The following is a 57,671-nucleotide window of genomic DNA, read 5'->3' as shown; positions in this document are numbered from 1 at the left end:
TAAATTTCGTTCTGGTTTCAGTTCTTCAACTAACTTTTCAAATGGTAAATCCTGATTATCATAAGCACCTATGGTACTGTCGCGTACAGAAGCTAATAGCTCTCGGAAACTCATATTCTCTGATAATTGGGTACGGAAAGCAAGAGTATTAACAAAGAATCCAATTAGGTTCTCTAATTCGGGTTCGCTACGATTAGCAATTGGAGATCCGACAACAATATCAGTTTGACTGGTGTAACGGTATAATAATGCTTTAAAGGCAGCCAGTAGGGTCATGAAAAGTGTTACATGTTCCTGTTGGCTTAAAGTTTCAAGGGCTTGAGTTAGCGATTGCGATAACCTAAAGGATTCTGTTGCCCCTCTAGCAGTTTGAATCGGTGGTCGTGGATGATCGTTTGGCAACTCCAATACAGGTGGAATATCTTGAAATTGTTGTTTCCAATAAGAAAGTTGCTTTTCTAATTCGCCTTGTTCAAATTTTCGTTGTTGCCAGATCGCAAAATCAGCATATTGAATCGATAAATCAGAAAGTTCTGATTGTGTATTAGAAGAGAAACTCTGATAGAGTGTTGCAATTTCTTGCATAAAGATTCCCATTGACCATCCATCAGAAACAATGTGATGCATTGCCACAAACAATATATGTTCTGTTTCTGTCAGTTGAATCAAAGTCAGTCTAAGTAAATTATCTTTTGTTAAATCAAACGGTCTTAGTGATTCTTTAGTTACTAAATCTTGTATTTCTTTTTCCTGTTTTTTAGCATCAATATGAGTTAGATCAATAATGGGGATAGTTAAGTAACGATTGGGAAGAACGACTTGAATGGGGGTTCCGTCTTCTGTTTCTTGAAATGACGTTCTTAATATTTCGTGCCGTTTAATAATTGCATTGAAACTATTATTTAAGGCAGCTACATCTAGTTTTCCTTTTATTTTATAAGCCACAAAGAGATTATATAAAGCGTTTTGTGGTGCCAATTTATGGATGAACCAAATTCGCTTTTGAGAAAAGGAAAGATGACAAGTCTCTTCTTGCTTTCTTTTTGGGATGTTTCTCTGGTTCGTTTTGATTCCTTTCTTATTGAGAAGATCTTGAATTAGTTTTTCTCGATTAGAAGTGGATTGATTTTGCTTTTGATGATCCATTTTCTTATTGTATTGATTAACTAAAAAGACTTTTAAGTTTCTTGGAAATAATTATTAACTGTTTGAATCGTTTTTGCAATTTCTTCAACAATTTCTCGTTCTCCCCAAGATTCCGTAATCACAGTAATTAAACTGTCTATAGTAGGATTATCAAATAATTGGTTGATTGATAAATCTAATTGAAAATCTTGACGTAATCTGGAAATCACTTGAATAGCCAACAAAGAATGACCTCCTAATTCAAAGAAATTATCATAAACACCAATTTTATTAATCCCTAAAACTTCCTGCCAAATATTTACGATTACTTCTTCTGCTTCTGTTCGAGGTGCAATAAATTCCGCGACTTGGGGGCGCATTGAATCAGGTTCTGGTAATAAACCACGGTCAATCTTACCATTCGCTTTTAAAGGAATTTTTTCCATAAAAACAAAATTAGATGGCATCATAAATCCAGGTAACTTATTTTGTAAAAACTGACGCAAATCGTTAACATCAATATTTTTATCTCCAACAAGATAAGCAATTAATTTATTTTCGTTTTTGTCTGAAATATCCTGATAGACATCAACCACTGCTTGCTGTAAGTTAGGGTAGCTTGTTAGAGTTGCTTCTATTTCACCTAACTCAATTCGGTAACCCCGTATTTTGACTTGATTGTCTATTCGACCAAGGTATTCAATATAACCATTTTTGGTATGGCGGGCTTGGTCACCAGTTTTGTAAAGGCGTGCTCCTCTTTCTTGACTAAAGGGATCGGGAATAAATTTTTCCGCTGTAATGTCAGGATAATTTAAGTAACCTCTTGTGAGATTATTACCACCAATATAGATTTCTCCAGAAACTTCAGGCGGTACAGGTTTCAGATAATTATTAAGAATATATACACGTGAATTAGCTATAGGAAAACCTAAAGGTACTGTTTCAGAGATATTATTCATGTTTTTTGGAAGTATATTAGTTAAAACCCCAACCGTGGTTTCGGTTGGTCCATAATGATTAATAATTTGACAATTATTAGGAACTTTAGTTTGAAGTGTTTTAAATAAATTAGTGCTTAAGGTTTCTCCTCCTAAAATCAAATATTTATTTGGTAAAAATGATGAAAATGAACTAGCTCTTAAAAGAGCAATTAAGTGAGATGGAACAATTTTAAGACAATCAATATTGTTGTTTTCAAAATAATTGTTTAAAAAGTCAGGATCATATGTTTTTTGACCAGAAATAATATGAAGACATCCCCCCATACATAATGCTGAAAAAATAACTGTATTGCTTAAATCGGCTGCAAACGTTGAAACTGTGACAAAATTAAGAGAATTTTGTAAGTTTAACTTTTTACTAATGCCGTATAAGTAATTCAGTAGTTGTCGATGTTCAACAGCAACTCCTTTGGGTTTACCAGTTGAACCTGATGTATAAAGTAAATAAGCTAAATTTTTAGAAGTTACCTGACTATTTGGATTTTGGTATGGTGAATCGACTTGTGAAAATTCTTGATCCAGACAAACGACTTTAACGTTAAGCCCTGCTAAGTTTGGAAGTGAGGATTGTTCGGTAACAACAACAAAAATTCCAGTATCTTGGATGCGAACGTTGAGATTTTCAGTAGGTAGAGAAGGATCGAGTGGTACGTATGTTCCCCCTGCTTTCATTATCCCCAGTAAACCAATGATCATCTCTAGAGACGAGTTCATATAGAGACCAACGGGGACTTCTGGTGAAATCCCCAATTGCTGGAGATGGTAAGCAAGTTTATTGGCTTGGGTATTCAGTTGAGAAAAGGTGATCTGTTCATTGTTAAAAACAATCGCTGTTTTATCAGGAAAACGCTTGACTTGTTGTTCAAACAAATGATGAATACATTGATTTAGTGGGAGATTGGTTTGAGTTTGATTGAAATTGACTAAAAGCTGATGATGCTGATCTGCAGTGATTATTTCTTGTTCACCAATCGCTAGTTGTGGATTTTGAAGGACGCTTTTCAAAAGAGTATGAAACTGCTTTATTAGAGTGTTTGCATCATCTGATTTGAATAATTTTGAATTATAATGAAGCTTTATCTTTAAAGTTTCACTACTCTTCAGGTTTAGGCAGGTAAGTTTCAGCTTAAAAGGCTCAAGACAAATATATTGCTCGCTAATCTTAAAGTTAAGATTGGTCGCTTTAATATCTTCAAATAACTCTGAGTAATCAAAACAATAAAAAAAGAAAGGAGTAGTTTCCTGGTGATGATCAGAACTGCTCGAATGGGAAAGTGTTATATCTTTCCAAACGAAATATTCTTGCCACTGATAAGCCTCATGGAGAGCAATATTAGTCTCCTCTAAAAGAGTATTAAAAGGGAGATTCTCTTGTAAACAATTTTTAATTGGTAAAAATTTAGAAAATAATCCAAAAACAGATTGAATTTCATCGTATTTTCTACCATCAAACTTAACACCGATTACTGATTCAGATTCTGAAGACCGACTCATTCGCCAAAGTAAAACTTGCCAACAGGATAAAAGTAATGCTTTTAGAGAAATATTTTTATTTTCAGTAATCCAGTTAATTTTATTTAAGTCAGATTGATTTAATTCTAAATCAACGGATTGAGGTATAAACTCAGTTAAACTGATATCTTTTCCTTCATATATTCGTTCATTAAATAAGGAAGAAAAATCTTGATTACACCAATATTCTCTGCCACTTTTAGTTTCTTCATCCTCCAATAAAGAATTTTGCCATTCTGCTAGATCTGCGTACTGTAAGGGTTGTTGTTCTATAAGCTTATTATAATTTTGATAAAAGTTAGCAATTTCATTAATTAATGCTTGTAAAGTTGCGCGATCGCTGCAAAGAGTAGGTAAAAGAATTAATAATATATATTCTTGAAAAGAAGTCTGGAATAAATGAAACTCTAAAAGAGAGTTATGCTCTAAATCAATTAATTCTGATTTTTTAAATTCTAGATAATCATTGAGTTTAGTCGTTTGCTCCTGTGCATTTAAATGAGTTAAGTCACTAAACTGAATATAGGGGTCATCATAGTCTGCAATAACTTGAAGTGGAAACTCAATTTCTGGAGGATGGTAGAAATTAGTGCGAAAAATTTCATTTTCGTTAACAATTTTTTTAATTACAGCTTCAAAAGTTTCAAAATCTATTTTCCCCTTGATTTCGACTTGAGACCAAATCCAATCAATATAATGTCCATGATTTTTTTTGAATGAAAATAAGCGCTCTTGTTGGGGAGATAATGGATAACCTTCAATCATTGTATAACTCTCTTATTCCTTAAATAATTACTTATTACTGGTTTAGCAAGTGAAACTTTTTCGTTTAATTGATTTCATTTTTTTGAAAGTCGAAGCATTTATTTTTTCTTCTTTTGAGCTTTTCCAGTCTTGTTCACTGTTTTGGATAGTCCCTAATAATTTATTGATACTTAGATTAGGATCGAATGAAATTTCTTTTACGATTAAATCAACTAGATTTAAGAGATGTTGTATTGTTTCGGCTTGAATTTGAAAATGGTCATACATGAAATTAATTAAGATAGTATCACTGGGAACAACTCTTAAAGTTATTGGATAACTATTCTTGATTGAAAAATTAACATTTTGTACAGCTATTTCAGTATCTAAATCTGCAGCATTGGTTTCAACTGGATAATTTTCAAACACTAAAATGCTTTCAAATAAAGGTAAATGGTTGGAGATTTTACTCTGCATTTTGATTTCTGTGAGCGGTGTATATTCATATTGGCGCGCTTCAATTTGTTGCTTTTGAATATTGCTTGTTAGATCAATAAAAGATTCCTCAGACTGTAGTTGAATTCGTACCGGAATTGTATTAATAAATAAGCCAATTCCTGTTTCTATTCCTTGTAGCTCTTGTGAACGACCGGATACAGTTGTGCCAAAAACAACATCTTTTTCGCCACTATAATAAGCAAGGAGTAATGCCCAAATTCCTTGAAACAAAGAGTGAAGCGTGATTTTGTGACTTTTAATGATTGACTGAAGTGTTTCTGTAGTTGTAGGTGAAAGCTGTATTGATTGTTCAGCAGTATTATGACTTTGGTGAAAGGAGACTTGATTGGTTTTCAGTTTATTTAGAGACGTTGGTCTGATCAAGCCTTGAAGTAAATCTCGCCAGAAATATTTGGCTTGCATTAAATCTTTCTGCTGTAACCAAGCAATGTAATTTCGATAGGAAAAAGGTGCCTCTTGAATTAAGTCTGTTTTGTTGCAAAATGCTTGATACCCGTCAATTATTTCCTTAAAGAGAGCAGAGCAAGACCAACCATCTAGCAGAATATGGTGGGAACTCCAAATAAATTGATAACTGTCTTCATTGGTTTGAATTAAGGTTAGACGCATTATAGGCGCTTCACCTAAATTAAATCCTTGCTTTTTGTCCATTTGCAAGAAATGTTCTAGCTTGGAATTCTGCTCAGATTTTGAAAGTTTTCGCCAATCTTTTTCTTCAATTGGGATCTGGACAGAGGAGTAGATGATTTGCAACGGTTCTTCTAAACCATCCCAAATAAAAGCAGTGCGTAAAATGGAATGTCTATTTATCACTGTTTGCCAAGCCTGTTTAAAGGCTGACAGATTCAGATTTCCGCTCAAGGTGCAACTTAATTGAGAAACATAAATGCCTAAATTTTGCTGGTAGAGAGCATGAAAAAGAACTCCTTTTTGTCCATGAGAAAGATTATAAATATCTTCAATTTCCTTCTCCCCAGCTGACAATTGGTCTAGGACATTTTGGCTGAGTTTAGCTAATGGAAAGTCGGAAGGAGTATAGATAAGTGAATCTAGAGATTGGCAATGCTGAATCAGCGATCGCAGCGTTTCGATAAACCCTTGTGCTAAATTTTCAATCGTCGTTTGTTTATGTATGGCTCGACTAAAAGTCCAATTCAGTTGCAGTTGCTTTCCTACAATTAATCCATTCACATCAATTAAATGGGAACGCTGACCTTGCAAACTTCGATCCCATCCTTTCCATTCATATGCCGGTTGCAATAAAGATGATTCGGTTAGGGTTTGATCGAACTGACCAAGATAATTGAAGCTAACTTCAGGCTGAGGAAATACTTGCAATTGTTCAATCACTTCTTTAGCGCCAAGATAGCGAAGCAAGCCATACCCAATGCCATGATTAGGAATTTGACGGAGTTGTTCTTTGACAGTTGTGATGGCTTCTCCTAAATTGGATACACCTGCTACGTCTAAATAGGCAGGAAAAATACTGGTAAACCATCCCACAGTACGTGACAAGTCGTAGCATTGGTCAGAATCCAATTTGCGCCCCTGCTGCAACTCCTGATCAATGCTTTCCATTATTTCTTCTCGTCCATGCCCTTCCAAATTGACGAGTAAACTGGGCATATCCATGACTTGTGCAAACGTTTGCACAAATGCAGTTAGTAAAATTTCGTTAATTTGAGTTCGATACTTGCTAGGAACTTCCCGTAAAAGACTTTCGGTGTCTTGCTGACTTAAGGCAACTGAGATTGTTTGTGCTGATTCTTCCGTATTGTCCCAGCTTGCATAATCAATAGGCAATGAACTGGTCTTAACACCGGATAGAGTTTTCACCCAGTAGTCCAGCTCTTTTTGCATTTTTTCTGAGTGGGCGTATGTTTGCAAGGATTGAGACCATTGTTGGAATGACGTTGTTTTTTCAGGGAGTTGGAGAGTCTCATGATTTTGAAGTTGCTGGTACAACGTCTGGAAATCGTCAAGTAAGATACGCCAAGAAACCCCATCGACTGCAAGATGGTGAATAACAATCAATAAACGGTTTGATTGATTCGCGCCTAAATTAAATTGGGCAATCCGAAGCAAAGGTCCTTGAGTAAGGTTCAGACTCTCTTGCAAACAAGTCGCTGCTTGCTCGATCGCTGCTTTTTGTTCTGCTTTTGGTAGCACGGATAAATCGAGGTGCGTTAACGGTATCACACCATCAAAGTCAGCATTATACTGTTCCCAAGCTCCCGCTTTTCGGAAAAAGCGCAGGCGCAAGGCATCATGGTGTTGCATCAACTGTTGTACTACTTGATCTAATCGCACAGGCTCTAGAGATTCCTTTGTTTCCAATAAAACCGCTTGATTCCAATGATGAGAATTCGGTAAGTTTTGCTCAAAAAACCAGTGTTGAATTGGAGTGAGAGGAACAGAACCAGTGACTATTCCTTGTTTCGCCTGAGGACTTTTTGTCACTTCAACTACGGTTGCCAACTGAGCAACGGTTTGATGTTGGAACAGTTGCTTCGGTGTCAGTTGCAATCCTTCCTTACGGGCTTTAGCAACAATCTGAATACTGAGAATTGAATCTCCGCCTAATTCAAAGAAGTTATCGTGAATACCAATGTGGTCAACATTAATATTGAGAAACTGAGACCAAATTGTTGCTAATTGTTTTTCGATGTGGGTTTGAGGAGCCGTATAGTGACTTTCAACAGAGTTTCTTGTAACTTGAGGTTCTGGAAGAGCATTCCGATCAAGCTTGCCATTAGATGTGAGGGGTAATTGTTCTAAGGCAATAAATAAAGCAGGTACCATGTAATCAGGCAGCTTTTCTTTCAAGAAAGTTCGTAGCTTTCTTGGGAAAAATGTTTTGGCGTTGTGAGGGACAACATAAGCAATTAATTGTTTTTGACTAGAATTATTTTCTTTAACAATGACTGCCGTTTCCTGAACTTCAGGATGTTGATTGAGTTGAGTTTGTATTTCCCCAATTTCAATGCGAAAACCACGAATTTTTACCTGATTATCACTACGACTAATAAATTTCAGATGGCCGTTGGGTAAATAACGGGCTAAGTCACCGGTTTTATACAAACGTGACCCTGCTATTTCTGAAAAGGGATTAGGAATAAAGCGTTCCGCAGTTAATTCAGGTCGATTACGATAGCCGCGCGCTAATCCTGCACCACCAATATATAATTCACCCGTAATCCCGGTAGGAACTGGTTTTAAGTTCGTATCTAATAAGTAGAGTGTGACATTAGAAATGGGACGACCAATGGGTTCCAGTCCTTGATCGTCATTACTTTGCCCTTGACAGTGATAAGCAGTGGTATCAATTGTTGTTTCAGTGGGACCATAAAGATTATAAAAACTGACATTCAAAGAATTTAAGATTTTTGCTTTCAATTCAGTTGTTAAAGGTTCGCCACCAGAAAACACCAATTTAAGCGAGTGACAATTTGGAAGTTCGGAGTTTTCGCTGAGCACTCGTAACTGGGAAGGCACAAATTGAATAATATTAACCTCTTCCTGCTGAATAAGATGAATGAGGTAAGTACTATCTTGGTGTTTTTTAGGCTGTGCTAAAACGAGTCGTGCTCCAGTCATGAGAGGGGCATAAAATTCCCAAACAGAGGCATCAAAATTAAAAGGAGTTTTCTGCAAAATGCAGTCTTTCTCTTGAAAACCAAATTGGTCTCGCATCCAGTGCATATGGTTGCAGAGTGCTTTGTGCGTAACCATGACACCTTTTGGTCGCCCTGTGGAGCCTGAGGTATAAATGATATAAGCTAAATGGGTGTCTTGATGAGTGTTAATGGGATTATGAACTGAATTTTGAGCAATGGTTTGCCAGTCCTTGTCCCAATCAATCATTTTTGTTGTTGTATTCTGAGAGACGGTTTGCAATAACGTCTGTTGCGTTAACAAAATAGAGACATTGGCATCGTCCAAAATCAAATCTAGATGTTGTTGGGGATAACTTGGATCGAGTGGTAAATAAGCTGCACCGGTTTTTAAAATGCCCAACATTGCAACAATAAGCTCGACAGAACGTTCTAGACAAATACCGATGAGCCCTTCCGGTCCCACTCCCAACTGCTGTAAGTAATGCGCGAGTTGGTTAGCTCTAGCATTCAGTTCTCGGTAGGTCAGGTGTTGCCCTTCCAACACTAGCGCGATCGCGCTGGGCGTTTGTTCCACTTGTTCTTCAAATAACTGATGAATACATTGATTTTGTGGATAATTAACCTCAGTATGATTCCACGCCACTAGCAACTGATGTCGCTCCGCTGACGTTAACAAGGGTAAATCGGCAATGAGTTGAGTGGGATGAGCAACCACACCGTCCAGTAAAGTTTGGAAATGACATAGCATGCGATTGATCGTTGTTTCCTGAAACAGATCTGTACTGTAATCGAGGGTTGCTTTCAGTCTTCCTTCCCTTTCTTCCACCGATAAGGTGAGATCGAACTTAGCTGTTTCATTATCGAGTTCTAGAGAGTGCAACCTTAATCCTGGTAAGGCAAATTCTTCAGTTGAGGCATTCTGAAAAACAAACATTGCTTGGAACAAGGGGGCATGACTTAAACTTCGTTCCGGTTGTAGGGCTTCCACTAGTTTTTCAAACGGTAGGTCTTGATTGGCATAAGCCTCAAGGGTGACTTGTTTGACTTGATCCAGCAATTGCAGAAAATTGGGATTTCCAGAAAGATTGGTTCGTAAGACGAAAGTATTGACAAAAAAGCCAATTAAATTTTCAATTTCGCTACGATTGCGATTGGCAATGGGAGAGCCCACTAACAGATCGGTTTGTCCGGAGTAGCGGTGAAGTAAAACTTTAAACGCTGTCAGCAGCGTCATGTATAGGGTGGTTCCCTGTTGTTGCGACAGTCTTTTTAGTTTCTCACTGAGTAAGTGAGGTAACGTTAAAGATTGTTTAGCCCCTCGAAAAGTCTGAACTGGGGGTCGCGTATAGTCGGTGGGTAATTCCAAAACCGGCAGTTCGCCGCCCAGTTGTTGTTGCCAGTAGTTAAGTTGCTCCGCCAGCACTTCTCCCGGTTGTAACTGTTGTCGTTGCCAAACGGCAAAATCAGCATATTGAATTGGTAACTGTGGCAGCGGTGAGGCTTTTCCCTGAGAAAATGCTGGGTAAAGGACAGACATTTCCTGAATTAAGTTCCCCATGGACCAAGCATCAGAAATGATATGGTGCATAATCAAAACCAACAGATAGTCTTGTTGATCCAGTTGGAATAAAGTCACGCGGAGTAAGGGAATTTGTGTTAAATCAAATTTTTGTTGCCCTTGTTCTTTGGCTCTCCGTATTGCTTCTTCCTCTCGCTCCGCCTTGGGTTGTCCCTGCAAATCAATAATGGGAATTTTTAAAGTCGCGTTGGTCGCAATGAGCTGTACAGGTTCTCCCTCAGTAATACCTTGACTGGGATCGCCATGAGGATGGCTCGCAAAACTCGTCCGTAGGGCTTCGTGGCGTTTCAAAATTTCATTAAAACTTTTTTCCAGGGCTGTCACGTCAAGCTGACCGCTTAAGCGAACCGCAGCTGGAATATTATAAACAGCACTTCCGGCTTCTAATTGTTCAAGAAACCACAATCGTTCTTGAGCAAACGAAGTGGGAAACACAAAAACAGTTTCGCGACTGGAATCAGTCAAGTTATCAAGATCAGGTTGATTATTAAGAGAATTTTGCAACATTACGAGCCACTAATAAATAATATTGATGAAATGACACCTTCAGCAAAAGGCTTCCATTGCGACTATGGGTTAGTTATTTTTCAGAGACGATAATTTCCTTTGTCTGGCTTGTCGAGAAATGGGTTGAATCTCGGGTGAATGAGATTGATTGACCTTTTCTTGGTGCTGATCAATTTTTTGAGAGAGTTCAGCAATGGTAACTGCTTCAAATATTGCCTGAATCGGTAACTCAATTTGAAACTGATCGCGCACTTTAGAAACGACTTGTGTGGCTTTTAAAGAATGCCCACCTAGTTGAAAGAAATTTTTATTAACACCTACCTTATCACAAGTTAAAACATCACACCAGATTTCAGCAAGAATTTTTTCGGTGGCAGTACGAGGCATCACTCTGGTTTCCTCAGTTTCAGCGCTGATATTGGGTTCCGGTAAAGCCTTGCGATCAATTTTGCCGTTGGGAGTGAGGGGAAAGCTCTGTAAAAAGACAAACTGACTGGGAATCATATAGGCAGGCAGTCGTGATTGAAGATAGCAAGAAACGTCATCATGGCTTAACCTGTGCTCATCATTAGCAATCAGATAGCCGACTAACTGTGGATTCCCTTGGCGATCTAGGGGGGCTAAAACAACAGCTTGCTCTAACGCAGAATGTTGGCTGAGAATTGCCTCAATTTCTTCTAACTCAATGCGAAAACCACGAATTTTGACCTGGTTATCAATTCGTCCTAGATATTCCAAACTACCGTCACTGCAATAACGTACTAAGTCTCCGGTGCGATACAGTCGCTTTCCTGGCTGTTGAGTGTAGGGGTGAGGAACAAATCTTTCCGCTGTCAGTTCTGAGCGCTTAAGATAACCGCGACTCAAACCTGTTCCACCCAGATAAAGCTCACCCGGAACACCAATTGGCGTTGGTTGAAACTGACGGTCTAGCACGTAAACTTCTGTATTGAGAATCCCAGATCCAATTGAAATCGAATTATCTTCCAGTTGAATCGGTTGGGCTGTTGACCAAATTGTGGTTTCTGTGGGACCGTAAAGATTCCACAACTGATTCCCTCTAGCCAGAAGCGTTTGGGCTAAATTGGGGGACAAGGCTTCCCCACCACACAGGAGTTTCAGTGACTGGCTTCCTTGCCAACCTGCTTGGAGTAATAGTTGCCAACTCGCAGGAGTCGCTTGCATAATTGAGGGTTCTGCTCGATCTAACTGAAGCGAGAGTTGCTGACCATCCCTTGCTACTTCCCGCGCAATTATGACTGTCTTTCCTCCAAGGGTTAGCGGTAAAAATACTTCTAACCCAGCAATATCAAATGAGAGGGGAGTTAAGGCAATAAATGTATCTTCAGTGGTGAAGTTCAGTTTTTGCTCCATCGCGCTTAGGAAATTCATCAAGGCACGATGGGCAATTTGAACGCCTTTCGGTTGACCCGTAGAACCAGAGGTGTAAATGATGTAGGCTAGGTTATCGAGATTAAGTTTTTGATCGAGATGGTTTGATGATTGCTGAGAAATGATGTTCCAGTCTTGATCGAGAGCGATGAGTTTGGCGTCATGTTCTGGAAGCTGACATTTTAAGTACTGTTGAGTCAAGATAATAGGCATTTCAGCATCTCTCAGCATAAAGGAAATACGCTTTTGGGGATAATTAGGGTCTAGGGGAAGGTAAGCGCCACCGGCTTTAAGGATTCCCAATAATCCAATTACCATTTCCAGCGATCGCTCCATATAAAGACCCACTAGCGTGTCTGGTTTCACTCCGAGGCTTTGTAGATAATGGGCAAGCTGATTCGCCCGCTGATTAAGTTCTCGATACCTGAGTTGTTCGTTTTCAAAGGCGACCGCGATCGCGTCGGGAGTACGCTTGACTTGTGCTTCTACTAATTCGTGAAGGCACTGATCTCGGGAGTCGGCTTGCGTGTCATTCCAAGTGACTAACATCTGATGCCGTTCTTCTGCAGTTAAAAGGGGCAATTCCGCAAGTTGTTGTTGAGGATTGGCAACCATCCCTTCTAATAAAGTTTCCAGATGACCACACAAACGCGCGATCGCGTCTTGAGGAAAGCGCTGGCTATCATAAGCAATGGTAATGGTTAGTTCAGAATCAGGAATGACGAGAGCCGTTAGGGGATAGTTTGTCTTTTCAGATGTTTGTACGTCTTTTACTGCCAAAGAGTGATTGAGTTGTTGGAGGCTAGAATCAACCGGATAATTTTCAAAGACTAAAATGCTTTCAAATAGCGGAAGATCAGAGGGAACATCGCTCCATTCTTGGATTTGTACAAGCGGTGTGTAGTCATACTGTCGGGCTTGGGCTTGTTGTTCTTGCAGTTGCTGTAGCCAAGGGATCAGAGAGTCGGCTTCTGGGACTTGTACCCGAGCCGGTAAGGTATTGATAAAAAGTCCGACCATGGATTCAGACCTCGGAAGAGAAGCGGGACGCCCGGAACCCGTTGCCCCAAACACGACCTCGTTTTCACCACTGTAACGACTGAGCAAGATTGCCCAAGCTCCTTGAATGATTGTGTTAAGGGTCAATTGATGATGGCGAGCTAGCGATTGTAAAGCTGTGGTTGTTGATGGAGATAGTGTCAGACTGTGTTCCTGTTGCGTATGATGGGTGGGCGAGGTTAGGTTACGGTCAATCTCTAAAGGGGTGGGAGCCGTCAATCCGGCAAGGGTTTGTCGCCAAAATGCCTCGGCTAATGAGAGATCTTGTTGTTGCAACCACCCAATATAATCGCTATAAGGAGGAGCTGTGATATGGGGAAGCATTTGATTCAGAGCAAAGGCTTCATAGGCTTCTAGGACTTGCTTTAACACTAAAGTTTTAGACCAGCCATCCAAAAGAAGATGGTGCTTGTTCCAAACAAATTGATACTGTTGTTCCGATAACTGAATCAGAGTCAAACGCATTAAGGGGGCTGTTGCCAGATCAAAATCTCGTTGACGCTCTTGTGCTAAGTAAGTCTCTAGTTTTTGGTTATTCAGTGATCGCCAATCTTGGTATTCAATCGACACCTGAACTTGTCGATACACAATCTGTAAGGGCTTATCGAGTCCTTCCCATTGAAACGCTGTCCGTAAAATTGGATGCTGATCAACGACAAACTGCCAGGCTTTTTCTAAGGCAACTAGGTCTAATTCTCCTTGGAGACAGCAAGTGAGTTGTCCGACATAAACACCAGTTTGCGGAGCATAGAGGCTATGAAACAAGATGCCTTGCTGGGTTGGTGAGAGTTCATAAATATCTTCAATATTGGCTGTATCCATTAAGCATTTCCTCCATTTGTCATACGAGTGAGCAATTTATCCAAATCAGCTTGATTAAGGTTGGCTTTCGGAAAATCAGAGGGGGTGTCAGCACCGCCTTGTCCGGATTTGCTCTCAGCAATCAGCGATCGCAGGACTTTTAAAAACTGATCTGCCAATTGTTCAATTGTTCGCCTGTCATGAACGGCTCTGCTATAAGTCCAATCCAGTTGCAACTGTTGTTGTGCCACCCAACCGGTAATATCGAGTAAGTAAGGGCGTTGGGCAATGGGACTACGGGCTTGTCCGCTGGCTTCTGGGGCGAGTGTGAATAGAGAAGAATCACTCAAAGCGGGGTCAAACTGACCCAAGTAATTCAATCGCATCTCTGCCTGGGGCAGTGCTTGCAGTTGCTGGCGAATGACAGAATTATCGTTGAGATAGTGCAGTAACCCATATCCCATACCTTGTTGCGGGATTTGGCGCAGTTGCTCCTTAATTGTTTTTAGGGCTTCCATGACCGAAGATTGGGGGTCTATTGCCAGTTGGACGGGAAAAATGGTCGTAAACCAACCGACGGTTCGAGAAATATCTAACGCCTCAGAGAAGGTTTCTCGCCCGTGTCCTTCTAAATCTAGGAGTAGTACCGATGAGCCTGTCCAACGAAGTAAACTTTGAACGAAGGCGGTTAATAAAATCTCATCAATTTGCGTGCGATAGCTTGTTGGAATTTCCTGTAGCAAGGTTTGGGTTTCTTCGACGGAAAGGGTTGCGGAAACAGTATCCGCTGAGGCAAATGTATTGGCACCCTTGTCATGATCAATCGGTAAGCTGGAAATGGGATTGCCCAAGGTTGTCAGCCAATAATCCAATTCTTGTTGACAGGTTACGGATTGGGCATGAGCTTTTAATTGTTCCGACCAATCCTTAAAGGCAGTTGTTTTCGGGGGAAGTTCGACGGTTTTTCCATCGCTCAGCTGTTGGTAAACGGTTTGTAAGTCTTCTAGTAAAATCCGCCAAGATACGCCATCGACGGCAAGGTGATGAATGGTGATCAGTAGCCGATCGCGCTTTTCTGGTCCCAAATTAAATTGGGCAACCCGCAATAGGGGACCTTCCGAAAGGTTGAGACTCCGGTGAAGTTCAGTGGCCGTCGTCGCGATCGCGCTATTTTGTTGGTCTGAGGAGAACGCTGATAGGTCGATTTGCAAACAGGGCAATGTGTCCGCTACGCCAGCATTAAATTGTTTCCACCCTTCTGCTGTGGGTTCAAATCGTAACCGCAACCCATCGTGATGTTCCAGCAAATGCGCGATCGCGCTCTGGATGAAACTAAAATTGAGCGGTTGCTGTGCTTCTAGCAGCACGGCCTGATTCCAATGGTGAGGTTCCGATAAATGTTGCTCAAAGAACCACTGCTGAACAGGAGTCAGAGGCAACGACCCAGTGACAAGACCCTGCTGAGCCTGAGAATCGGTCGTGACCTCAACCACAGTTGCCAACTGAGCAATGGTTTGATACTGGAACAATTGACGCGGGGTCAGTTTCAATCCCACTTGACTGGCTTTCGCGATCGCGCGAATACTCAGAATGGAATCCCCACCCAGAGCAAAGAAATTGTCATGAATGCCCACCTGGTCTAATCCCAGCACTTGACGCCAAATGTCAACCAGATGCTGTTCAACTGAATTTCGCGGCGGCGTATTGTCTTTTTGCAGACGAGTTGCTGTCTCAGCAGGATCAGGTAACCCTTGGTAATCGATTTTGCCGTTGGCTGTAAGGGGGAGCGCCTTGAGGGGAACAAAGGAAGTGGGAATCATATAATCCGGAAGTCGCTGATGTAGGAAATGGCGCAAAGCATCTTCATCGACTGATTCATTCCCCTGTAAAACCACATAAGCAATCACCTGTGATTGTCCCTCCTGGCTCTCCCAAACCTTTACCGCAACAGTTTGCACCGTTGGTTCTTGTTGAAGAACAGCCTCAATTTCTCCCAATTCCAATCGAAACCCGCGCAATTTGATTTGGCGATCGCGCCGTCCTATAAATTGAATCGTGCCATCAGATAAGTAGTATCCCCAATCCCCGGTTCGGTAGAGTCGAGAACCAGCAGTCGTGCTGAATGGGTCGGGAATAAAGCATTCTGCTGTTAGTTCCGGTCGGTGCCAATAACCGCGGGTCACTTGCGCTCCGCCTACATACAGTTCACCGGGAACACCAATGGGTACGGGATGGAGGTCAGCATCAAGCAAATAAACTTGCGTATTGCCGAGGGGATGCCCCAAGGGCGACATATTGGTTGTTTCCTGACCAACCAGATGACCCGCCACGACACCGACAGTGGTTTCGGTGGGGCCATAATGGTTGAAAATTTGGCACTCGGGAACCTGTTCCTGCACTTGTGCCACCAGTTGGGGATCAACGGCTTCCCCGCCTAAAATCAGGCGTTTCCGGGGTAGAAAGTGATGGAAATCAGGAGAAGCTAACAGGGCTTTCAAATGGGACGGCACAATTTTGAGGCAATCAATGGGATGCTCAGCCCCATAGGTTGCCAAGGCAGCGGGATTAGAGGCTTGCTCCCGGGGAAGAATATGCAAGCATCCGCCGCTGCAAAGGGCAGGGAAAATCGCGGTATTGCTCAAATCCGCCGCAAAGGTGGAAACCAAAGCAAAATGCCGTTCCGATTGCAGGTCAAGCCGTTCCGCGATCGCGTTTAGGTAATTATCCAGTTGCTGATGTTCAACAGCAACACCTTTCGGCTGACCGCTTGAGCCCGAGGTATAGAGAAGATAAGCCAAATTCTTGGGCGTCACCGAGGAACTTGGGGGGTGTGTCGGTGTCGCGGCAATGGTTTCCCAATCCTGATCCAGGCAAAGCACTTGTGCTTCCAACGCAGGCAGATCCCGGACAAGGGATTCTTGAGTTAAGATAACAGGAGCACTGGCATCGCGCAGTCGAAACCGCAATCCTTCCTGGGGCAACCCCGAATCGATGGGAACATAAGCCCCACCAGCTTTGAAAATCCCTAACAATCCAATCAGCAACTCTAGAGAACGTTCTACGTAGAGGGCAACCGGAACATCTGGGGCGACGCCGCACGTTTGTAAATAATGCGCCAGTTGATTGGCACGGGTATTGAGCTCAGCATAAGTTAGTTTATCAGCTTCAGAAACCGCGGCCATCCGGTTGGGATGCTCCTGGGCTTGGACTTCAAAATGATGGTGAATACATTGGGGTGGGGGATACTCTTTTGCTGTATTGTTAAATTTAACTAAAATCTGCTCGCGATCGCGCTGAGAGAGAATGGGCAACTCGCCAATCGGTCGTTCCGGCTGTTGGCTAACAGCCTCCGCCAGCGTTTGAAATTGGCTTGCTAAGCGCTCAATATCAGCAGGGTTAAAACATTGCGGGTCGTAGTGCCATTCTGTTACACGTTGTTCACCGCGATAATGACAACTGAGCTTGAGGTAAAAGCGATCCAGACAACAGTACTGTCGCTGTAGGCAGAAGGTTAATTCTGTTGCCGTCTCAGTTTTTGAGGAGGAGAAGGACTCGAAGCTAAGGGGCAAGAACGGAAGCTGTGCTGAATTGCCGATGATATCATGCCAATTAAAGGATTCCTGCCAAGTTTCCACTTCCTGAACCGTGCTGGCAATCTGCTGACAGAGATCCCGCAGGGGCAAAGATGGATCCAACTGCGTGCGAATGGGAAGAACCTTTGCAAACGGTCCCAATGCCGAGGTCAGTTCTTCATAATTGCGACCGTTACAATGGCGTCCCACAATTAATTCCGTTTCTCCGGTTAAGCGCCAGAGCAATACCTGCCAACAGGCAAAGAGTAAGGTTTCCACAGATACTTGATAATCTTGGGCAATGCTTTCTAACTGGTCGCTACCACCAAGAGAGTGAGTGACCATATTGGGTTGAAAAGCGCTGTCAGTATTCAGTTTCAACTGGAAAGGAAGTTTCAGGGTTAAACCAGACGCTAAGGGTTGCTGACGCCAATACCCGCGACCGATTTCACCCTCTTCACTTTCAAAGAGGTCATTCTGCCAAGCGGCAATGTCGGCATATTGCAGGGGTTCTTCGGTTCGTTCGATTCCGGCATAGGCTTGATTGAGTTCCGCTAGGAAATTTTTGAGGGTGACCACATCGCCGCAAAGCGCAGGTAAAGTCACTAGCAAAACATGGCGCTCGGGCGCTAGCTTCAGAAGGGTAACGTCCAGCACCTGACCGGTTTCCAGATCTAAGGGTTGCTGTTTCCCTTGCTCAAACCAAGCCTCTCGTTTCTCTTGCTGAACCGTTTCTTCCCATTGCGAGAGGTCATCATAGCGAAACTGATACTGATTGTCTTCGGCGATTGCCTGTAGTGGCGTTTCCATTTCCGGGAGATTGGCAAAAAACGTTCGCAGAATTTCCTGTTGGGAAATGACCTGTGTCAGGGCAACTTCCAGTCGTTGGGGTTCCAGCTCCCCCTCCAAAAGTGCTTCCCCTATCACGCGATAGGGAAAAGCTGAGTCTTGTTGCTGTCGTTGCCATAATCGCTGCTGTTGGGGGGAGAGTTGAAATCCCTCCGGTTTTTTGGTCATGATTAACGTGCCTCCCCTTGCTGACAAGACTCTGCCATACTGACCACCACTCGCCTCGAACCCGAAAACGGCTTGCGCCCGTGAGCAGCTAGCATATTGTCGAGCATTAATATATCCCCTGCTTGCCAAGAGAACACAATTGTTTCTTGTTCATAAACGTCTCGAATTTGGTCCAAATCGGTCTCTGCAATGGGCGAAGCATTTCCGTAGTAAGTATTCCGCGGCAAATTTTCTTCTCCCAGGTTAGTCAGAAGATATTGGCGTACCTCTGGGCTTAAACTGGAAACATGAAATAGATGAGCTTGGTTAAACCAAACGGCTTCCCCAGTTTTAGGATGCCTGGCCGTTGCTTGGCAAATTTGTCGGGTTCTCAGTTGCTCGTCGCCAATCCATTCCCATTCAATACCTGCTTCCCGGCAATAGGCTTCCACCGCTGCTGGATCATCGGTTTGAAATACCTCTTGCCAAGGGATATCCAGTCCTTTGCTGTAGTTACGGAGATACATGATGCCTTGTTGGGCAAAACGCTCTCTTAAGGATGGATCGAGTCTCTGAAACACTTTCCGGCTATCAGCAATTGGGGTTTCTCCCCCTTCGGCCGCTGGTTGCAGACAGGCAAACCAAATTTTCATCGGCCAGCTACGGGTATAAGACATTTCATTGTGTAAAGGAATGGATCGATCTGCTGGATATTCCGTTGAAGTATAAATTTTGCCTTTAACTTGGGTACGCGGTGTTGAGCGGTAAGAATAACTGAGCAAATCGCTGGAAATGGCTTGGGTTAGTTGCTCAAGATCCTCTGGGTTATTGATGGCAAAGTTGCGGAACAGAATGCCGCCATGCTGTAACAACTTCGTTTCCAACCAATCTCGATGATGGCTGGTCCAATGAATCAAGTTAACCCCTTCCACCGAGGGCTTGATCACTAATGGCAATTGTTGTCCTGATGCTATTAATTCGGTTTTGACCAGAGATTGTTGGGAAACATTAACTTTTTTTCGTTTAATTGATTTGAAGTTCATAGCATTTGCTGGAATTGTGATTAACGGTTTTTGATGGAGCGGCGCCCAATCTGTCCCAATTTCTGGCGACGGCTTTGTTTCAGAGCTTGTTGTTGCTGAGCTTGTTGTTGTTTTTCTTTTTCCTCTAATTGCTCGAGCAGTTTTCCCAGTTGAGATCCTGATGAGTCGAGCATAATTTGTAAGAGGGTTTTTAATTCTTGTAAGAGTTGCGCGATCGCGCGATCGTCAAAGCGGTTATTATCATAAATGGCTTGTAATAGAATGCCGTTTAACGGGGTAACTCTTAACGTGAGCGGATAGTTATTTCGAGTCACGGAACGTACATTGTGAAAGGTTAAGTCATTGTTGGTTTGTTCCAGTAAGGACTCGTCAATGGGATAGTTTTGGAAAACAAGAATGGTTTCAAACAGCGAGGTTTCCAAAGGCACATCGCTCCAACGGTGAATATCGGCAAGGGGGCTGCACTGGTATTGGTTCAGGATTGCTTGTTGTTCCTGAAGTTGTTTTAACCAGGGCAGGAGCGTGTTTTGGGAAGAGACAAAGGCTCGCACGGGCAAGGTGTTGATAAAAACCCCAATCATGGAATCTGAGCCAGCTAAATCAGGGGGACGACCGGAAACAGTGGTTCCAAACACCACATCTCTATCACCGCTATAGCGACTGAGAAGGAGAGCCCAAGCACCCTGAAAAATGGCATTTAAAGTGATTTTGGCAGTTTGAGCTAAGGATTGCAGATGGCGAAACTGTTGTTGGGAAAGAGAGACTTCCTGCTTTTGAGAGCCAACGGTTTCTCCCTGGCGCGATTTCCCTGCGGTTAATCGGTTCAGGGAAGTCGGTGCTGTAAAGCCCCGCAATTTTTCTTGCCAAAAGGCGCGAGCCTCGGCAAAATCCTGTTGTTGTAACCAGTGAATATAGGTTCGATAGGGGGGAGCCGCGGTTAAACTGGGTTCACGTCCCTGGCGAAATGCCTGATAACAGTCAAAGACTTCCTTGAGAATAGCAGCGGACGACCAACCATCAATGAGTAAATGGTGGTGGCTCCAAATAAATTGATAACTCTGCTCTGCCATCTGGATTAAACTCAACCGCATTAACGGCGCTTGGGAGAGGTTAAAGCCCAACGCTCGATCGCGCTGTTCAAAGGTCGTTAATTGCTTGGTTTGTTCCGAGGCCGATAAGTGTTGCCAGTTTTGTTCCAACCAAGGCAGTTCCACCTGTTGATGGACAATCTGTACGGGATCGTCTAATTGCTCCCAATGAAAAGAGGTTCGTAAAATGGGATGACGGTTGATGACTCGCTGCCAAGCCTGTTGAAACGCCGCGCGATTGAGATTTCCTTGCAACCTGCATTGCCATTGCTCGAAGTAAACTTCTGTATCCGAGGCATATAGCGCATGGAAGAGAATCCCTTCCTGAATGGGAGACAGGGGATAGATATCTTCCAGTATGGGATAAGTTGTCAGTAACGTATCTAATGTTTTCTGCTTGAAATTGATAAGGGGAAAATCAGAAGGAGTGTAATGACTGGTTTCAACCAATTGAGTCGCTTCAATCAGTTGTCGCAGCGATGTCTTGAATCTTTGGGCAACCCCTTCAATGGTGGAAGCCTGATGCAACGCCGTGCTATAAGACCAATTCACGTGCAATCGTTCCCCTTTCACAAAGCTATTGATTTCGAGGAGATGAGAGCGTTGGCTTTGGGGATGGCGAGGAGGGCCACTGTTTTCCAGGGCTAATTCAAATAGCGAGAGTTGCGCCAGATTTTGATCGAATTGACCTAAGTAATTAAACAGGATCTGGGAGTGCGACAAATCTTCCAGGCATTGGGCAATCTCGGCGTCTTTACTGAGATAACGCAGGGCCCCATAACTGACCCCCTGATTGGGAATCTGTCGTAACTGTTCCTTAACAGCTTTGAGACTTTCCCCAATATCTCCCGCAGAATGCAGTGTCAGACAAACCGGAAACAGGGCAGTAAACCATCCAACAGTTCGGGAAATATCCATTTCAGCAAAAGGCAGTTCTCGACCGTGACGTTCTAAATCAACTACAATCGAAGACTGGCCACTCCATGACGCGATCGCGTGCAACAGAGCCGTCAGCAAGGCATCATTAATTTCCGTATGATAGATTCTGGGAACTTCCTGCAATAATGCCTGAGTTTCCTCAGGGGTTAGAGTCATGGTGATTTCCCTAGTGGAAGCTGCAATATTGTTGCCGTCGGGATTATCTAAGGGAAGGCGGAAACGAGGGTCTTGTAAGCGTTGTTGCCAAATTTCTGCTTCTTGTTGTTGGGATAAGCGGTTGACCCAATCTTGTAATTTTTCCGACCAATGTTTGAAGGACGCTGTCTTTGGCGGTAAAGCAATGGTTTCTCCCCGTAATTGTTGCTCGCAAGCCGTTTGCAGATCTTCGAGTAGAATGCGCCAAGATAACCCATCAACCACTAAATGATGAATAATGACTAACAGTCGATTCTCTTGATGAGCACCTAACTCAAATAGCGCCACTCGCATTAAGGAACCTTCCCCTAAATCTAAACTCCCTTGCAGTTGAGTTGCCACTGATTCCATAGCAGACATTTGTTCCGTTGCAGGTAAAAGCGACAAATCAATGTGAGAGAAAGGAGAATGATTACTGGGTGGGTCGTTAACCGCTTGCCAACCTAATGGATCAGACACAAAACGCAAACGTAAGGCATCATGGTGCACCAACAAGTGTTGAACCGCTGTTTCTAAAATTGCTGGCGCGATCAGGGTTCGGAGTTTCAGTAATTCGGCTTGGTTCCAGTGCTGTGGCTCTGGTTGTTCCTGCTCGAAAAACCAGTGTTGAATCGGCGTTAAAGGCACTGAGCCAGTAATGGGTTGGTCTGAGTGGTCTTCAGTTTTTGTGGCTGCGGTGACTGTTGTTGCTAACTCAGCAATGGTCTGGCATTCAAATAATTGTTTCGGGGTTAATTGCAGTTGCGCTTGTTTGGCTTTGGCAACCACTTGCATACTGAGTAAGGAATCCCCGCCTAACTCAAAGAAATTATCGTGAATCCCCACTTGTTCCAAGCCAAGCACTTCTTGCCAAATCGTTGCTAACGTCCTTTCTAGAGCTGTTTCAGGACAGGTTAATTCTTGCTCGCGAGGGGGAAAAGTAGGAACCGGCAAGGCATTGCGATCCACTTTGCCATTGGCAGTTAGAGGCAGTTCGTTGAGCAAGGTGATAACAGAAGGCACCATGTAGTCTGGCAACTGCTCTTGCAGATAGCGACGCAATTGTGGAACCAGTTGATTGGCCAATCGCCCTTGTAGCGGATTATTGGCGTAAGCAGACCACGATTGAGGCTCTATTGGTTCTTCCGGAAATGCGGTAATCAGGGCTACTGCTTCTGTCTCTCGTTGGAACAGGACATCATATGTCCCTTCCCCCCTTGACCAATCTATCTCGACTGTATAAGGAAATTCATCACTGAGAGACCAAAGGGTTTCAGGATCAATTCCCGCTCCCTCGGGTAACACGTCCTGCCATTGCGCTACCGTAGCAGGTTTTGTCTCTCTATTCAGGAGATCTGCTTGTTGGATAGCGGTTTGAATGCGGGCATTGGGAACGTTTTTCAGACCCAGTCGCTCAGGTTTGTTTTGGGTAAGCCAATCTCGAATCTGATTGAGGGTTAAGCTCTGCTCTTGCCAATCAAGCCAAGTTATAGCTGGCGCTGAGGGTTGGTTCGTTGGACTCAGTTGCAGGGTCACATCATAACGAAATTGGGTCATTTCATTGCAGTAACGACCGCGCTTGGGTTGAATTCGGACCTGCTCAATTTCAGGCAAGTATTGCTGAAGGGCGCGGAAAAACCTCGGATCAATAACTAATTCTTGTTCTTGGGCAAGGCGCTGTTGTACTCGTTGTTGAAGTTGGTTGCTGCTGAGATCCCTAGGGGCTCGATATAGTTGCACGGCGGTATGAAAGGCTTCCAGCAACGGCAAGCTCCGAACATCGCCAATAAAAATGTTTCCCCCCGGTTGGGTCACTTGAACCGCTCTCTCTAACACGCGCACCAGATACTCGATGCTAGGAAAATACTGAACCACCGAATTGAGAACCACCGTATCCACAGCCTGATTTTCGATTCCCTGAAACTCGTCAGCACTGCGCTGTTCTAAGTGAACTTGTGAGGCTTGTGGTTTCGGTAAATGCTGTTGGATATAGTTCAGAGCGGTTGCTGAGATATCAGTTCCCCAATATTGGCGACAATGAGAAACAATGCGAAACAGAAGCAAGCCAGTGCCACAACCAATTTCTAGAACCTGTTGGGGCTGGGATTGAAGAATCCGCGCTACGGTTTGGTCAACCCATTCTTGCATTTCCATACTTGGAAGGGGCTGATCCGTATAGCTGCTATTCCAGCCAGCGATATTAAACGTTAAGTCTTGCTGTTGTGAGGGCTGATCATAGGTTTTATCAAAGACAGATTCCCATTGCGACACTTGTTCGCCTTGCCAGCTTGGGGCTAAGGCTTGCTGTTCCGGAACAATGTAAGCAACTAAATGTTGATGGTCAGCTTCATCATTTCGTACCGTCACGACTGACTGTTTCACAGTGGAATGTTCAGCAAGAAGCGTCTCCACTTCGCCCAATTCCAGACGCAATCCCCTCAGTTTTACCTGATGGTCAATCCGACCGAGAAATTCAATCATGCCATCCTCTCGATAGCGACCCAAATCTCCGGTTTTGTAAAGTCGGGTTTCTTGGCGAAAGGGATGGGGAATAAATTTTTCCGCCGTTAGTTCTGGGCGATTCACATAGCCTCGGGCTAAACCGGCACCACCAATATAAATTTCACCAGGAATTCCCACTGGCACTAAGTCAAAATGATCATCGAGTAAGTAAATCTCTAAATTGGTAATGGGAGAGCCAATAGGAACGATACGCTCCTTGGCTTGGGGGCGACACTGCCACGCCGTCACATCAATGGCTGCTTCTGTCGGACCATAAAGATTGTGCAGTTCTGCATCCAAACATTGGAAAAAGCGTTGTTGAAGCGGCAAGGGTAAGGCTTCTCCACTACAAATGACCCGCTGAAGCGATCGACAGGCTTGTGAGTCTGTTACTTCCAAAAACATTTGCAACATAGAGGGAACAAAGTGGAGGGTGGTAATTTCTGCTTGCGCAATCAGTTGGCTGATGTAGCTGGGATCTTTATGCTCATCCGGTTGGGCAACAACCAAGCAAGCGCCTGTGAATAGCGACCAGAAAAATTCCCAGACTGACACATCAAAACTAAATGGGGTTTTCTGTAACACTCGGTCATTGCGAGTTAAACCATAGCGCTCTTGCATCCACAACAAGCGATTGCTCACCCCACCATGGGAATTCATCACGCCCTTGGGGGTTCCGGTAGAGCCAGAGGTATAGATGATATAGGCGAGATGTTCGAGTGTGGTTTGGGGACAGGGATTGGTAACCGGTTCTTGGGCTAGGGTCTCTCGGCTGGCATCGAGGCAGAGAATCGGTCCCTGATAATCCGGCAGCAGGAATTGCAAGGATGGTTGCGTCACCAGTGCCGTTAATTGAGCATCAGCGCTCATCAAGGCTAGGCGTTGTTGTGGATAGTCGGGGTCAAGGGGAACATAGGCACCACCGGCTTTTAAAGTTCCTAATAGCGCAATCACCAAATCCACAGAGCGTTTCAGGCAAATCCCCACCGGTTGTTCCAAGCTAACCCCAAGCGATTGCAGATGATGGGCAAGTTGATTGGCGCGCTGATTGAGTTCTCGGTACGTTAGTTGCTCATTTTCAAAAACCAGCGCGATCGCGTCTGGGGTACGCTCAACTTGCGCTTCCACTAATTCGTGAAGGCATTGCTGTTGCGGATAATCAGTTTGAGTGGCATTCCATTCCCTGATCTGTTGCTCTTCAGCAGCAGTTAACAAGGGCAAAGCTGAGAGGCGTTGCTCGGGATTGTCAACAATGCCCTGCAATAAGGTTTGCCAATGTCCCACCATGCGTTTAATGGTGTCAGGATGGAATAAATCGGTACTGTACTCAAACCAACCGCTTAGTCCATCTGCGACCGGATAAAGGTGCAGGGATAAATCCAGTTTGGTTGTCTGATTGTCAATTTCTTCGAGATCCAAGTTCAGTTCCGATAGCTGGGGCGCTGGCATGGGAACATTATTGAGGGTGAGCGATACCTGATAAAGGGGATTACGATCCAGTTCTCGCTCGGGCTGTAACTCTTCGACTAATTTTTCAAACGGAACCGCCTGATGGCTATAAGCATCAAGGGTAACTTTCTGGACGCGCTTCAGAAACGCTCTGAAACTGGGATCGCCAGAGGCATCGGTTCGCAAGACCAGCATATTGACAAAAAACCCGATCAGTTTCTCAAGTTCAGCGCGATCGCGCCCAGCAACGGGAGACCCGACAATCAGATCTGACTGCCCTGTATAGCGATACAGTAACGCTTTTAAGGCAGCCAAAAGGGTCATGAATAAGGTAACGCCTTGCTGTTGACTAAAGCGAGACAGGGCATCGACTAACGATTGCGGAATTTTAACCGGTTCCCGAACGCCGCGAAACGTTTGTATCGGAGGACGGGAATAATCCGTGGGCAGTTGCAACACCGGCGGGTTGGCAAGCTGATGTTTCCAATACGCCAATTGTGCATCCAGTTGACCGCCCTGTAGTTGCTGTCGCTGCCAAATGGCAAAATCAGCATATTGAATCGGTAACTCGGGTAGCGGTGAGGAATCCCTTTGGCAAAAGGCTTCATACAGCCCTGCCACTTCCTGTAAGAGTACCCCTAAAGACCAACCGTCACTAACAATATGATGCATGGTAAAGACCATAATATGTTTGTTGGGATTAAGGCGCAGCAACGTTGCCCGTAAAAGCGGTCCTTGTTCTAGATTAAAGGGAGTTTTGGCCTGCTGAGTTGCCAAACGCGACACTTCCCATTCCTGTTGAAATGGGCTTAAATGACCCAAATCCACAAGTGGGATAGCAATCGTTCGGGTAGAGGCAATGATTTGTCGGGGTTGTCCCTGTTCGTTAGCGGTAAAGTTAGTTCGCCAAACCTCGTGGCGTTGAATAATGGCATTAATGGTTTGTTCCATTGCCCTCACGTTCAGCGGTCCCTCGATATTGACCTTGGCCGCAAGATTGTAAGCAGGACTGTCCGGTTCCAAGCGGTCAAGAAACCACAATCGTTGCTGGGCAAAAGATAGCGGCAATGCCCGATCTGTCTCCCGTTTCGGAATCTTGTCACTGGATTCCCCCTGAGACTGGCCTTTTTGTTTCAGCCGGCGTTTTAATAACTCCCGCTGTTCGGGGGAAAGGTTGGCGAGTCGTTGAGAAATATCCATAGCGATGAACTCAAAAATAAGTACGCGAATCCCCTAATTAGCTGGAAACAACTGCTTGGTGCGAGGGTTGGGTTTGGAAATTGTCCTTCAGTTGCCGCAAATAAGATAAACTGCTCATGACTTGGTCAAATGCCACGCCAAAGTCGATGAGGCAAGCCACTTCATTGACGCCTGCTTCCTTAACTTGGTCTAGGGTAGACAGGCAACTGGTTGGCGTTCCAATGAGCGTTCTGCCATCGAGGTAACGTTCGTAACCGAAGGTCAAAATGCTGTCGATATCATCTTCAGTTAACTGATCCATATCAAAGGTTTTCAGCAAGTTTTTGAGCAATCCCAGATTGGTTTTCAAATAGTTGCAAAACGGTTCCCGAACTGTTTCTTTCACCGTTGCCAGATCCTCGCCGAGGAAAGTATGCAACATGAGAGTGACTTGACCCGAGTTGGGATCATAGCCGTGAGAGGCTAGGGACTCTCGGTAGCGGGCAATTTTTTGTGCCACATCCTCAATGGTTTCGTGCAGGAGGGCCGTTAAAATGTTGGCCCCGATTGCACCGGCTTGGGCAAAGGTTTGTTCCGATTGAGCAGTAATCCAAATGGGCAGTTGCGATTGCACCGGTTTGGGAAAGGTTTGCACCGAAACTGACTGGTTGGCATCGCGCGGTAGGGACACTGTTTCCCCTTGCCAGAGTTTTTGCACAGTTTCAATGCCTTGCCACATTTCTTGTTTCCGTTGTTCATAATTTCCAGGGGCTAGGACAAAATCATCCACGTGCCAACCTGAGGCAAAGGCAATGCCCACTCGACCTTGGGAAAGGCTATCCACTACTGCCCATTCTTCTGCAACACGCAGAGGATGTTGTAAGGGCAAAACCACACTTCCCGCTCGCAAGGCAATGTTTTGCGTTTCCATGGCAAGGGCGGCATTCATTACAGACGGATTGGGGTAAAGCCCACCGAAGGGGTGAAAGTGCCGTTCGGGCGTCCAAATGGCTGAAAAACCGTTTTGATCGGCAAATTTCGAACTTTCGAGCAAGAGACGATATTTATCCGATTCGGTGCTTGATCCGTCGCCGGAAAAGAATAAGAGACTAAATTCCATGATCAGTTTATGTGTTAATCGTTGTCTTGAGCAAGTTGGTTTTCAATTTCTTCCGGGGAAAGGTTTTCCACTTCTTCTAGAAGCTGGGACATTTCATCGGCATCTTCAGCGGGAAGTTGCTGTCGCGCGATCGCGCCTGCTAATTCGGCAATGGTTGGCGTTTCAAAGAGAAGATTTCGCAAGGGAAGTTCCACTTGAAATTCTTCTCGCAATCGAGAAACCACTTGCACAGCTAGTAAGGAGTGCCCTCCCAGCTCGAAAAAGTTATCGTGAATGCCAACGGCCTCGATGCCTAATAGTTCCTCCCAAATATGCGCGATCGCGCGTTCAATGTCATTGCGAGGCGCAACATAGGCTTGCGAGAGATGCTTTCTGGAATGGCCCGGTGCCTGCTTGGTGTCTTCTAGGGGAGCTTGCGGTTGATGCGGTTGTTCAATGCGCGGTTGGAGATCAGTACTGGACACCACAATTCGAGACGCATTCGGCATGGATAGGATTTGCTGGAACGCTTCCACTCCCTCTTGCGGACGGAGCGCCCATTGAGCTGTTGATCCCGGTCCCGCCATTTGCCGCTCTTCCCAAAATTGCCAACCTTCCCAATTAATACTGGTCCAGCAAATGGGATGGGTTTGATTATGCTTACAAGCAAAGGCATCGAGGAAAATATTGGCAGCGCTATGGGCAACAAACCCGCCTAATAGGGAAGCCAGAGAGGACTGTAAAATGCAAAAATCCAGCGTTTCCTGCTTTAAAACCCTTTCCAGAACCAAGGTTCCCTGCACTTTCGGTTGAAAATGCCACTGACAGTCCGCGACCTCGGTTTGCTGGAAGGGACGAAATGAGGATTCTTGGTTAGTTTCTGCTCCATGAATCACGCCATGAATATGGCCAAACTGCATGCGCCCCTTTTCTATGGCTGTTTGCATTTGCCCTTCATCGGCAACATCAACCCGAAGCCAAAGCACATCGGAACTGGTCTCTTGGATGCTTTGGATCTTTTGTTGTCCCCATTCATCCCGTTCCGGCACCTCGGGATGCTCGATCAGAATCAGTTTGGCTTGTGCCTGTTGTGCCAAATACTCGGCCAACATGAGGCTGATATCCCCAAAGGCTCCTGTAATCAGGTAAACGCCCTCTTGCCTTAAAGGCAACTCCGTATCGCTGTTGGGCGGACGAACCGCTTCAAACGTGGGCACCCAGCGATGCAATCCCCGGTAGGCGACCCTTGGTTCATGAGCATCTTCAGAAGTTAATTCCGCCAGCAATTGATCGAGAAGCTGATTTTCTCGAACTGTTTCCGGTTGCGGAATAGTAATGTCAATGTGACGACAAATTAAGTTGGGAGAGGCTTGCGGGATGGACTGACAGGCAGCCAAGATAGTTGCCATTTCTGGATGCAAAGATTCCTCGCCCGTAACGTCTTGCACCCCATTACTTACGGTTGCTATAAGGATATCGTCGAGCAGTTCCAGCTTACCCAAGGCTTGGGCGAGAAAGAGTAAGCTGTAAAACCCGAAATACTGAGATTGGTTAAAATGCTCGCTTTCCGTCGTCTTGGATTGTGAGCAAAGACTCCACAAATGAATGATTTGCCTGGGAACTTGACCCTGTTCTTGCAACCTTGCCATGAGGGTTGCATAATCTTCGCGACAGTAAGGATCAATGGTATAACGGTCCTGCTTCGGTTGCGAAAATTTTTCTCCGGCTTGAACAACGATCACCTGCTGATTTTCCGATTGGAAGCGTTGTAGCAATTTTTCTCCTATCCTCTCTGAACCCACAAACACCAACCAAGGGGAATTGGTCAAAAGCTCTCCCGAAGTTAGGGATGGCGTGCGTTGCCAACTGGAATAATAAAACCAGTCTTGGGCATCCGCTTTTTTGGTTAGGTTGCTTACTGAGGACGTTGATCCATGATCACTCTGTTGAGAGTCGATCCAGTAACGTTCCCGTTCAAAGGGATAGGTGGGCAAGGGCAAGCGATGGCGTCTTTCTTGGGCATAAAATTGGGACCAATGGACAGTTGTTCCTGTTTGCCACAGTTGCCCCAGAGTTTCAAGCAGATGCGCTTGTTCTGAACTTGACGCCTTAGGATGGGGAAGCGAGGTAAAAATGCGGTTTTCGGTGGTGCTAGTTTGCTGACTCGTCAGCTTGGCTAAGGTTTGTCCCGGTCCTACTTCGAGAAACAAGCGGTTGGAATCGTCTAATAACTGAGCAATGCCCTCGCGAAACTTGACAGTTTCCCGAAGCTGTCGCACCCAGTAATTGGGGTCAGTGGCTTGTGTTTCTGTCATCCAAGTTCCGGTGACATTGGAAATTAGCGGTTGCTGAGGCGAATGCAACCTCACCTTTTCCACAGCAGAGGCAAAAGTGTCTAAAATCGGCTCTACCATTGGGGAATGAAAGGCATGGGAGGTTTGCAAACGGCGATAGTCGATTCCCTTGCTGTCCAGTTTTTCCTGAAAGGCTTGTATGGCTGCATCAGAGCCGGAAACGACGCAGTTGGAAGGTCCATTGCTGGCGGCTAAGGCAATGTCGTCATCCAATAAGTTCCTAACATCGTCTTCCGGTAAAAAGATAGCTAGCATGGCGCCGCCGGGAAGCGTCTGCATGAGCCGTCCGCGATTTGCCACCAGGGTTAGTGCATCTTCCAAGGAAAAGACTCCTGCCAAACAAGCTGCCACATACTCGCCAATGCTATGACCGATCATCGCTTCGGGAACAATTCCCCAAGACATCCATAATTGCGCGATCGCGTACTCCACGGAAAACAAAGCGGGCTGAGCAATTTCAGTTTGGGTCAACTTGTCTGTAGCGGTCTCGGTATCTGAATCAGGGGGATAAACCAGCGACCGCAAATCGCATCCCAGATGCAGTTGCAGGAATTGGGCACAGTAATCAAAGGTCTCGCGAAAGATTGGTTCCTGTTGGTACAATTCCCAACCCATATTCAGGTGTTGCGCCCCTTGTCCAGGGAATAAAAAGGTAATGGCACGACGCGATTCGGTTGCAGTAATTGGATTCGACGGCGGCGCTTCTAAGGTTTGACAAGCAGTTTCCAGATCTTGGCAAACCACGGTGCGACGATGTTCAAAATGGCGTCGCCCTACAGCAAGGGTATAGGCAACATCGGGCAGTTTTAACTCAGGATGGTCTCGCAGATGAGCGGCTAAGTTGCGACTTGCGGTTTCCAAGGCGGAGTCGGTTTTGGCAGAAAGCACCAATAATTGCCAAGGACGGCTGGCGCTAGATTCCGGTAACCGGGGCGCTTCTTCTAAAACGAGATGAGCATTGGTCCCCCCGATGCCCAAGGAACTGACGCCGGCTCGACGCGGTGTCCCATTAGTTTTCCATTCCGTGAGATCCGTATTCACGTAAAAGGGACTGTTGGCAAAATCGATCTCGGGATTGGGTTCTTGGAAATGCAAGCTCGGCGGGATCAAGCCTCGTTCCAAACTCAATACCGTCTTAATTAAACTGGCAACCCCAGCAGCAGCATCGAGATGGCCCACATTGGTTTTCACCGAACCAATCGCGCAAAATTTTTCCGTTTGGGTTTTTTGGGAAAAGGCTTTGGTCAGCGCTTTAATTTCAATGGGATCCCCCAAAGCGGTTCCGGTGCCATGGGTCTCAATATAATCAATGGTTTGAGGATCAATATCCGCCAACGCCATGGCTTCCGCGATCGCCTCTGCTTGACCTTCCACACTGGGGGCGGTATAGCCCACTTTGCCAGACCCGTCATTATTCATGGCACAGCCGCGAATCACGGCATGAATCGTATCTCCATCCGCGATCGCGTCCGCTAGCCGTTTCAAAACGACAATCCCCACGCCATTGCCAATCACTGTTCCTTGAGCTTTTGCATCAAAAGCGCGGCAGCGGCCATCGGGGGAGAGAATGCCCCCTTCTTGATAGAAGTAGCCAGCGGTTTGAGGAAGATTAATTGTAACACCGCCAGCGAGGACAATGTCGCTTTGATAGCTCAACAGACTTTGACAAGCCAAGTTTGTCGCCACCAGAGAAGTCGAACAAGCACTTTGAACGCTAATGCTGGGGCCTTTGAGATTTAATTGGTAAGAGACCCGAGTTGCTAAGAAATCTTTTTCATTGCCCATGAGGGTTTGATAACCGGATTCGGCATCCAGAAATCCCTCATTCGAGGCTAAGTTGGATAACAAATACCCGTTCCAGCCCACCCCAGCATAAACGCCAATGCGACCGTCATAGTGATCTGAGCTATATCCAGCCTGTTCTAAAGCCGTCCAAGCCTGTTCCAAAAACAGCCGTTGTTGGGGATCCATGGTTTGTGCTTCCCGAGGATTGTACCCAAAAAAGCTGGCATCGAATAAATCAATCTCTTCGAGGATGCCTTTGGCTTTGACATAGTTCGGATGATTCAGTAGGTTTGAATCCACCCCAGCCTGTTCCAGTTGCTCCTCGCTAAAGTGCGTAATGGATTCCACACCATTCGCCAAATTCTCCCAAAACTGGTCTAGGGTCCGGGCGCCGGGAAACTGCCCAGTCATGCCAATAATGGCAATTCCGTCTAGTTCTTCCTGCATGCTTGCCTCACTCATCATTACCGTTTACGCTTACGTCTTAATTGCTTTTGTCGGGCAAACGCCCGTTTTTGTCCTTGCACCCGCTTTTCGAGAAACTGCCAATCCGCTTCCGTCGGGGAGGACTGCGTACAATAGGTTGCCAACGCATGAATGGTTGGATGCTCAAATAAGTCAACCACGGAGAGATTTTGTTGTAGACGCTCGTGCAACTTTTCTCGCACTTGCACCACCAATAAGGAATGACCGCCTAAATCGAAGAAGTTGTCGTGAATGCCCACTTGTTCGACGCCCAGCACCTCTTGCCAAATGGCAGCAATTTGTTCTTCCAGTTGGGTTTGGGGCGCTTGATAGCTCACCGCTAATTCTGGGCGACTGGGTTGGGGAGAGGGTAACGCCTGATAGTCCACTTTGCCGCTGTTGCTCAAAGGCAGGGCAGTTAAGGGGACAAAGTGAGTCGGGATCATATACTCCGGCAAGGTTTCTTGGAGAAATGCTCGCAGGTCACTCACATTGGGCAATTGAGCAGAAGAGACCAAGTAGGCCACTAATTGCTCCCCTTGGGCAATAACAACACTTTCTTGAACTGCCTCATGCTGTTCTAATGCCGCTTCAATTTCTCCCAGTTCAATGCGGAACCCGCGAACTTTCACTTGATCATCGATTCGTCCTAAGAATTCAATGGTGCCATCGGCTTGATACCGTGCCAAATCCCCCGTCCGATACAGTCGGTTTCCCGATGCTTGAGAAAAGGGATGGGGAAGGAACCGCTCGGCGGTGAGTTCCGGACGGTTTAAGTACCCCCGAGCCAAACCTGCACCCCCAATATAGAGTTCTCCGGCAATGCCAATGGGAACCGGTTGCAGATAGGCATCTAAAATGCAAAGCTCTGTATTGGTAATGGGTTGACCAATGGGAATTGACCCGGCATGAGACTGTTGCGAGGGCAGAAAATAAACACAACAGCCAACTACCGTTTCAGTGGGTCCATACTCATTCACCAGTTGCGTTTCTGGGGTTGCCTCTTGCCAGAAGGCAATGGTTTCACTCACCAAGTTTTCGCCACCGATAATCAAGGCTTTGCTTCGTCCCGCTGCTTCCGGCGGGGATAATTGGTGGCTCAGCCATCCCAATTGAGCCGGCGTCATTTTAATGAGACTGTAGCCGGTACTGTTGCGCAGTTTTTTGCCCAGCGCTTCCATGGTTAGAGATTGCTCAGGCAAGAATTCGACACAGGTACCAGCAAGCAATGGGAGAAACATCCCTGTAATGGTCATGTCAACGGCAAGGGAAGAATGAACCAAGGAGCCTTTTCCCTCAGTTATGGGATAAGCCTGTTTCGCCCAGTCTAAGTAATTTGCCAATCCGCGGTGGGGAATGGCAACCCCTTTTGGCGTTCCCGTAGATCCAGAGGTATAAATGGTGTAAGCCAAATTCTCCGGGCAGAGTTGAGTCTTTGGAGGCTCGGAGCTTTGCTCAAGAATCGTTTGCCAATGAGAATCAAGGCTGATGACGGTTGCCTGGGTCTCGGGAAGCGCATCAAAAAGCGTCTTTTGAGTCAGCAACAGAGGAACCTGCCCATCGTTCAAGAGCAGTTGCAATCGCTGTTTGGGTTGGGTCGTATCTAGCGGTACATAAGCACCACCGGCTTTTAAGATTCCCAGTAACCCAATTAGCAGATCTGGGGAGCGTTCCATCGCAACTCCCACCAAAACCTCCGGTCCCACTCCCTGTTTTTGTAAGTAGTGGGCTAACTGATTGGCGTATCGGTTTAGGGCTTGGTAAGTCAATACCTGTTCTCCGCAAGCAACCGCGATCGCGCTCGGGGTTTGGGCTGCCTGTTCCGCAAACTTTTGGGGAAACAGCGACGGTTCCACCGTGGTCTGGCCCAGTTTTAAGAGACGGTCTCGTTCCCCCTCGGTTAGGATAGGCAACTGCGAAATCCACTTATTGGGGTAGGCAACAATGCCTTCCAATAGGGTTTGGAAGTGCCCCAGCATCCGATCAATTGTGCCGGTTTCAAATAGATCCCGGTTATATTCAAACGTGGCAACTGTTCCCGAATCCGTGGTTTCTATAAAGAGGGTTAGATCGAATTTGGCGGTTTCACTGGGAATCTCCTGATAGGTTAGCGACAATTCCGACAAATTGGGCGTGGGTTGGGGAACGTTCTGAAACGCAAACATCACCTGAAACAGGGGATGATAACTCAGATCCCGTTCCGGTTGCAGTTCAGTGACCAATTGTTCAAAGGGAAGGGCTTGATGAGCATAAGCTTCTAGGGCAACTTGACGCACCTGGGCTAGGAAGTCTCGAAAACTGGGTTCGGCGACGAGATTGGTTCGCAACACCAAGACATTGATAAAGCACCCGATTAACCCCTCCAGTTCCCAGCGATCGCGATTTGCCGTGGGAGAGCCGACTAAAATATCGGTTTGCCCGGTATAGCGGTAGAGCAAGGTTTTGAACGTTGCCAGCAACGTCATGAAGGGGGTGGTTCCTTCTTGCTGGCTAAGGGATTCCACCGCCGTCATCAGATCTTGGGGCAATAAGCGCGATCGGCGTGCCCCGCGAAAGCTGCGAACCGGTGGGCGAGGATGATCCGTGGGTAAATTTAAAACAGGTAGGGAACCGGCTAACTGTTGTTGCCAGTAGTTTAGTTGCAGCTGAAAATCCAATTGCTGTTGCCAATGGGCAAAATCGACATATTGGATGGGCAATTCCGACAAGGAAGGCGATTTTCCTTGAGAAAATGCCTCATAAACGGTTGCTAGCTCACGAACGAATATGCCCATTGACCAGCCATCAGCGATAATGTGATGTAGGGTAATAACCAATTGATGCCGATCCGGGCTGAGGCGCAATAATTGAGTTCGCCACAGCGGAAATTGCGAGAAATCAAAGGGGGTTTGGGCTTGTTCCTTTGCTAACCGTTCAGCTTCAGCTTCGGCCTCTGGTAAGGGTTGCAAATCAATACAAGGGAGAACGTCGAACGTAAGGGAATGAATGATCTGAGTAGGTTGTCCATCTCGAATCTCGAAATGGGTTCGTAAAATCTCGTGACGTTGAACAATGGCATTTAGGCTTTGCTGCAATGCCCTAACATCAAGGTTTCCTTGCAATTGAATCGAGAGGGTAATGTTATAGGTGGGCGTTCCTGGGGCAAGTCGCTCAAAGAACCAAAGTTGTTGTTGGGCAAAAGATAGAGGATGAGATGTCTGAGCTTTTTCCTCTGGGGTTAGGGGGATAAGCGGATTCCGTTTGACAACCGTTAATTGGTCGTTGATTTGTTGTGCCAACTGAGGCAAACTTACCCCATCAAACAAGTCAGTAATGGAAATTGTCACCGCCAGTTCTTGCTCAATGCGGTTTTTCAATTCAAAGGCATTGAGAGAATCCATTCCTAGCGCGCTAAGGGAGGATTGGGATTCAAGTTGAGAGTATTTTAAGTTGAACGTTTGGGTAATTAAATGTTGTAGATATTGCTTGAGATATTCCTCGCGCTCAGAATGGGGAACCGTAAGCAAATCTTCGCGCTGGAGAGGGGATTCCGTTTCTGGAACTGGATCAAGGTCTAAAATACTGCTGCCAACGGCTTCCAATTCCCCTGCTAAATAGAACTGGCGACAGGCACGGCGTTGAATTTTGCCGCTTGACGTTTTGGGAATGCGACCGCCTTTCAGTAAAACCACTGCATAAGCCGGCACTTCATGCGCTTCGGCAATGGCTTCGCGAATGGAAGCAATTACTTCTTCTGTATCTGGTTTTTGTCGAAATTCCAGTTCTTGAACGATGACCAAGCGTTCTTCGTTGCCCACCTCTACCGAAAATGCGGCGCCACTGTCCGAGCGTAAAGCAGGGTGACTTTGTTCCGCCGTCAGTTCAATATCTTGCGGGTAAAGATTGCGTCCGCGAATGACAATCAAATCCTTCGCCCGCCCGGTAATAAATAGCTCTCCCCGATCCAGAAATCCCAAATCTCCAGTGCGCAAAAATGGGCCTTCTCCCGTATCGGCAAGGTAGGCATGAAACGTCTCCTCGGTTTGTTCAGGGCGCTGCCAATAGCCATGACCCACACTGGGACCTGAAACCCAAATTTCGCCAATTTCGCCAGGGGCGCAACGATTAAACGTTTGCGGATGCGCGATCGCGATCTGCTGGTCTGGTATGGATTGACCGCAACTAACCAATGATTGAACCGTTTCTGGCTCCTGAGCTTCCACAACCCGATTTTGTTCCAGCGCCGATTTTTCCGCGGGTTTGGTTCGAGGCACCACTGCTTTTTCTCCCCCAGATACCATGAGTGTGGCTTCTGCCATGCCGTAGCAGGGATAAAAGGAGGCTTGCCGAAACCCACAAGCAGCAAACGTGCTGGCAAATTGCTCTAGCGTACTGTGGCGAACCGGCTCCGCACCATTAAACGCGACACTCCAACTGCTCAAATCTAAGGTAGCTCGTTGCTCTGGAGAAATTTTCTGAACACAGAGCTCATAGGCAAAATTCGGTCCTCCGCTAGTTGTTCCCCCATAATCGGAAATCGCCTTGAGCCAGCGGTAAGGACGCTGGAGGAAGGCAGTCGGGGGCATCAAAATACAAGGAAATCCCCCATATAGGGGTTGTAGAATCCCACCAATGAGCCCCATATCGTGATAAGTAGGTAACCAAGAAACAAACACACTATCTGCAGAATGTTCCATTAGTTGGTAAGTTATGGCAGCATTATGCACAAGGTTGCCATGACTGAGCATTGCCCCCTTGGGGGTTCCCGTTGAGCCTGAGGTGTACTGTAAGAAAGCTAGGCTATCCGAGTTAATGGCAGGCATTTGCCATGATCTCTCAGGTTCTGGCGATAAGTTATCTGTGGTCAGCCAGTGCAAACTAGGAAAATTCGCTTTTTCGGCTAATAGCGATTGCACCTTTGGCAGTAAATTGCTAGTGGTGAGGGCAATAGAGGCTTGGGCATCCTCCACCAGTGAAACAATGCGAGGGGTATTGCGCCGATTACGCGGTGGATAAGCCGGAACCGCAACCACTCCTGCATACAAACATCCCAAAAAGGCGATTAAGTAATCTAGCCCAACGGGATACAGAAGCAAAGCGCGATTGGCACTTAATTCCATTTCTTGCAATTGAATAGCAATTGTCCGACTAGAATAATCCAGCTCACGATAAGTGATTCGGCTTGATTCGGTTTCGCCATCGCCCAGAAAGATAAAAGCAACCTGATCCGGTTGATAAATTGCCCTTTGTTGTAGAATTTGGATGAAATTCTCAGAAAATTCCGTTGAGAAGCCAGTATGAGGTTCAGGCATCATGGATTTTTTCAAGCCTTAAACTAATGAATGGTTTGTGCCAATTTTGCACAGGTTTTCTTGTCACTCAAAAAAGATTAGTCTTAACAAAGTGACCTTACAGAAATGTTCAAAATCTTTCTATGCGTGATCCACGGTTATAGCAGATGCTTTCCGTGTCACTTGCTGCCTTTAGAAAGGCGTAATCTGCAACTACCTTGTTTTTAGTTGTTTTTGCAAATACTTTTTATTAGTTTACTGGATCAAATTCGTTCTTGCAAACATATTTCAATAATTTAAAGATTTTTGAAGTGTATCTGTCTTGTTAACGAATATTGCTAAGCCTTTTAATACTCGTGTTTTGGCTATTAACTGATAAATACTAGACAAATTTGAGTCGGAACAGTCAGCAAACTTTTTCTGAATTTATGCGATAATAATGCAAATATTTTTTGATAAAAACGAGCATTGACCGCTAACGGAGCCAGAGAAAGGAAGAAATACTTATGACGATCGCGCTTTCTTATGCCAAGTATCATCAACTGTTAGAAGCCAATCAGCATACCTCTAGTGACAAATTTGAAAGTGGTTCCAAAATACCGGAAAACATTGGTCAAGGCAAAATTCAGAAATTTGTTTTCCAAAATGATCTGGGCTTAGTCATTAGAGACCTTCAAATGCGCGATCGCGTCATCTTAAAGAATCCACCTCGTCAACATCCAGTAGAATTGGGTTTTCGTCTCAGTGGATATTTGCAAGATGAATACGGCAATTATCTGCAAGCGGGACAAAACATTCTCGTAGGAGGCTTAGAACCCGGTGGCACTATAGACTGCTTTAAACCTCAAAATTTGTTAGAAATTAGCATTTATGCAGAATTACAGCATTTAGAAAGATTAATTGGTGGGTCGCCTGAATCTTATGGTCTAGCTCTCAAGCAATTTTTTCATACTATCCAAAAAGAACCCTATTTCTTGGTGAATGCAACCACCCCAGCCATGCAAATCCCCCTCCGTCAAATTCTACAATGTCCGTATCAAGGTATCACCAAACGACTTTATCTAGAAAGTAAAACCTTAGAATTAATTGCCTTGACCCTAGAACCTCTTCTCAATCGTTGCCAACGGCAAGCTGCAACCCTTAATCAGCGCGATCGCGATAAAATTCATCTAGCCCGAGAAAGATTACTGGAACAGTTAGCAGATCCTCCCTCCTTAAAAACATTAGCGCAAGAGGCAGGATGTAACGAGTATAAACTCAAGCAGGGATTTCGGGAACTGTTTGGAACCACCGTATTTGGTTACCTGCATAATCATCGCATGGAGTGTGCTCAACTTTTATTGATGAAAGAAAACGTCACTATCACCGAAGTCGCTTGCGCCGTGGGTTACAACAGTATTAGCGCCTTTAGCACTGCCTTTCGGAAAAAGTTTGGCATCAGTCCAAAAAGCTACTGGCAAAGCTATCTTTAACCATTTGATCAAAATAAAGATCCGTTTACATAAAAAAAACTCCGTTTGAATAAAACTTAGAATCCTCGCTTCCGGTAAAGTTGACAAGAGTTCTTAAAAAGAGGTTGGAAATTATCCAAGTCAACAACTGCTTTGTCCTCAAATAGAAAGGAACTGTACTGTTTTGATGTCATAAGTGTGAGGAGTCAATGTGAATCAGTTGCAACAATTAAACAGATTAGGAATGGTTAGTGGCGTTGCATCAGCAATAGTCATCGTCGCCCAACCCGCTTTTGCCCAGGGAATCGCAGTCACCAATGTCCAGCTTCAGAAAAGTGATCGCGGTCTGGAACTGATTTTGGAAACCCCAACCGGTAAACAACCGGAAACCTTTCGTACCACCTATGGGGAAACCTTAATCATTGACTTGATTAATACCCAACTCCAAGGAGAGGGGTTCGTAGAAAAAAACCCAGCTTCGGGAATTGCCTCGGTAGAAGTGGTTCAGCAATATGCCAATACAGTGCGGGTGAAATTGGTGGGTACGGAGACAGTGCCCACAGCGCAAATCAAGACAACCGGTCAAGGGATTGCTCTCAATGTCAACACCGATATAACCACTGCGGAAGAACCAGCACCACCGCCAGCACCGACACCAACGCCACAACAACCGGAAATGGGACAACAAGAACCCATTGAACTGGTGGTGACGGCAACCCGAACCGAACAACGAGAAGAAGAAGTACCTCGGTCAGTGACCGTCATTGATCGCGAAGAAATTGAGGAACAAGCTAACTTTACTCAAAACTTAGGAGATATCCTTGGCAAACTGGTGCCTGGATTTGGTCCACCCAGTTTTCAAAACCGTACCAACGTACAAACCCTGCGTGGTCGTCAAGCTCAGATTTTAGTGGATGGGGTTCCCTTACGAACCAATGGTGCTGTGGATATCCAAACCCGCTTTATTACCCCTTCTGCCATTGAACGGATTGAAGTGGTACGGGGTCCCACGGCAGTTTTCGGTGGAGAAGCCAAAGGGGGAGTCATTAATATTATTACCCGTGAGCCGACTGAAGAACAATTTGAAGCAACTACCAAAATTGGTGTTGGCGCTGCCCTCGGTGGCTTAGAAGGGGATAGCTTTAGCAATCAACAAGAACAAACCATTGCTTTTAATCAAGAGCGTTTTGACTTAACCTTTACCTTTTCTCGTGAAGATACGGGGAGTTTCTTTGACGCAGAAGGCGATCGCGTTGCCCCGAATAATGCCACATTAGATAAAACCAATACGCTCAATTTCTTAGGAAAGTTTGGTATTGATTTTACCGAAGAACAGAGACTACAACTGACTGTTAATCATACGCGCGATCGGCGAGAAGATCTTGATTTTGTTGCCGAAGCCTCTGAAGAAGAAGGAGGAAAAGCCGTTGCAGTCGAGGAGGATTTAAGCTACGAAGATGACACAGAACCCAAAATTAACAACACCATTGTTAACTTAAACTATACCCACGAAGACTTAATCGGCAGTGAAATCCAAGCGCAAGCCTACTATCGGGATACATTTAACCGCACCCGAACCCCAAACCGGCGATTTGTGAACTTTGCCCCCATTGGCACCGTTGTCAACTCCGAAAATGATAATGAAACTTGGGGCGGACGTTTGCAAGCGGATACGTCTCTGGGAGAGGATTCGAGTCTTCTCTGGGGTGTGGATTATGAGTCGCAAAAGGCGGGTGATCAAACCTTTAATCAATTAGATATGGCACTTTTAGATGAACAGGGGATTGTTCGGAAAGTGGGAGAGATTCCAATTTTGCCAGAGTTTGACTTTAATAAACTCGGTTTATTTGCGCAAGCCCAGTGGCAATTGAGTGATCGCCTCCGTTTCAGTGGAGGGCTGCGACATGAACGATTTACCCTAAATTTAGAAGAAGACTTTAACAACGTTGTGGGTTCAACCATTGAAGCGGGAGAAGAAAACTTTAATGAAACGCTTTTCAATCTGGGACTGGTTTACAACTTTACGGATGAAATTAACGGGTTTGCTAAATTCTCCCAAGGTTTCTCGGCTCCTCCCTTTGGGGATGTGATCAGTGTTGCGCCTGATGGTTTTGCCATTGGCAGTAATTTCGATGATTTACAACCGGAAAAAGTTGATGAATATGAAATTGGTCTTCGTGGCAATTGGGAGAATATTAATGCCAGCTTGTCTGCGTTTTATAATTATTCTGCATTGGGAGCTAATTTAGTGGTTCCCAGTAGTCCAAACGAAATTTCGAGCCTAGCTCGTGCGCCGCAGCGAGTTTATGGGGTGGAAGCGACGCTGGATTGGCAAATTGAGGAGGACTGGCAAGTTGGTGGTACCCTCAGTTGGAATGAAGGGGATAGTGACAATAATGATGATGGCGATTTTCAACCTCTGAGTACTCGTCAGATTCAACCGCTGAAGATAACCGCTTATTTGGAAAATCAGACGACGCCGGGTTGGAATAATCGGTTACAGCTTTTGTTGGTGGGTAGCCGCGATCGCGCGTTTGATGAAGAGGTGGATCCTTCTCCTGTCGATAGCTACGTTGTTTTAGACTATATCAGCAGTATCAAGTTAGGTCAGGGAACCCTGCAAATCGGGTTGGAAAACTTGCTGGACAATCAGTATCTCCCTGTCTCGTCTCAAACCAGTCTTGGCGGTAATCTTCCTCAAAATGCCTTTGCTGCAACTGGAAGAAGAGTGACGATTAACTACTCTCTAACTTGGTAAATTCGGTTTTCTTGCAATCATGCTCCCATCCTTTCCCTTAAAATCCCCTTCTCTATTGTCTCTCACCCAGCCTTGGCTTGTTTTATGTTGTCTTCTGCTGGGATTGCTATCCGGTTGTAAGGATAATCCTACTTCGACTTCATTTACGTCTGAAAATGTTCCACCTCCCTCCCAACTCACACGAACTGTTGAGCATGGGATGGGGGAAACCAAGGTTCCAGAAAACCCGCAACGGATTGTAACCGTAGAGTCTTTTACTACCGAGTCATTATTAGCCATTGACCTTTTTCCGATGGGAACCGTGACCCCTCGTCCTGCTTACCTGGAAAAACGACTCCAACAAGCAGAAAGCATCGGTTCTCCTCGCCCAGACTTAGAACGAGTGCTTGCTCTCCAACCTGATTTAATTCTCGGTACCACCTACCGACAAGACATTTATGATCAGGCATCGCAAATTGCGCCGACCGTTTTGTTTGAACTGGAAACGAGTGCTGACTGGAAGCAAGTCTTTACCTCGGTTGGGAAAGCAGTTAACCGTCCCGAGGCAGTTGAGCAAGTGATGCAAGACTATCGCGATCGCTTAGCAAGGTTTAAGGAAAAAATGGGCAATCCTCGTGATTTGGAAGTCTCAGTGGTTCGGGTTTATCCTGATCGATTTGAGCTTTACTTACCCAATACTTTTCCAGGAACCATTCTCGAAGATGCCGGTTTATCCCGTCCGCCTAGCCAACGCGGTGATGAGTTTGTCCGTCGTATTAGCAAGGAACAACTTCAACTCGCTGATGGGGATGTCATCTTTGTTTGGACGTATGGCAAAGATTCGGAAACGGTAATGGAGAAACTAGAAGCCGATCCCTTGTGGTCAAAGTTAGAAGCCGTCCAACAGGGTAACGTTTATCAGGTTAATGGTAGTTACTGGATTGGAACAGGTCCCATTGCTGCCAATCTGGTGATCGATGACCTGTTTCGCTACTTGCTTCAGGAGGACTCGTGACTGCCCCCACTAGTCTGCGCAAATTCTTCATCATCTGGGTGGGACAACTTGCCTCCACCCTCGGTTCTACCATGACGACCTTTGCCCTCATTTTCTGGGCTTGGGACGCAACGGGACAAGCAACCCCCCTCTCTTTACTTTTTTTCTTTACCTATACACCGAAAGTGGTGGCTGCTATCTTTGCTGGGGTAATTGTGGATCGCTTCCCCCGGAAACGCCTGATTATGCTGGGGGATACGGTGGCAGGACTGGCAACGATCGCGCTGTTACTCCTGTTTTTAAGTGGAACCTTACAAATTTGGCATCTCTATCTTGCGAGTGCAGTGAGTGGCTTGTTTGACTACTTGCAACGGCTTGCTTATTCCGCTTCCATGAGCACGATCGTTCCCAAACAACACTTTGCCCGTGCTACGGCAATGAGATCCTATGTCACCAATTCCGGCTCAGAAATTCTAGGACCCGCCTTGGCTAGTATTCTCTATCCGGTAATTGGGTTAGGAGGCATTTTCACCATTGATATTGTTACTTTTCTCATCGCAGTGACTACGGTCGCGATCATCAACATTCCGCAACCCGAACAGGAGAAAGAAGACCATCACCTCTGGCAAGAGTTAACCTTTGGTTTCCGCTATATTTTTGCCCGCCCCAGTTTGTTAGCGATTCTCATCTTTTTATTAAGTATTAATCTTGTGGCGACAATCGCAAGTGCAATTTTTCCTGCGATGATTTTAGCCCGCAGTGGGGATAGTGCAACGGTACTCGCCAGTGTGCAAGCAGCAGTGGGAGTTGGGGGGGTCGCTGGAGCGTTGACGCTCAGTGTTTGGGGCGGCTTTAAACGTAAAATTCATGGCATGTTATTAGCAGGAGTTTTGAGTAATGCCAGTGCCATGCTCATTGGAATTGTCAAAACACCCGTGGTTTGGATGGGAGCTAATTTTGGGAATGGATTTTTTTCTCCCTTGTTAGGCAGTTCCAATCAGGCAATTTGGCTATCCAAAGTCAGACCTGCTGTGCAGGGCAAGGTGTTTTCAGCGCGTTATTTAATAGCTCAGATGATGTCTCCGATTGGACTGGCAATTGCAGGACCGTTGGCGGATTATGTGTTTGAGCCGGCAATGCAACCTAGTGGACTGCTCGCAGGCGTGCTAGGCGACGTGTTTGGTACCAGTCAAGGCTCAGGCATGGCATTGCAATTTACCCTGTTTTCTTTCTTGGGGAGCGCGATCGCGCTTTGTGGCTATTTCTTTCCGGTCTTACGGGATGTAGAAACAATTGTCCCAGATTATGAAAGTGAACAACATCAACAAGTATAGGGATTATCGAGGAGTATCAAATGCTATCAGATTGTGAGTTTTGTTCAGTTGTTTCTCAAAATAATGGTGAAGATCCCATTGGTTCAGCAACTCCTCATCAGTGTTTTCTGATCATTGAAACCCCCTTGCCTTGGCCCCAGCCCATTTGGTTAGAACCTGACCCCATGCCCTCGGAAGTGGTTGATTTAGCAGCGGACAAACAAATCCCATTTCGACCCCTCGCGATTGCGCCAGAACGAGAGTGGCAGTTTCCTGGGTACCGACGAGTATTCTGTTTTTGGCAACCAACTCCTCCCTTTTCGCAATTTGAAAAAGAAGAATATTTGGTTCCGAACAATTTGGTGGGAAAACTGGCTGTTGCACTACTCCAAGATCGCTCCCAACTTCCTCAATTTGCAGCCTACCGACAGCAAAACTACCATTTGCGAGAACTACTGGTTTGTACTCACGGTAATGTTGATGCTGCCTGTGCTCGTTTTGGTTACCCCATTTATCGGAAATTAAAAAATAACTACTCTCAATATCCCATTCGGGCTTGGCGTGTTAGTCATTTCAGCGGGCATGAATTTGCTCCCACCTTAATTGATTTACCAACAGGACAGTACTGGGGACACCTCGCCTCAGAAGTCTTACCCTCTCTAGTCAAGCATGAGGGAGATATTACCGCTTTATCCCGTTGCTATCGCGGTTGGGCTGGTTTGACAAAATTTGAACAGATTGCTGAACGAGAAATTTGGATCCGAGAAGGATGGCAATGGCTTAATTATCAAAAAAAAGGTCAAGTTTTAAATCAAGATCAAAACTACGAACATTGGGCAAAAGTCCGTATTGACTATATCTCTCCTCAGGGGAAAGCTGGTGCTTATGAAGCGAGTTTGGAAGTGAAGGACAAAGTAACAACCATGATGCAATCTGGCAATCACCAGTCTTTAACACAAAGAAATCAATATGAGGTTACCTATTTAGAGAAAGTATTGTTATAGGAGAATTATCCATGAAAAAACCTAATCTTTTTATTGTTGGTGCCCCCAAATGTGGAACAACTGCTATGTACAGCTATCTCCAACAACATCCGGAAATTTTTATGCCTGAAACGAAAGAGCCTCACTTTTTCGGAAGCGATTTTAACATTTCTAATCGAATGGTTAAAACCGAACAAGAGTACCTATCCCTATTTACTGAAGCCCAAAATGAAAAAATAATTGGTGATGGTTCTATTTGGCTACTTTACTCAGATAATGCCCCTCTAGAAATTAAAGAATTTTCTCCTGATGCCAAAATACTGGTCATGTTAAGAAATCCTGTTGATATGATTCAATCTTTACATAGTAATCTTTTATATGTTGGTTATGAAAAGAACCAAGATTTGGAAACTGCTATAGAAGAAATGGAAAAGCGCAAACAAGGCGTTCAAATTCCTGGTGCATCAAATGTAATTCAAGGACTTTCTTATCGAGAAGTTATAAAATATGCAAAACATCTTAAAAAATATCTTGATGTGTTTAGTCCAAACAATATAAAAATAATTGTTTTTGATGATTTTAGAAATAGAACAGAATTAGTTTATTATGAAATGCTAGAATTTTTAGAAATAAATAAAAATTTTCAACCTAACCTTGAAGTGATTAATCCCAATAAAGAATTTCGGAATAAATTCTTACAAAATAAATTAAATCAACTTGCAGTCAGCCCAATCACTAAAAATATAGGAAAATTCCTTCCTAATCCAGTTAAAAAATCTTTATATAAAAATTATTTACAAATAAGAGAAATGAATACAATTCATGGTAAATCCCGTTCATCTATGGAACCCAGTCTTAGAAAACGTCTTCAAGCAGAATTTGCACCAGAAGTGGAAAAAATAAGCTCTTTACTGAATCGAGATTTAACCCATTGGATTCAAGAATAACGGAAGTAATCGAACATTTAATTAAATATGTTAATCACTTTAAAAAGATTCTTCTTTCATAAACTTATTCTCCTCAGTTTAATTTTGGCTTTTTTACTTGCCTTACTAATTAATAACTCTGGTTCTGCAATTGAGCCAGACCAATCTGAAATTCTTTGGGATACCTATGGGGTTCCTCATATTTATAGCGAAGATGAAAATAGTTCATTTTATGCTTTCGGTTGGGCACAGATGCACAGCCACGGCAATTTGCTCTTGCGTCTCTATGGACAAGCTCGCGGTCGCGCTGCTGAATATTGGGGAGAGCAATATTTAGAATCCGATCAATGGGTTTGGACAATGGGAATTCCTGATCGCGCTCGACAATGGTACAAAGAACAATCCCCTGCCTTTCGTAAAAATATTGATGCCTTTGCTGCTGGGATTAATGACTATGCCAAAACCCATCCTGAGTTACTCAGTACTGAAGTTGAAGCTGTACTTCCCATCAACCCCATAGACGTACTCGCCCATTTGCAACGAGTCCTGCATTTTACCTTTGTTGTTAATCAGGAACAGGTTGGGGAAATTCAAAAAGATTTCCAGACTGCCAAACCCGCAGCAAATTCCACCATGGGGTCTAACGCATGGGCAATTGGTCCCTCCCGTTCTGCCAGCGGCAATGCCATGTTACTGATCAATCCCCACCTATTTTGGTCTGATCGCTTTCTTTGGTACGAAGCTCAGATTCAAACCCCTGATATGGATGCCTACGGGGCAAGCCTCGTCGGAATTCCTGTGCTAAATGTGGCGTTTAATAACAATCTGGGCTGGGCTCATACCATTAATCAGCATGATGGCTGGGATGCTTATGAACTGACACTAGCTGAGAAAGGCTATGAATTTGACGGTCAAGTTCGGGCATTTGAAACCGAACAAAAAACCCTCAAAATTAAACAAGAGGATGGCACACTACAGGAAGAAACACTGACCATCCAACATTCCATTCATGGTCCCGTAATTGCTAAAACAGATGAGAGCGCGATCGCGCTGCGAGTGGTGGGGCTGGATGAGCCCGGTGCATTAGAACAATGGTGGGAGATGGGCCGTGCCGAAAACTTGAGTGAATTTGAAACCGCTCTCAAACGCTTACAACTCCCGACTTTTACCGTCATGTATGCGGATCGGGAGGGACATATCTTACACCTTTTTAACGGTCAAGTGCCTATTCGCGAGCAAGGAGACTTTGAATATTGGTCGGGTCTCATTCCTGGCGATACATCCACCACACTCTGGTCAAACACTCATTCCTACGAGGAGTTGCCACGGGTTCTGGATCCAGCAAGCGGGTGGCTTCAAAATGCCAATGATGCCCCTTGGACTACGACATTTCCAAAAGCATTGGAAGCAGCGGATTATCCCCTTTATATGGCACCGCAAGGGCCGATGCAATTTCGAGCGCAACGTTCTGCCGGGATGTTAGCGGAAGATGAAACGATCTCGTTTGAAGAACTTATCGCCTATAAACATTCAACGCGCATGGAATTAGCCGATCGCGTGCTTGACGATCTCATCGGCGCGGCGCGGCAACAGGGAGGCGAATTAGTCGAGCAAGCCGCGAATGTCCTGGAAAACTGGGATCGTCAAGCCAATGCGGATAGTCAAGGGGCAGTGCTGTTTACTTTTTGGAACCGACAAGTCAATCGGGAGCAATTATTTGCCACAGGTTGGAGCGAGGATTTCCCGCTGACTACCCCCGATCATTTGGCCGATCCGGTGCAAGCGGTAGACGCCTTGAAAACGGCTGCGGCTCAAGTCAAAGAAACCTACGGGGCATTGGATGTGCCTTGGGGAGAGGTATTCCGATTGCAAGCAGGTGAACTGGACTTACCAGCTAACGGTGCCCCAGGACGTTTGGGTAGTTTCCGAACCGTACGGTTTGCTCCCATGGAAAATCGCGATCGTTTCCAAGCAATTTTGGGGGATTCTTATGTTGCTGCCATTGAATTTTCTGATCCGGTTAGAGCAAGGGCTTTGACAAGTTATGGCAATGCTACTCAACCCCATTCCTCTCATGTCGGGGATCAGCTAGAACTGTTTGCTCAGCAAGAATTACGTCCCGTTTGGCGATCACGCTCAGAAATTCAGGCTCACCTAACTTCACGTCAGAAACTTGCATGGGAGAAATGAGAATTGAATCTGTGATTACCTCTCTTTTGTCACTCTAGGCAGAGGAATAATGAAAACTATCCCAATAATCGACTAAACGACTTAAACAATCGAACTCATTCATAATTGCAATTAATCTGGGGAAACTCAAAGAAAGTTGTGGAATTGGAAAAACTTCAAGCCATCGTAAAATTAAATTAAAACTAATAAAGGGTTGTAAAATTAAGCGAAGGTTATTGAGCCAGTTTTTCCAGCCTTTCTCTTGATTCCACCAATCATGATTTTGGAACTTTTTCTCTACAGGAGAAACCAATGGGTTCAAAATTTCACTATGGAGAGATATCATCAGGTAAGCCGACATAACGAGTTGCCACCACTTTTCAATATCAGAATAATCAGTGACCCGATAATCAGCCCAGCCTAATTCACTTTTACTTTGCTTAAAACCATATTCAACCCAAGTTCGGATTTGATAAAATTTCCCCACCTCTTTATAGGTTAGATTGGGGATTTTAGTCATTACTAACCAAGTTGACTCTTCCGGAACTTGCTCTGGATCAGTAGTAATTTCCCAATATTGTCTGGCTCTTCTCTTGCCAAAAATAATTTCTCTAATATATCTAGTTTCAGTTGTCCCATCCCACTGTTGATGTTCAAATTTTCTCCATTTATTGGTTCTTACTTTTTGTCCTTTCAGTAGCCAGACTCCATGATTACTCCGAATTGCCACTGCATATTCTAGGTTTAACTCCTCAACTATAGAAAGAAAGTTACTTTCACTTTCTCCATATAAACTATCTGCTAAGACTCGTTGAATCTGAAACCCCTTTTCTCTGAGTTCTTTAATTATCTCGGCGGCTAAAACCGGCTTAGTTTGATAACAATCTCCTTCCTTTAATCTTTCTTTGGGTTTGAAAACCTTAAAGATTAGAGGAAACGTTATTCCTTCATAATAACCATAGGCATTTACCGAAACAATTCCATTCTCTATTTTTCCCAAATTTCCAAGATATTGTCGTTTGACATAGTCAGTGGTTTTCCCTTTCTTTTTGTCTCCTGTTTCATCAATAATGACTTGTATTTTTCTTCCTTCTAATACTTGGAGAATAATTTCCAATCTTCTGGCTTCCAATTCTTTAACTGACCAAGGTGACTCGGTTAGGAAATGGTGTAGTCCTTGATGATTTTCTAATCCTACTATTTTCGCGATTGCTGGCAAACTTTTTCTTTTGATTTCACTGATTAGACCGACATGAAGATATTTAAAGCTCTCGTAGGCTCGGACTTCTGGAAATAAATCTTGATATAGTTGGCAGTAGCTATCCACGCATTTTACGGTTGGAGTCGCAGCTCTTGGCTCTACCATAGTCTCAATCTAGCTTTGAGGAGGATTTTCCTTATTCTACTCTCCCTAGAGTGACAAAAGAGAGTTACTCCATACACTGACGGCGAGTTCTTTCAGCGTGGGCTTCTTAATGATGGTCAGAATCACCTTAGCCCGCTTCTGTCACTTTCCGACTTAAAATAGGGAAAAGTCAGATAAAAATCCCTAGAGATTAGGAGGGATAATGGATGTAGCGTTACAGATTCGTAAACATTTACCTCGAGAGCCACAGCCCACCCTAGCAGTAGTAGATGAATATTGTAGGAATTACCAAGACTTATTTAAAGATGTGAGAAACTATGAATATTTCAAATATCTGCATTTAGGAATTATTGCTCCAATTCCTCGGAAATCTCTTCCAGAAATTGCGAAAGTAGTAGGAATTAATTCCGCCCAATCTCTACACCATTTCATGGCTAATGCACCCTGGTCAGCAGCAGAATTAAGAAAGAGAAGATTAAGAGTAACCAAAGAAGCGCTGCAAGGAGAACCGATAACGGTTATTATTGATGAAACTGGGGATAGAAAGAAGGGGAAAAAGACAGATTATGTGGCTAGACAGTACTTAGGAAGTATTGGAAAAATTGAGCAAGGAATTGTTTCGGTTAATGCTTATGGTTTATGGAGAAATATTACCTTTCCTTTATGGTTTCAAGTATTTAAGCCGAAAGGGACACTCAAGGAGGGAGACAAATATCAGACTAAGATTACAATAGCTACAGAAATAATTGCCAAATTAATTAAGGTGGGTTTTCAGATTGAATTGGTTTTAGCAGACAGTTTATATGGTGAAAGTAGTAGACTTGGGCGTGAGTTTGGCTACTTTTTGTCATTGCTTTAATGCCTTGCCCTCATAAGTCCACTTGAAAGGTTTAGCCATCGTGCGATTGAAGTAATCGACGAATTCCAGAATCCGGGTTTTGAGTTGCTCTTTACTCACAAAGTTGCCTCGTCTGAGTAACTTACGCACCAAGATACTGAACCCCATCTCAATCTGATTCAACCAGGAACAATGCTTGGGGGTGAAGTGAAACACGATTTTGTGGCTTGGGTCAGCTAAAAACGCTGAGCGAGTTTGCATCGATTTGAGAATGCCCGATTCCCCTTTGACCCCCAAGTCAAGCTCAAGTCCTTCGGTTTGAGCCACAAATCGCACTAACGATTCAGATTGATGAATGTTCAAGCAATCCATCACCAAATGCCATTTCACTGCCTTGGGGTCTGTGGCAATCAATTGTTGAACATGGCTCAGGTAATCGGTCTCGGTACGCCTATCTCCTACCGTTGCTTCCACGATCCGACCTTGAGCCACATCAAAACTGGCAATCAACGTTTGGGTTCCGTGGCGAATATACTCAAATTCTTGTCGTTCTCGTTTGCCAGGTCGCATCGCTTGGGTTTTAGCTTTGCGTTCTAAGGCTTGAATGCCCGTCATCTCGTCTAAAGAAACCGTTCTCTCTCCCTCGTTTGCTCGCTCCATTGCACTCAAGTAGACCTCACAGATATCTTTCACCTTGTCGTCGAATTGAGGGTCGGGGGGGGATTCAACCAGTACTGCGACTGGTGTGGCTTTAGGTCTGCTTCGTCCAGCAATCGTCCGACATGACGGGGGGAAATGCTCTCCACAATGCCTTGTTTGATCATCTCGTCTGCTAGTTCTCGAGAAGTCCAATGACTGATGGGTCCTCCATAGGTTTCAGGCTGCTCACACGCCATCGCAAATAGTTGCAGAATCTGCTCCAAGCTGAACGTTGGAGGACCACCAGAGCGAGGGGCATCGACTAATCGTTCCCGCACAGCAACATCCGTCTGGCTCAACGCTAGCCATCGGTTGCGCCACAGTCTTGCCAGATCTCGACTGATGTTAAGCTCCCGTCCAATGTCTCGATGATTGAGTCCTTCGTCTGCTAAAAGAATAATGTTGGCTCTCAAGGCAATTTGCTGAGGAGTGCTGTGGCGCTTAACCACTTGTTGCAGTTGCGACCGTTCTGTCTCGGTCAGTTGTAAGGGTGTTGGAGCAAGTCTAGGCATGGTTTTACCCTCATTGGTTAACCCTACCTAAATGGTAGCTCCACTTCAGCCAACATCTAGTAGCGAGTTTATCGGGGAATTAAATCGACATCGACTTTTCTATATTGTAGCAATTCGGAGTAATCACGGAGTCTGGCTACCGCAAGAGCAAAGGGTTAGAGCGAATAAATGGTGTCAATTTACTAGAACTTTTAGCAATGGCAATACAGAAACGAGATGGATTCGAGAAATTGTTTATGGGAAGAGACATGAGATTACTTATTGGCAATTAACCACGGATACAGAAACGCTACCTGAGAATTCGACATCCTTGATTATGACTAACCTTCCTGGAAATCTCAAAAGAAAGTTAAAAGACCTCAAAGAAAAACTGGGAAACCTTTATGGAAATCGCACTTGGGTAGAATATGGATTTCGTCAAGGAAAACAGGAACTGGGATGGACTGACTATCGCTTTACTGGCTTTTCTGAAATTGAAAAGTGGTGGGAAATGATCTTTTCTGCGTACCTAATGGTCAGTTTAGAAGCCTTAAAATTATTGCGGATTAGAGAAGCAGAGTCAGCGACAGATGAGGATAATAACTTAATAACTAAAGTTTTGGAACATCAAGACTAGAATTCGGTAGAAAATTGGAAAAATGTGTTAAATAACCTACGCTTATTAACGCAACCTCTGCTCCTTTTTCATTTAATTGAACCTTGGCTAGATATTTTCCCAAATTCTCATTTATTATTGGGCTTTAATGCTTTACTGGCGGAACTCAGTCAATTCCAATTTTACTTTTCTTCTGGATAATCTGGCTTTTTATCTACTCATTGATTCGGAAAGTGACAGAAGCGGGCTATAGCAAGCCAAATCCAATGCTTGTTGCCCTTACTGGCTACAAACGACCAGGCTTCATCACACTCAATGCTCAAGCGCCCTTTTTTTTGTCCTTTGTCTTGAGTTGACGAGGAACTGTAGCGTATTTGGTGTTGACGTATTGTTGGAGCCAAGATTCTGAAACCTCTGTAACTCGGGCAATCCCAGCTAGAGGAATCTTTTCGAGCAGGAGTTTATCAATCAGGTGACGAGTGGATTGACTAATTGGCAGGTTCTGTGGCTCTTCAACAAATTGTCTGCCACAGTCACGACAGCGGTGATTTTGCTTGTCATTATGGATCTTGCCATTCTTGACAATACGCTCAGAGTTGCAGGCGGGACAAGATAAACTGGAGGGCATAGCAGGCAAGTCGGATACTCAACTTCTTTCAGTCTATCCTTACATCTAAGGGACTACCCAAACAAAAACATAGGTTAGCCAAGAAACAAAACTTCACCTGTCAACATTGTGGAGAATCCATCTTCAACGGCGAACCTTATGATGTTCACCACATCGTACCTCGAAAAGACGGTGGTTCCAATCATCTAAATAATTTGGAAATCCTCCACCGTGAATGTCATAAAGCCCGACACGGGTAGTTCTTGTCTGCTTGAGCCGTGTACCGTGAAAGTGGTACGCACGGTTCTGAGGGGAGGGGGAGACAGTGATGTCTCTTCCTTACCCGACAGAGGTTCGATGCCTTGAGATTGACAAATTACGAGATTTGTTTTATCATAAATATAATTTACGTTATTTTGGTCATGCCTAGAGCAATCAAGGTACGTTTATATCCCACACCATTTCAGCAGTCCCAACTCAACCAAGTGATGGGATGCGCTCGGTATTGGTGGAACTATGCCTTAGCTCTCTGCAAACAGCACTACAAAGATACAGGAAAAGGGTTAGGGCGAACGGCTCTTAATGCTTATCTTCCTGAATTAAAACGTCAAGAAGAAACTGCTTTCTTGAAAGATTGTCCTTCTCAAGTCTTACAAGCTACCACCTTGAACCTGACTAGAGCTTATAAAAACTTTTTTGAGGGACGTGCAAGGTATCCAAGGTTCAAAAGTTTTTATCAAAGACAGTCTTGCCAATTCCCCCAAAGTGTCAAGATAGTCGATAATAAAGCCTTAAAACTACCCAAGATGAAAGGGCTGGTCAAAGCAAAAATTCATCGACTTTTTGAGGATGGGAAGTTGAAGACAGTCATCATTAGTCGAAGTCCTACTGGAAAGTATTACGCTTCTTTATTATTTGAGACTCAACAGGAAGAGCCAACCCCAGTTACAGAAGGTAAGGTGGCGGGAATCGATTTAGGAATCAAAGATTTTGCCATTGTTAACGATGGTGAGAAATGTTCCAAATTTCCTAACCCTAAACACCTCTCTAAACATGAGAAAAATCTCAAGCGTAAACAGAAAAAGTTAGCCCGTAAACAAAAGGATTCTCAATCAAGAGAAAAAGCGAAAAAGCTAGTGGCTAAGGTACACGAACGAGTTAGCAATACCCGCCAAGACTACCTCCATAAAGTATCCCGAAAAATTGTGGATCATAATCAGGTAGTCGTAGTGGAGAATTTGAATGTCATGGGTATGGTTCGTAACCACAAACTAGCAAAAGCAATTTCTGATGTCGGTTGGGGAATGTTTGTCAACTTTTTGGACTATAAACTCAAAGAAAAAGGTGGCGTTTTAGTCGAGATTGACAGATGGTTTCCTAGTTCTAAACTTTGCTCTAATTGTCATTATGAAATGAAAAGTCTAGACTTAAGTGTTAGAGAATGGACTTGTCCGAAATGTGGCACTCACCATGATCGTGACGAAAATGCAAGTGCCAATATAAGAGCAGAGGGAATCAGAATGCTTACCGTCTCTGGAACAGGGACGGCTGCGGTAGGAGGGGATAGAAGTCCAAAACTTGGGCGTAAATCTAAGTTTGGGCATTCCCCGATGGAAGAGTCTTCGGATTCTTCTGAGAGTACCGAAGCCCCGACTACAGCATCAGCTTACTCGGGGTAGTTCACATCTGATTTAATAACTTCTTGAACAAAATCAGGATCATCGCGCATTTTGTAAAATAAAGTCGCCATAATTTTATAATTATGCTTGACAAAATTCTCAAAAATTCTTGCTTCTTCCTCTGTAATGCGACCAGCTAGATATCTTAATGCTTCAGCATTAAGTTCTAAATGAGTCGCTAATTTATCGATGGTTTTCTTACTAGGAGGCGTCCCAGCACGGTCATTCTCAAGTTTTGACAAGTAAGTGTAGCTAGTTCCTAGTAACTGAGCTAACTCACGTTGGTTATATCCTTTATCTATACGAGCTTGACGGATCAGGTTGCCAAAACTTTGACTCATTTACGTTAGCTTGGCTATTTATAATTATTTTATGTTGAACAATAGTGGTCAACTTGTTCAACATATATTATATTAGATTTAATTGAGATAATCAAATTGGTAAAGAAAGTGACAACTATTATCTCGACATTCAATCAATCTGGAGGCGTTGGTAAAACCACCGTCACATATAACTTAGGCTATGAATTGAGTCAACTTGGCTATCGTATGCTTCTCGTAGACTTTGATCCTCAAGCCAGTTTGACCCTTTTCCTAGGAGTTGATCCAATTGAACTAAAAAAAGAAGAAACCATCTACACCACTCTAATTGAGGAAGACCCTCTACCCATTCAAAGCAACGACAACTTAAATTGGGTCCCTTCCAACATCTTTCTCTCGCAAGCAGAGATTGAGCTAATTGGTGCCGATATGCGGGATTTTCGCCTAAAGGAGGGGTTATCTATGGTTCAGGAAAACTACGACTTGATTTTAATTGATTGTCCTCCCTCCCTCGGAATCCTCTCTTACTTAGCTCTCGTTGCAAGCTCCTATGTTATCGTCCCGATTATTCCTGAGTTTAAATCTTTGAAAGGCGTGCAGCTATTTCTCAATACCTATCAACGTGTTCGCCGTCGCCCTAATCCCAACTTAAAGATTGGGGCGTTTCTCCCTTGGGGATATGACAAGCGAACCCGACAGGGAAAAGAAAGCATGGAAAGTATTAATGCCAATTTGTCACAATTTGCTCCCATTCTGACAGCAATGGGTCGTTCTGTTATTTTTTCAGAATCATCGCAAGCGGGACAACCCATCTCTCAATTTTGCCCCTCCCATCGTTGTGCTAAACTGATGCAGAAAATTGCGGCTGAGCTAATAGAATCGATTTCGTAAATTATGGACACCGGTGTCCATAAAATAGTCAGAGAAATATTAGGACAATGCTATGGCTAAAGAACAAAGGAAGCGTGATCCATTAGCAAATTTGGGCGGTTTATATGCCGATCTAGATACGCCTCAGCAAGAAGTACCAATTGGAACGTTGATTCCTTTTACGGGGCAACCGCGACGATATGTTGACCCAGAAGCCATCCAAGCATTAGCTCATTCGATTCAGCAAGTGGGAATTCTACAACCACTCCTAGTTCGCACCTCTGCTAAAACCGGAAAATATGACATTATCTGTGGCAACTCACGGTTTCAAGCTGCTAAGCAGGTGGGACTAGAGACGGTTCCAGTTGTCATTCGAGACATTAGTGATTCCGAAGCGTTTAAGATTACTTTAGTGGAAAATCTGACGCGGAAAGCGCTTGATGTTATTGACGAGACTGAAGGAATTTTACGGTACTTAGCCATTGAACTGGATTGCTCATTTGAGGAAGCAGTCAAACGAATTAAAACGAATGCTTGGAACGCGAAGTTACGAGAAAGCACATCCTCTGAAATCGAATCAATCTTTACCTTTTTCGATAGCCTAGGAATGAGCCCTGAGACTTTTCGCAAACATCGCCTCCCTTTACTAAAGCTACCAGACTTTTTACTAACGGCAGTTCGAGAAGGAAAGCTCCCGAGTTCTTCGGTTCTTCCGATTGCCCGTCTCCCTGACGAAGCTTCGCAACGGGAATTATTAGATCAAGCTTTGCAAGAACAATGGACGCGATCGCGCATTCAACGCGAAGTTAAAGCTCGTCTGCAATCACAATCCCCCAGCCCAAAATCTTGGGAGCAGTTGCGCGATCGCGCTAAGTCCGTAACAACCCGTTTGCAAAAACAAGGGGATAATCTTGAGGAAGCAACTGCTACTCAGGTAGAAGAATTACTAAGCCAAATTGAAAACTTATTGAAAAACTAGTTTTTTGATGGTTAACTCACGCTGAGTATAGTAAAGAGGCTGGGAAAAATGACCCCTACTACTGATCCAGATACTACTTATATTCCAATAAGCATTCTTCCCTTTGTTATTGAAACAGAGGAACAATACAACAAAGCTTTATCGATCTCGGAAAGCCTTTTCTTCAAGAAAAGTCGGACAGAAGCAGAGGAGCAGGCTTTTGATGTCTGGATGGTATTAATTGAGATGTACGAAAATCAAACCTTTACACCTGGTCAAAACTCTACTCCTGTCTCTGTTCTGAAAACCCTGATGGAAGCAAAAGGGGTTAGTCAAGCTGATTTAGAGAAGGAAGGAGTTGGCTCTAGCGGTGTTATTTCTGAAATCGTTAATGGTAAACGTGGGATTAGTAAACAACAAGCGAAAAGATTAGCTGAAATTTTTATCTAAACAACTTCCGCGGGAGTTAACAGCCCTTTTTAACTAAATAGATCCCATCCTCAGTTTCAATCAACTGATTTCCCTCTTCAATCGGTGTTCCCGGTTGCCAATTATCTGGTGATTGTGGCGATTCCCATTGAGGAAGCATCAGATCTGAAGCAGAATCCTTATCCATGTTGAGATTAAGAATTTGACGATTATCGAAACAGGAATTAGAACTAAGGGTTAAGGGAATAAGCGTGATCGGGCTGATTTCAAATTCAGGAAGCAAGTTTTGCTGCTCAACATTGACCGTACCGCTAAGGTCTGGATTAGAGGCAGAAATAGGTAAGGATTCAGGGATAAGGGTTGACAGGAGTCAAAAAAGGGTTAAGCTGAAGCCATGATGATGAGCCAAGAGCACTCGTTCCCCAAGGCGGAAGAACTGAGCCAGTTGCCC

29 protein-coding genes and 1 pseudogene (1 of these 30 running past the window's edge) are annotated in these 57,671 nt (G+C 44.6%); 14 read left to right on the top strand and 16 right to left on the bottom strand.

The window, feature by feature from the left end; all coding sequences use genetic code 11:
• The 10 genes from GVY04_18165 to GVY04_18120 form a co-directional block, all read right to left on the bottom strand.
• On the bottom strand, positions 1-1,146 hold the 5' end (the start) of the coding sequence (locus GVY04_18165; protein ID NBD17980.1) for an amino acid adenylation domain-containing protein. It extends 3,336 nt beyond the left edge of the window; 1,146 of the gene's 4,482 nt are visible here — the first part of the coding sequence; it begins with the start codon at positions 1,144-1,146; its stop codon lies off the left edge, out of view.
• A gap of 32 nt (positions 1,147-1,178) precedes the next feature.
• The gene (locus GVY04_18160) at positions 1,179-4,406 is read right to left on the bottom strand and encodes an amino acid adenylation domain-containing protein (protein ID NBD17979.1); all 3,228 of its coding nucleotides are present in this window, start codon (positions 4,404-4,406) and stop codon (positions 1,179-1,181) included.
• Between the two features lie 42 nt (positions 4,407-4,448).
• On the bottom strand, positions 4,449-10,607 hold the full coding sequence (locus GVY04_18155) for an amino acid adenylation domain-containing protein (protein ID NBD17978.1): 6,159 nt from the start codon (positions 10,605-10,607) through the stop codon (positions 4,449-4,451).
• A gap of 69 nt (positions 10,608-10,676) precedes the next feature.
• Positions 10,677-13,880, bottom strand: a complete 3,204-nt coding sequence (locus GVY04_18150; GenBank protein NBD17977.1) for an amino acid adenylation domain-containing protein — start codon at positions 13,878-13,880, stop codon at positions 10,677-10,679.
• A complete protein-coding gene (locus GVY04_18145) occupies positions 13,880-18,448 on the bottom strand; it encodes an amino acid adenylation domain-containing protein (protein NBD17976.1) in 4,569 nt (1,522 codons plus the stop codon). The genes GVY04_18150 and GVY04_18145 overlap by 1 nt, the downstream gene beginning before the upstream one ends.
• A gap of 2 nt (positions 18,449-18,450) precedes the next feature.
• Positions 18,451-19,470 (bottom strand): TauD/TfdA family dioxygenase, encoded by a 1,020-nt coding sequence (locus tag GVY04_18140; protein NBD17975.1) that lies wholly within the window; start codon positions 19,468-19,470, stop codon positions 18,451-18,453.
• Positions 19,471-19,490: 20 nt separating this feature from the next.
• Positions 19,491-26,822 carry an amino acid adenylation domain-containing protein gene (locus GVY04_18135; protein NBD17974.1) on the bottom strand — a complete coding sequence of 2,444 codons (7,332 nt, stop codon included), beginning with the start codon at positions 26,820-26,822 and terminating at the stop codon, positions 19,491-19,493.
• Between the two features lie 37 nt (positions 26,823-26,859).
• Positions 26,860-27,921 (bottom strand): LLM class flavin-dependent oxidoreductase, encoded by a 1,062-nt coding sequence (locus GVY04_18130; protein ID NBD17973.1) that lies wholly within the window; start codon positions 27,919-27,921, stop codon positions 26,860-26,862.
• 14 nt (positions 27,922-27,935) lie between these two features.
• Entirely contained in the window at positions 27,936-32,504 is a 4,569-nt protein-coding gene (locus GVY04_18125; protein ID NBD17972.1) for an acyltransferase domain-containing protein, read from the bottom strand.
• A complete protein-coding gene (locus GVY04_18120; protein NBD17971.1) occupies positions 32,504-37,795 on the bottom strand; it encodes an amino acid adenylation domain-containing protein in 5,292 nt (1,763 codons plus the stop codon). The genes GVY04_18125 and GVY04_18120 overlap by 1 nt, the downstream gene beginning before the upstream one ends.
• A 485-nt stretch (positions 37,796-38,280) precedes the next feature.
• Between GVY04_18120 and GVY04_18115 the strand changes: the two genes are divergently transcribed.
• The 7 genes from GVY04_18115 to GVY04_18085 all read left to right on the top strand — a co-directional run bounded on the left by GVY04_18115 (position 38,281) and on the right by GVY04_18085 (position 48,368).
• Complete coding sequence (locus GVY04_18115; GenBank protein ID NBD17970.1) at positions 38,281-39,246, top strand: helix-turn-helix domain-containing protein; 966 nt, start codon at positions 38,281-38,283, stop codon at positions 39,244-39,246.
• Positions 39,247-39,436: 190 nt separating this feature from the next.
• Complete coding sequence (locus GVY04_18110) at positions 39,437-41,983, top strand: TonB-dependent receptor (protein NBD17969.1); 2,547 nt, start codon at positions 39,437-39,439, stop codon at positions 41,981-41,983.
• Positions 41,984-42,002: 19 nt separating this feature from the next.
• Positions 42,003-42,977 carry an ABC transporter substrate-binding protein gene (locus GVY04_18105; protein ID NBD17968.1) on the top strand — a complete coding sequence of 325 codons (975 nt, stop codon included), beginning with the start codon at positions 42,003-42,005 and terminating at the stop codon, positions 42,975-42,977.
• 14 nt (positions 42,978-42,991) lie between these two features.
• On the top strand, positions 42,992-44,290 hold the full coding sequence (locus GVY04_18100; protein ID NBD17967.1) for an MFS transporter: 1,299 nt from the start codon (positions 42,992-42,994) through the stop codon (positions 44,288-44,290).
• A gap of 20 nt (positions 44,291-44,310) precedes the next feature.
• Positions 44,311-45,273, top strand: coding sequence for a sucrase ferredoxin (locus GVY04_18095; protein ID NBD17966.1), 963 nt, complete (start codon positions 44,311-44,313; stop codon positions 45,271-45,273).
• Between the two features lie 11 nt (positions 45,274-45,284).
• Positions 45,285-46,199, top strand: a complete 915-nt coding sequence (locus GVY04_18090; protein ID NBD17965.1) for a sulfotransferase — start codon at positions 45,285-45,287, stop codon at positions 46,197-46,199.
• A gap of 27 nt (positions 46,200-46,226) precedes the next feature.
• On the top strand, positions 46,227-48,368 hold the full coding sequence (locus tag GVY04_18085) for an acylase (GenBank protein ID NBD17964.1): 2,142 nt from the start codon (positions 46,227-46,229) through the stop codon (positions 48,366-48,368).
• 34 nt (positions 48,369-48,402) lie between these two features.
• On the opposite strand, the gene GVY04_18080 is transcribed toward GVY04_18085, so the two are convergent.
• Positions 48,403-49,713, bottom strand: a complete 1,311-nt coding sequence (locus GVY04_18080; protein NBD17963.1) for an IS701 family transposase — start codon at positions 49,711-49,713, stop codon at positions 48,403-48,405.
• A 202-nt stretch (positions 49,714-49,915) separates the two neighbouring features.
• Here GVY04_18080 and GVY04_18075 point away from each other — a divergent pair.
• Positions 49,916-50,533 (top strand): annotated as a pseudogene (locus GVY04_18075) (IS701 family transposase).
• A 27-nt stretch (positions 50,534-50,560) separates the two neighbouring features.
• Here GVY04_18075 and GVY04_18070 read toward each other — a convergent pair.
• Together GVY04_18070 and GVY04_18065 are read right to left on the bottom strand one after the other, a co-directional pair.
• Positions 50,561-51,211, bottom strand: a complete 651-nt coding sequence (locus GVY04_18070) for an IS630 family transposase (protein ID NBD17962.1) — start codon at positions 51,209-51,211, stop codon at positions 50,561-50,563.
• A 29-nt stretch (positions 51,212-51,240) separates the two neighbouring features.
• On the bottom strand, positions 51,241-51,762 hold the full coding sequence (locus tag GVY04_18065) for a helix-turn-helix domain-containing protein (GenBank protein ID NBD17961.1): 522 nt from the start codon (positions 51,760-51,762) through the stop codon (positions 51,241-51,243).
• Positions 51,763-51,793: 31 nt separating this feature from the next.
• Here GVY04_18065 and GVY04_18060 point away from each other — a divergent pair, with 31 nt between their 5' ends.
• A complete protein-coding gene (locus GVY04_18060; protein ID NBD17960.1) occupies positions 51,794-52,378 on the top strand; it encodes a transposase in 585 nt (194 codons plus the stop codon).
• A gap of 298 nt (positions 52,379-52,676) precedes the next feature.
• Here the strand turns inward: GVY04_18060 and GVY04_18055 are convergent, their stop codons facing one another.
• Positions 52,677-52,985, bottom strand: a complete 309-nt coding sequence (locus tag GVY04_18055) for a hypothetical protein (protein NBD17959.1) — start codon at positions 52,983-52,985, stop codon at positions 52,677-52,679.
• Positions 52,986-52,999: 14 nt separating this feature from the next.
• Here GVY04_18055 and GVY04_18050 point away from each other — a divergent pair, with 14 nt between their 5' ends.
• Positions 53,000-53,224, top strand: coding sequence for a hypothetical protein (locus tag GVY04_18050; protein NBD17958.1), 225 nt, complete (start codon positions 53,000-53,002; stop codon positions 53,222-53,224).
• Between the two features lie 162 nt (positions 53,225-53,386).
• Positions 53,387-54,643 (top strand): IS200/IS605 family element transposase accessory protein TnpB, encoded by a 1,257-nt coding sequence (gene tnpB, locus GVY04_18045; GenBank protein ID NBD17957.1) that lies wholly within the window; start codon positions 53,387-53,389, stop codon positions 54,641-54,643.
• Here tnpB and GVY04_18040 read toward each other — a convergent pair.
• Positions 54,631-54,984 carry a helix-turn-helix domain-containing protein gene (locus GVY04_18040; protein ID NBD17956.1) on the bottom strand — a complete coding sequence of 118 codons (354 nt, stop codon included), beginning with the start codon at positions 54,982-54,984 and terminating at the stop codon, positions 54,631-54,633. The genes tnpB and GVY04_18040 overlap by 13 nt on opposite strands.
• A gap of 108 nt (positions 54,985-55,092) precedes the next feature.
• Between GVY04_18040 and GVY04_18035 the strand changes: the two genes are divergently transcribed.
• Genes GVY04_18035 through GVY04_18025 form a run of 3 tightly spaced genes read left to right on the top strand, consistent with a single transcriptional unit; the run spans position 55,093 to position 57,241 of the window.
• Complete coding sequence (locus tag GVY04_18035) at positions 55,093-55,854, top strand: AAA family ATPase (protein ID NBD17955.1); 762 nt, start codon at positions 55,093-55,095, stop codon at positions 55,852-55,854.
• 52 nt (positions 55,855-55,906) lie between these two features.
• Complete coding sequence (locus GVY04_18030; protein ID NBD17954.1) at positions 55,907-56,812, top strand: ParB/RepB/Spo0J family partition protein; 906 nt, start codon at positions 55,907-55,909, stop codon at positions 56,810-56,812.
• Between the two features lie 48 nt (positions 56,813-56,860).
• Positions 56,861-57,241 carry a transcriptional regulator gene (locus tag GVY04_18025; protein ID NBD17953.1) on the top strand — a complete coding sequence of 127 codons (381 nt, stop codon included), beginning with the start codon at positions 56,861-56,863 and terminating at the stop codon, positions 57,239-57,241.
• A 16-nt stretch (positions 57,242-57,257) separates the two neighbouring features.
• Here the strand turns inward: GVY04_18025 and GVY04_18020 are convergent, their stop codons facing one another.
• Positions 57,258-57,407 (bottom strand): hypothetical protein, encoded by a 150-nt coding sequence (locus GVY04_18020; protein ID NBD17952.1) that lies wholly within the window; start codon positions 57,405-57,407, stop codon positions 57,258-57,260.
• Positions 57,408-57,671 lie beyond the last annotated feature (264 nt).

The sequence above is a fragment of the Cyanobacteria bacterium GSL.Bin1 genome, from assembly GCA_009909085.1.
Taxonomy (GTDB): domain Bacteria; phylum Cyanobacteriota; class Cyanobacteriia; order Cyanobacteriales; family Rubidibacteraceae; genus Halothece.
Note: the sequence above shows the minus strand (reverse complement) of the source record. Positions and strands in the feature narration are given on the sequence as shown.

Coding starts and splice junctions, on each gene's coding strand:
- GVY04_18160 (NBD17979.1), bottom strand. CDS start 4,406: ATGATTGAAGGTTATCCATTATCTCCCCAACAAGAGCGCTTATTTTCA.
- GVY04_18155 (NBD17978.1), bottom strand. CDS start 10,607: ATGTTGCAAAATTCTCTTAATAATCAACCTGATCTTGATAACTTGACT.
- GVY04_18150 (NBD17977.1), bottom strand. CDS start 13,880: ATGGATACAGCCAATATTGAAGATATTTATGAACTCTCACCAACCCAG.
- GVY04_18145 (NBD17976.1), bottom strand. CDS start 18,448: ATGACCAAAAAACCGGAGGGATTTCAACTCTCCCCCCAACAGCAGCGA.
- GVY04_18140 (NBD17975.1), bottom strand. CDS start 19,470: ATGAACTTCAAATCAATTAAACGAAAAAAAGTTAATGTTTCCCAACAA.
- GVY04_18135 (NBD17974.1), bottom strand. CDS start 26,822: ATGGATATTTCTCAACGACTCGCCAACCTTTCCCCCGAACAGCGGGAG.
- GVY04_18130 (NBD17973.1), bottom strand. CDS start 27,921: ATGGAATTTAGTCTCTTATTCTTTTCCGGCGACGGATCAAGCACCGAA.
- GVY04_18125 (NBD17972.1), bottom strand. CDS start 32,504: ATGATGAGTGAGGCAAGCATGCAGGAAGAACTAGACGGAATTGCCATT.
- GVY04_18120 (NBD17971.1), bottom strand. CDS start 37,795: ATGCCTGAACCTCATACTGGCTTCTCAACGGAATTTTCTGAGAATTTC.
- GVY04_18115 (NBD17970.1), top strand. CDS start 38,281: ATGACGATCGCGCTTTCTTATGCCAAGTATCATCAACTGTTAGAAGCC.
- GVY04_18105 (NBD17968.1), top strand. CDS start 42,003: ATGCTCCCATCCTTTCCCTTAAAATCCCCTTCTCTATTGTCTCTCACC.
- GVY04_18095 (NBD17966.1), top strand. CDS start 44,311: ATGCTATCAGATTGTGAGTTTTGTTCAGTTGTTTCTCAAAATAATGGT.
- GVY04_18090 (NBD17965.1), top strand. CDS start 45,285: ATGAAAAAACCTAATCTTTTTATTGTTGGTGCCCCCAAATGTGGAACA.
- GVY04_18085 (NBD17964.1), top strand. CDS start 46,227: ATGTTAATCACTTTAAAAAGATTCTTCTTTCATAAACTTATTCTCCTC.
- GVY04_18080 (NBD17963.1), bottom strand. CDS start 49,713: ATGGTAGAGCCAAGAGCTGCGACTCCAACCGTAAAATGCGTGGATAGC.
- GVY04_18070 (NBD17962.1), bottom strand. CDS start 51,211: ATGGAGCGAGCAAACGAGGGAGAGAGAACGGTTTCTTTAGACGAGATG.
- GVY04_18065 (NBD17961.1), bottom strand. CDS start 51,762: ATGCCTAGACTTGCTCCAACACCCTTACAACTGACCGAGACAGAACGG.
- GVY04_18060 (NBD17960.1), top strand. CDS start 51,794: ATGGTAGCTCCACTTCAGCCAACATCTAGTAGCGAGTTTATCGGGGAA.
- GVY04_18055 (NBD17959.1), bottom strand. CDS start 52,985: ATGCCCTCCAGTTTATCTTGTCCCGCCTGCAACTCTGAGCGTATTGTC.
- tnpB (NBD17957.1), top strand. CDS start 53,387: ATGCCTAGAGCAATCAAGGTACGTTTATATCCCACACCATTTCAGCAG.
- GVY04_18040 (NBD17956.1), bottom strand. CDS start 54,984: ATGAGTCAAAGTTTTGGCAACCTGATCCGTCAAGCTCGTATAGATAAA.
- GVY04_18030 (NBD17954.1), top strand. CDS start 55,907: ATGGCTAAAGAACAAAGGAAGCGTGATCCATTAGCAAATTTGGGCGGT.
- GVY04_18025 (NBD17953.1), top strand. CDS start 56,861: ATGACCCCTACTACTGATCCAGATACTACTTATATTCCAATAAGCATT.
- GVY04_18020 (NBD17952.1), bottom strand. CDS start 57,407: ATGGATAAGGATTCTGCTTCAGATCTGATGCTTCCTCAATGGGAATCG.